This is a genomic window from Maribacter sp. HS, assembly GCF_048059195.1.
Taxonomy (GTDB): Bacteria; Bacteroidota; Bacteroidia; order Flavobacteriales; family Flavobacteriaceae; genus Maribacter; species Maribacter dokdonensis.
The window spans coordinates 1-57,671 of record NZ_JAYLVV010000003.1 but is presented as its reverse complement, the minus strand read 5'-3'; the positions used below and the strand labels follow the sequence as shown (position 1 = coordinate 57,671).

52 protein-coding genes (1 of these 52 running past the window's edge) are annotated in these 57,671 nt (G+C 34.7%); 12 read left to right on the top strand and 40 right to left on the bottom strand.

Going from position 1 to position 57,671, the window contains the following annotated elements:
- From VBZ51_RS05360 to VBZ51_RS05345, 4 genes are all read right to left on the bottom strand, one after another.
- Nucleotides 1-939: the start of an alginate lyase family protein gene (locus VBZ51_RS05360; RefSeq protein WP_416576303.1), read on the bottom strand. The gene continues 1,230 nt to the left of window position 1, outside the view; the window shows 939 of its 2,169 coding nt (coding positions 1-939); it begins with the start codon at nt 937-939; its stop codon lies off the left edge, out of view.
- 71 nt (nt 940-1,010) lie between these two features.
- On the bottom strand, nt 1,011-3,344 hold the full coding sequence (locus tag VBZ51_RS05355) for a chondroitinase-B domain-containing protein (protein ID WP_416576302.1): 2,334 nt from the start codon (nt 3,342-3,344) through the stop codon (nt 1,011-1,013).
- 248 nt (nt 3,345-3,592) lie between these two features.
- Complete coding sequence (locus VBZ51_RS05350) at nt 3,593-5,818, bottom strand: heparinase II/III family protein (protein WP_416576301.1); 2,226 nt, start codon at nt 5,816-5,818, stop codon at nt 3,593-3,595.
- A gap of 11 nt (nt 5,819-5,829) precedes the next feature.
- Nucleotides 5,830-8,148, bottom strand: a complete 2,319-nt coding sequence (locus tag VBZ51_RS05345) for a chondroitinase-B domain-containing protein (protein ID WP_416576300.1) — start codon at nt 8,146-8,148, stop codon at nt 5,830-5,832.
- Nucleotides 8,149-8,354: 206 nt separating this feature from the next.
- Between VBZ51_RS05345 and VBZ51_RS05340 the strand changes: the two genes are divergently transcribed.
- Nucleotides 8,355-9,326 (top strand): sugar phosphate isomerase/epimerase family protein, encoded by a 972-nt coding sequence (locus VBZ51_RS05340; RefSeq protein WP_416576299.1) that lies wholly within the window; start codon nt 8,355-8,357, stop codon nt 9,324-9,326.
- Nucleotides 9,327-9,345: 19 nt separating this feature from the next.
- The gene (locus tag VBZ51_RS05335; protein ID WP_416576298.1) at nt 9,346-10,062 is read left to right on the top strand and encodes a ribonuclease activity regulator RraA; all 717 of its coding nucleotides are present in this window, start codon (nt 9,346-9,348) and stop codon (nt 10,060-10,062) included.
- A 100-nt stretch (nt 10,063-10,162) separates the two neighbouring features.
- Here VBZ51_RS05335 and VBZ51_RS05330 read toward each other — a convergent pair whose 3' ends face one another.
- Both VBZ51_RS05330 and VBZ51_RS05325 read right to left on the bottom strand, forming a co-directional pair.
- Nucleotides 10,163-10,672 (bottom strand): peroxiredoxin-like family protein, encoded by a 510-nt coding sequence (locus VBZ51_RS05330; protein ID WP_058105204.1) that lies wholly within the window; start codon nt 10,670-10,672, stop codon nt 10,163-10,165.
- Between the two features lie 111 nt (nt 10,673-10,783).
- A complete protein-coding gene (locus tag VBZ51_RS05325) occupies nt 10,784-11,257 on the bottom strand; it encodes a hypothetical protein (protein WP_416576297.1) in 474 nt (157 codons plus the stop codon).
- 224 nt (nt 11,258-11,481) lie between these two features.
- Here VBZ51_RS05325 and VBZ51_RS05320 point away from each other — a divergent pair, with 224 nt between their 5' ends.
- Nucleotides 11,482-11,916 carry a BLUF domain-containing protein gene (locus tag VBZ51_RS05320; RefSeq protein WP_416576296.1) on the top strand — a complete coding sequence of 145 codons (435 nt, stop codon included), beginning with the start codon at nt 11,482-11,484 and terminating at the stop codon, nt 11,914-11,916.
- Here VBZ51_RS05320 and VBZ51_RS05315 read toward each other — a convergent pair.
- The 9 genes from VBZ51_RS05315 to VBZ51_RS05275 form a co-directional block, all read right to left on the bottom strand.
- Nucleotides 11,913-13,550 (bottom strand): sulfatase, encoded by a 1,638-nt coding sequence (locus VBZ51_RS05315; protein ID WP_416576295.1) that lies wholly within the window; start codon nt 13,548-13,550, stop codon nt 11,913-11,915. The genes VBZ51_RS05320 and VBZ51_RS05315 overlap by 4 nt on opposite strands.
- 39 nt (nt 13,551-13,589) lie before the next feature.
- On the bottom strand, nt 13,590-15,860 hold the full coding sequence (gene bglX / locus VBZ51_RS05310) for a beta-glucosidase BglX (RefSeq protein WP_416576294.1): 2,271 nt from the start codon (nt 15,858-15,860) through the stop codon (nt 13,590-13,592).
- Between the two features lie 22 nt (nt 15,861-15,882).
- Nucleotides 15,883-16,677: a prolyl oligopeptidase family serine peptidase gene (locus VBZ51_RS05305; protein ID WP_416576293.1), complete on the bottom strand. Its 795-nt coding sequence runs from the start codon at nt 16,675-16,677 to the stop codon at nt 15,883-15,885.
- Nucleotides 16,667-18,016 (bottom strand): glucoamylase family protein, encoded by a 1,350-nt coding sequence (locus VBZ51_RS05300; protein ID WP_416576731.1) that lies wholly within the window; start codon nt 18,014-18,016, stop codon nt 16,667-16,669. The genes VBZ51_RS05305 and VBZ51_RS05300 overlap by 11 nt, the downstream gene beginning before the upstream one ends.
- A gap of 83 nt (nt 18,017-18,099) precedes the next feature.
- Nucleotides 18,100-19,458, bottom strand: coding sequence for a glucoamylase family protein (locus VBZ51_RS05295; RefSeq protein ID WP_348361095.1), 1,359 nt, complete (start codon nt 19,456-19,458; stop codon nt 18,100-18,102).
- 44 nt (nt 19,459-19,502) lie between these two features.
- Nucleotides 19,503-21,302 (bottom strand): LamG-like jellyroll fold domain-containing protein, encoded by a 1,800-nt coding sequence (locus VBZ51_RS05290; RefSeq protein WP_416576292.1) that lies wholly within the window; start codon nt 21,300-21,302, stop codon nt 19,503-19,505.
- Between the two features lie 12 nt (nt 21,303-21,314).
- The gene (locus VBZ51_RS05285; RefSeq protein WP_071340308.1) at nt 21,315-22,862 is read right to left on the bottom strand and encodes a RagB/SusD family nutrient uptake outer membrane protein; all 1,548 of its coding nucleotides are present in this window, start codon (nt 22,860-22,862) and stop codon (nt 21,315-21,317) included.
- Between the two features lie 10 nt (nt 22,863-22,872).
- Nucleotides 22,873-25,911 (bottom strand): SusC/RagA family TonB-linked outer membrane protein, encoded by a 3,039-nt coding sequence (locus VBZ51_RS05280; protein ID WP_416576291.1) that lies wholly within the window; start codon nt 25,909-25,911, stop codon nt 22,873-22,875.
- Between the two features lie 263 nt (nt 25,912-26,174).
- Entirely contained in the window at nt 26,175-28,931 is a 2,757-nt protein-coding gene (locus VBZ51_RS05275) for a LuxR C-terminal-related transcriptional regulator (protein WP_416576290.1), read from the bottom strand.
- 629 nt (nt 28,932-29,560) lie between these two features.
- On the opposite strand from VBZ51_RS05275, the gene VBZ51_RS05270 reads away from it, so the two are divergent.
- The 6 genes from VBZ51_RS05270 to VBZ51_RS05245 all read left to right on the top strand — a co-directional run bounded on the left by VBZ51_RS05270 (nt 29,561) and on the right by VBZ51_RS05245 (nt 34,238).
- Nucleotides 29,561-30,574, top strand: coding sequence for an SMP-30/gluconolactonase/LRE family protein (locus VBZ51_RS05270; RefSeq protein ID WP_416576289.1), 1,014 nt, complete (start codon nt 29,561-29,563; stop codon nt 30,572-30,574).
- Nucleotides 30,575-30,603: 29 nt separating this feature from the next.
- Entirely contained in the window at nt 30,604-30,900 is a 297-nt protein-coding gene (locus VBZ51_RS05265; protein ID WP_289042493.1) for a DUF1330 domain-containing protein, read from the top strand.
- Nucleotides 30,901-30,930: 30 nt separating this feature from the next.
- On the top strand, nt 30,931-31,731 hold the full coding sequence (locus tag VBZ51_RS05260; RefSeq protein WP_289042491.1) for a DUF6503 family protein: 801 nt from the start codon (nt 30,931-30,933) through the stop codon (nt 31,729-31,731).
- A gap of 119 nt (nt 31,732-31,850) precedes the next feature.
- The gene (locus VBZ51_RS05255; protein ID WP_416576288.1) at nt 31,851-32,624 is read left to right on the top strand and encodes an SDR family NAD(P)-dependent oxidoreductase; all 774 of its coding nucleotides are present in this window, start codon (nt 31,851-31,853) and stop codon (nt 32,622-32,624) included.
- An 85-nt stretch (nt 32,625-32,709) separates the two neighbouring features.
- Nucleotides 32,710-33,585 (top strand): helix-turn-helix domain-containing protein, encoded by an 876-nt coding sequence (locus VBZ51_RS05250; RefSeq protein ID WP_289042487.1) that lies wholly within the window; start codon nt 32,710-32,712, stop codon nt 33,583-33,585.
- A 113-nt stretch (nt 33,586-33,698) separates the two neighbouring features.
- Complete coding sequence (locus VBZ51_RS05245; protein WP_289042485.1) at nt 33,699-34,238, top strand: YbhB/YbcL family Raf kinase inhibitor-like protein; 540 nt, start codon at nt 33,699-33,701, stop codon at nt 34,236-34,238.
- Between the two features lie 98 nt (nt 34,239-34,336).
- On the opposite strand, the gene VBZ51_RS05240 is transcribed toward VBZ51_RS05245, so the two are convergent.
- From VBZ51_RS05240 to VBZ51_RS05170, 15 genes are all read right to left on the bottom strand, one after another.
- The gene (locus tag VBZ51_RS05240; protein ID WP_348426210.1) at nt 34,337-34,789 is read right to left on the bottom strand and encodes a carboxymuconolactone decarboxylase family protein; all 453 of its coding nucleotides are present in this window, start codon (nt 34,787-34,789) and stop codon (nt 34,337-34,339) included.
- A 72-nt stretch (nt 34,790-34,861) separates the two neighbouring features.
- Nucleotides 34,862-35,428 (bottom strand): Crp/Fnr family transcriptional regulator, encoded by a 567-nt coding sequence (locus tag VBZ51_RS05235; protein WP_416576287.1) that lies wholly within the window; start codon nt 35,426-35,428, stop codon nt 34,862-34,864.
- Between the two features lie 112 nt (nt 35,429-35,540).
- Nucleotides 35,541-36,368: an oxidoreductase gene (locus tag VBZ51_RS05230; protein WP_416576286.1), complete on the bottom strand. Its 828-nt coding sequence runs from the start codon at nt 36,366-36,368 to the stop codon at nt 35,541-35,543.
- 4 nt (nt 36,369-36,372) lie between these two features.
- Nucleotides 36,373-36,762: a hypothetical protein gene (locus VBZ51_RS05225; protein WP_416576285.1), complete on the bottom strand. Its 390-nt coding sequence runs from the start codon at nt 36,760-36,762 to the stop codon at nt 36,373-36,375.
- A gap of 67 nt (nt 36,763-36,829) precedes the next feature.
- Nucleotides 36,830-37,414 carry a Crp/Fnr family transcriptional regulator gene (locus tag VBZ51_RS05220; RefSeq protein WP_289042475.1) on the bottom strand — a complete coding sequence of 195 codons (585 nt, stop codon included), beginning with the start codon at nt 37,412-37,414 and terminating at the stop codon, nt 36,830-36,832.
- A gap of 240 nt (nt 37,415-37,654) precedes the next feature.
- The gene (locus VBZ51_RS05215; protein ID WP_416576284.1) at nt 37,655-38,128 is read right to left on the bottom strand and encodes a YybH family protein; all 474 of its coding nucleotides are present in this window, start codon (nt 38,126-38,128) and stop codon (nt 37,655-37,657) included.
- Nucleotides 38,129-38,317: 189 nt separating this feature from the next.
- On the bottom strand, nt 38,318-39,124 hold the full coding sequence (locus VBZ51_RS05210) for an RNA polymerase sigma factor (protein ID WP_416576283.1): 807 nt from the start codon (nt 39,122-39,124) through the stop codon (nt 38,318-38,320).
- 56 nt (nt 39,125-39,180) lie between these two features.
- Nucleotides 39,181-39,582 (bottom strand): hypothetical protein, encoded by a 402-nt coding sequence (locus tag VBZ51_RS05205; protein ID WP_416576282.1) that lies wholly within the window; start codon nt 39,580-39,582, stop codon nt 39,181-39,183.
- Between the two features lie 104 nt (nt 39,583-39,686).
- Nucleotides 39,687-40,580 (bottom strand): helix-turn-helix domain-containing protein, encoded by an 894-nt coding sequence (locus VBZ51_RS05200; protein ID WP_416576281.1) that lies wholly within the window; start codon nt 40,578-40,580, stop codon nt 39,687-39,689.
- A gap of 4 nt (nt 40,581-40,584) precedes the next feature.
- Nucleotides 40,585-41,604, bottom strand: a complete 1,020-nt coding sequence (locus VBZ51_RS05195) for an SDR family oxidoreductase (protein WP_416576280.1) — start codon at nt 41,602-41,604, stop codon at nt 40,585-40,587.
- Nucleotides 41,605-41,767: 163 nt separating this feature from the next.
- Complete coding sequence (locus tag VBZ51_RS05190) at nt 41,768-42,277, bottom strand: DUF1440 domain-containing protein (protein WP_416576279.1); 510 nt, start codon at nt 42,275-42,277, stop codon at nt 41,768-41,770.
- A gap of 24 nt (nt 42,278-42,301) precedes the next feature.
- Nucleotides 42,302-42,850 (bottom strand): carboxymuconolactone decarboxylase family protein, encoded by a 549-nt coding sequence (locus VBZ51_RS05185; RefSeq protein ID WP_416576278.1) that lies wholly within the window; start codon nt 42,848-42,850, stop codon nt 42,302-42,304.
- Between the two features lie 101 nt (nt 42,851-42,951).
- On the bottom strand, nt 42,952-43,542 hold the full coding sequence (locus VBZ51_RS05180; RefSeq protein WP_416576277.1) for a Crp/Fnr family transcriptional regulator: 591 nt from the start codon (nt 43,540-43,542) through the stop codon (nt 42,952-42,954).
- Between the two features lie 83 nt (nt 43,543-43,625).
- The gene (locus VBZ51_RS05175) at nt 43,626-44,714 is read right to left on the bottom strand and encodes a family 16 glycoside hydrolase (RefSeq protein WP_416576276.1); all 1,089 of its coding nucleotides are present in this window, start codon (nt 44,712-44,714) and stop codon (nt 43,626-43,628) included.
- 38 nt (nt 44,715-44,752) lie between these two features.
- Nucleotides 44,753-45,625 carry a helix-turn-helix domain-containing protein gene (locus VBZ51_RS05170; protein WP_416576275.1) on the bottom strand — a complete coding sequence of 291 codons (873 nt, stop codon included), beginning with the start codon at nt 45,623-45,625 and terminating at the stop codon, nt 44,753-44,755.
- Between the two features lie 220 nt (nt 45,626-45,845).
- Between VBZ51_RS05170 and VBZ51_RS05165 the strand changes: the two genes are divergently transcribed.
- A complete protein-coding gene (locus tag VBZ51_RS05165) occupies nt 45,846-46,100 on the top strand; it encodes a hypothetical protein (protein ID WP_416576274.1) in 255 nt (84 codons plus the stop codon).
- A gap of 76 nt (nt 46,101-46,176) precedes the next feature.
- Here the strand turns inward: VBZ51_RS05165 and VBZ51_RS05160 are convergent, their stop codons facing one another.
- The 5 genes from VBZ51_RS05160 to VBZ51_RS05140 all read right to left on the bottom strand — a co-directional run bounded on the left by VBZ51_RS05160 (nt 46,177) and on the right by VBZ51_RS05140 (nt 50,234).
- A complete protein-coding gene (locus VBZ51_RS05160) occupies nt 46,177-46,416 on the bottom strand; it encodes a hypothetical protein (protein ID WP_416576273.1) in 240 nt (79 codons plus the stop codon).
- A 60-nt stretch (nt 46,417-46,476) separates the two neighbouring features.
- On the bottom strand, nt 46,477-47,397 hold the full coding sequence (locus VBZ51_RS05155) for a helix-turn-helix domain-containing protein (protein ID WP_416576272.1): 921 nt from the start codon (nt 47,395-47,397) through the stop codon (nt 46,477-46,479).
- A gap of 9 nt (nt 47,398-47,406) precedes the next feature.
- On the bottom strand, nt 47,407-48,306 hold the full coding sequence (locus tag VBZ51_RS05150; RefSeq protein WP_416576271.1) for an NAD(P)H-binding protein: 900 nt from the start codon (nt 48,304-48,306) through the stop codon (nt 47,407-47,409).
- A 175-nt stretch (nt 48,307-48,481) separates the two neighbouring features.
- Entirely contained in the window at nt 48,482-49,408 is a 927-nt protein-coding gene (locus VBZ51_RS05145) for a helix-turn-helix domain-containing protein (protein WP_416576270.1), read from the bottom strand.
- The gene (locus VBZ51_RS05140) at nt 49,395-50,234 is read right to left on the bottom strand and encodes an SDR family NAD(P)-dependent oxidoreductase (RefSeq protein WP_416576269.1); all 840 of its coding nucleotides are present in this window, start codon (nt 50,232-50,234) and stop codon (nt 49,395-49,397) included. Before VBZ51_RS05140 ends, VBZ51_RS05145 begins: the two co-directional genes overlap by 14 nt.
- 348 nt (nt 50,235-50,582) lie before the next feature.
- Between VBZ51_RS05140 and VBZ51_RS05135 the strand changes: the two genes are divergently transcribed.
- Nucleotides 50,583-51,197, top strand: coding sequence for a ricin-type beta-trefoil lectin domain protein (locus VBZ51_RS05135; RefSeq protein ID WP_416576268.1), 615 nt, complete (start codon nt 50,583-50,585; stop codon nt 51,195-51,197).
- 140 nt (nt 51,198-51,337) lie between these two features.
- Here the strand turns inward: VBZ51_RS05135 and VBZ51_RS05130 are convergent, their stop codons facing one another.
- Nucleotides 51,338-52,408, bottom strand: coding sequence for an adenylate/guanylate cyclase domain-containing protein (locus VBZ51_RS05130; protein WP_416576267.1), 1,071 nt, complete (start codon nt 52,406-52,408; stop codon nt 51,338-51,340).
- 247 nt (nt 52,409-52,655) lie between these two features.
- Entirely contained in the window at nt 52,656-53,333 is a 678-nt protein-coding gene (locus tag VBZ51_RS05125) for a CPBP family intramembrane glutamic endopeptidase (RefSeq protein ID WP_416576266.1), read from the bottom strand.
- A 318-nt stretch (nt 53,334-53,651) separates the two neighbouring features.
- On the opposite strand from VBZ51_RS05125, the gene VBZ51_RS05120 reads away from it, so the two are divergent.
- Nucleotides 53,652-54,791 carry an IS110 family transposase gene (locus VBZ51_RS05120; RefSeq protein WP_416576265.1) on the top strand — a complete coding sequence of 380 codons (1,140 nt, stop codon included), beginning with the start codon at nt 53,652-53,654 and terminating at the stop codon, nt 54,789-54,791.
- 161 nt (nt 54,792-54,952) lie between these two features.
- On the opposite strand, the gene VBZ51_RS05115 is transcribed toward VBZ51_RS05120, so the two are convergent.
- From VBZ51_RS05115 to VBZ51_RS05105, 3 genes are all read right to left on the bottom strand, one after another.
- The gene (locus tag VBZ51_RS05115; protein WP_416576264.1) at nt 54,953-55,711 is read right to left on the bottom strand and encodes a DUF6882 domain-containing protein; all 759 of its coding nucleotides are present in this window, start codon (nt 55,709-55,711) and stop codon (nt 54,953-54,955) included.
- Between the two features lie 197 nt (nt 55,712-55,908).
- On the bottom strand, nt 55,909-56,805 hold the full coding sequence (locus VBZ51_RS05110) for a hypothetical protein (protein WP_416576263.1): 897 nt from the start codon (nt 56,803-56,805) through the stop codon (nt 55,909-55,911).
- Between the two features lie 218 nt (nt 56,806-57,023).
- Nucleotides 57,024-57,506, bottom strand: a complete 483-nt coding sequence (locus VBZ51_RS05105) for a hypothetical protein (protein ID WP_089260720.1) — start codon at nt 57,504-57,506, stop codon at nt 57,024-57,026.
- Between the last annotated feature and the right edge of the window lie 165 nt (nt 57,507-57,671).

Genomic DNA, 57,671 nt, shown 5'->3' with positions numbered 1-57,671 from the left:
ATTATAATAGGACATTCCTTTTTGACCGTCGTTAAGGGGGAAGAAATCACCGTCTGCGTCAGATAAATTCAGAAGTGCATCTATAGATTTTAACAACACGCCGTCTTTGTATTCAAAAATTTTAAGTTCAGGTTTTACATTATGCAATCCTTCCGCAAAAATTAGAAATGGATACATGGCATAACGTTGATAATATGGACCTTCGTTATAATAACCATCCGGGGAAAATGGTTCTTCTATGTTTGCTAAAAATCCTGCCTTACCATCCTTATTTAAGAAACCGCCATCATCATCTTTTGCTGTCTTATCTAAACTGACCCCTTTTATGCCATATAAGGCGCGATCAATCAATTCTTTATCGTTCATGACCAAGCCTATCATACCTACGGCGGCATTACCCCATGTGCTGTGGTTGTGTACTCTTTGATAGAATTGCGGACTATCTACGGATATATGGTCGGCAAAAGGTCTAAAAAGATTTTTTTCAAGTTTCTTTCTTTCGGCTTTATCCAAATAATCATAAATGCAATCATATGCCTGACTAACATAGACCAGCCAATTAGAGTCATTTAAACATTGCCAAAATAATTTACCTCTTGCGTACGACCTTGTTTTAGGGTGTAAGGGTAAGGTCTTGTACATTGCTTCATACTGCATAAGCATGTCTTTTACATATTTGGCATACTTTGCATCATCTAAAATTTGATAGAGAACACCTGCTTGCTGCATGACCACCATATTACGTTTATGACGTTCATGTGTATAACCACCGGAATAATCTTGTGGCACCGGAGTGTCAATACCTAGTGCAATCTCTGCATCAACCTCTTGTTTTAACTTTTCTAGCGATGCATCAAAGAGGGGAACATTACCCAGTTCTGCCCGTATATTTTGAACGCCGGCTTTGGTAAGAATCAAGCTGGGGTGCTCTTGGGCCATTGTGCTGAAACAAAGAAAAATGCAGCAAATAATTACTTGTATTGTTGTTATGTTTTTGGTCATTCTTGTTGTTAATTTTTAATAAGACCTAAGTCTTTGCCATCGGTACCTTTACCTTTTAAAGGGGAGTCTGTACTTAATGAATAATTGCTACTTTCTTTAAAATCAGGGGTAAGTTGCCACTGATTTTCTACATGATATTTTTGATCTCCGGTAACGATCAGTTTTTCTGAATTGCTTAAAGCGTTGTTGAGAACTTTTACAATAGGTTCACCAACTACCAAATGCATGTTTATGGCTTTACTGTCCTTAAAAATATTGTTCTTGATATCAATTTCCTGCACGCCGTATAATGAAAGGGTAGCTTCATATTTGTTCTTTTTGCCATAACCTACATGGTCAAAAACGTTGTGTTCTACTTCTAAGAACGGACCAAAAGTACTTTCATCTTTACCGCCTCTGTATAATCGTAATGCAGCGCCCTGTAAATCATTTATAGCGTTATTTTTCATTATAAAATACTCTACATTATATGCGCCAATGTCATCTGTTTCTTTATCCAATGCGGTAATACTTCCAGAAATATTCTTAAAGCTAGAGTTCTTTATGCTAATGGTATCGGCAAAAGTTCCTTTAGAAACACGCAGTACATCAAACGAGTGGTTGACAACCATATCTTTGAATTCACACTTTTCTATAAACAGTTTGTAATTATCTATCATACTGGTTTTGCTGGTACTTATTACAGCGTTACCTGCGTAATCCGGAGATTTTGTACCGTCAAAAGTGATGTTTTCCAGTGATAGACTACCACCGTTCTGTATTTCAAAAGCCATCATTCTTTCAAAGAGAATAGTTGCTTTTTCATTACCTAGTGTTTTAAAAGTAAGTGGATGGTTAATGTTAACCGCTTTGGTCAGTAAATAAGTACCACCATCTTCCAATAGAATAATATCACCAGGTTTTGATGTTTTTACCACCTCGTACAGCGTGTTAATGCCAGCTTCAACATTGATCACGTTGCCAGAGTTTAAGGTCACGTAATTATCAGTTTTAGAATACCAGGTTGTACCTGTATTTTCTTTAGTTGCAATTTTAGGGCTGATAGATACTTTCGATTTGATTTTATTAGAAGTAGGAATCAATAATCCATTATCGTCTTTTACCAGTTTAATTTTGGCATTTTTAAATCCTTCTTCTATAGTGGTTTCAGAATGTTCACCAAGAATATTATTTTTAAAAGTAATGCCGCTAATATCATCATCAATGGTGAAAATATCTTTTTTGCTTTCATTATAAATGATGTTCTCTGAGAACTCTGATGTCCTTGGAGCCTGACTTCTTTCTTCGTCGCTGCCTGCACCAAAAAGAATATTATCACAATTTACAAATGTGTTGTTGTTTACTTTAGAATCTATAACAGGTACATATCTATTAGGAGGTGAGTTTGGTACACCGTTCATCATAACAAAAGCACCTCTAAAACGATAGCCGGTTAAGCCAATATGGTAGTTATTTATTACGGTTTGGCTTTCATTGATTACACGAATGCCACCAGTGCTAGGTTTGTTGTTTCCTATGAACACATTGCCATCCACTAAGGTTTCATTACCATGGCGCATAGTCAATGTGCCGGTACATTCAAAGAAAGTATTATACTTGAACGTGTTATTACAAGACTTGTTCGATATAATTTCATGCTCCCCATTAGTTCTGTCAAAATAATTGGATTCAACCAATGTGTTGGATTTTTCCAATGCATGGTGGCTGGTTCCAATTCTTAAGGTCTCGCCTCCGTTATTACCGTACGTAGGGCGTGGTCCAAAATAATTATGGTCAATTTGGTGGTTATTGGCTCTACTATCTTCAGTATCTAAACCAACGATCATGGTAACGCCCAAGTTCTTTTTTCCAGCAATGTGATTGTGGTCAATTCTATTATTTTTTCCGAAAATAGTGATCCAATAGTCCTGTACTTGACGTTCTGGGTTGTTGTAGTTATCAATTACACATTCGGTTAACCGGCAATTATTTGCCATTTTTTCCCTACTCTTTCTAAATGAAATTACAGCATTGGTAGGGGTGTGGCCATTTTTAAAAACCAAGCCCTTGACAATTAAATGATCTCCGGCTATTCTTAGGTTAGATTCACCGGATAAAATGACTTTGCCCATTTCTTCAACAGTAAGTGTTATTGGGTTTTCTGCCGTGCCGTTCGCTTCAAAAAGTAATTCAGCATCTGTCCATACACCATTAGCGAGTACAATACTATCTCCAGGTTGTACTTGTTTTAGTTTAGCTTCAAACTCTTCTACGGTATGCACCAGGTTAGAGGATGCGCTTGGCGTAAAGGAGAATACCAAACAAAGACATAAAACTGATAATAATAGATGATGAGGTTTCATAAAGCAAAACTGGTTAACCAAATTGGTTTACCAAAAATAAGGATATTTGTAAGACTGGCAAATATTTAACATATTATAGGTGTTTTTAATTATGTTTTGATAATTTATGCCTTGGACAATTACCAATTTCGTAATATTTAAATTTTGAAATTCGGTCGCTGATTTTCGTGATTTCTCCAATAAAATTTGTTCACTAAATGCCTTATTGTAAATTGGTTGAATAGGGTTGTTATAGAGGGGCGATGCTATTATAATTCCCAAGTTTCCCCTGGTAGTAGGGTTTTGGTTTCTTCAGGTGATTTTAATTTTGAAACCGTAAAAGAATTTTCATCCGCACTAGTAGAAGTGATTCGATATGTATTTCCAACTTTTTGAATGATAAAATCCGCATTTTTGGAAGTTCTCACGCTCAGTTCTTTGAACAAGATATTATTTGCATTAAAGAAATAAGCCGTGTTTTCTTTGCTGATGCTGGTATAGCCTGCATTTTGAATTTTGGAAAGAGATGCGTTTATGTTCCATTCGTTCAAATTTAACGTTTCACTAGTCTCATCGATTCTGTTGTCATAGCCTTTGTACGGATATATAAGGGTCAAAAAGCTAAAATTCTTCTTATTCAATTTAGAAACTTGAGACCAATTTTTTCCTCTGCTGCCAGAAGTGATTACGGTATCTGTGGCATATAATTGTAAGATGTCATGTCCGCTAGCGTCAGGTGCGGTAGCCCGTAAAAGATTGGATCCATTTTCATTTGTATAATGTCCTTGCCAAACTTGTTTGTACTCATGTTCTTGATTAGAGGAAAAGTTGTCTTTCACGATCCAAAAATCATTTTTTACAGAGATGACCTGCCTTGAGTAACTAACACCTAGGTTGTCAAAACCATCATGCTTTCCAATGAACAGGTCATAATCTTTGTGCGTGGTCCAATTAATAACGGTTGGCTTTGGCAAATCACCAAATTTGCCAAAGCCACTGCCTCCTTTGTTAGAAGTCCATTGTTTTCCCTGTAGCTCGTTATCTACTAAAGCCACATTCTTAACCATGGAGTTCTTGAATAATTCAAAATCTTTCAGCGAATACCTAACCTGATAATTTGGAAGAATGGCATGACCGTTTGCCATGGCTTGTATGCCTAGCATATCTCCATGTTGGTGGTCTGGTTTGTCCTCGTCTAATCCGGCACTAATCATCATCATTTTATCATTTGCATTCCATCCTTCACGCATAACGTAATAGTGAGTGTCCGTTAGCGCAAGAGATCCATAAGAAGGTTTCTTACGTTCAATATTTTGTAATAAATGCAGCTGATCTTGATTTAAGAACCAATACATTCTATCATCTACATTATCCGAGGCAAAATACCCAAACTCAGGATCTTCAAATAATAAATATCCAAGGGTCATAACCTTTGATATATCATTGGTTTCTGCCCAAGGAATTTCAGTATCGTCTTGTAATACAGGTGCACTTTTATCTGGGTAAGCTATTTTTGCCAATGTAGAGAATAAGCCCTCAAGCTTGTTCTTCCAAGAAGTATCAATAGTTATGTTGTTGATCTTAGCTAATTGGTATATGTAATAATAATTATTGATGTCGCTCATATGGTAATGAACAGAACGTTCAAATTGAAACCCATCATCATTGATTTCCTTATCCAAATGCTCACTAAGGCGCTGCATTGCTGTGTTGTACCACAACTCTGTACCTTCAAAATCCCTCAATAAAATAGACAACATTGCCAAAGCCGACATACCTCTTGTTTGATGGTTACCTGGTTGAAACTCTTGGTTTCTTTCGTAAAGGTGTTGCCCGTGTTGCAGAAGGGTAGCTATTGTGGTTAATTGGTCCCTATCTGAATATTCGGCTTCGTTCAAGATTAAATTATGGATCCACAACCAATTCAGTATTCTATATCCGGATCTAAATACCTCATACACTCCGTTACCATCTTCAATTTTTTCATAAGCTCCACTTTCAAGGGCGGTATTTAAGGAGCGCATTTGAGTTTCAAAATATTGAATGTGTTTTGGGTCTCTATCCTCATTAAAATAGGTGAGAATAATATCTGCCATTTTGTGCTGTCTGGCTAAATGGCGTAGCGCGTAAGCATTTACTTTATCTCCGTTTAAATAATTAAAAGGCAAAACCCATTGGGTAGAATCGGCGTATTTTGAGATATGGTCTTGTGCTCTGCTCTTGTGCTCCTCAAAATTATGATACTTCTCTTTGTAATGGGCTAGTCTATTATCAACAGTGCGGTAATCATAGAAATAACGTTCTGTGAACTTTCTTCTAAAATAGGCTGCCAATTGTTTTTCCGTAATGTTGTTTTCTTCAGAAAACTCAGCTTTTGTCTCGGGTTTAAGAACAGTAGCAAGTTCATTTACACCTAAAACGCTATCTGAGGAAATATGTTGAGCACATAGCATTGTTGAAAATCCTATAAGGAAAAGGGCTACCGTATTTTTCATGCTTTAATGTGTTAATACATTAGTTTTAATGGCAAATTCTCTTGTACCACCAATTCTCCTGAATTTTTAATTTCATTACCAGAAGCATTATTGTTTTTAGCTCCCCAAAGACGTGCAACAAGTTTTACAGGATTATCTATGAACTCATTGTTTTTAAGGTGTACATTGATAATCCCGTAGGTGTTCAGTAGTAATCCTTCTTCAGCTTTTGAGCCACAATGCGTAAAAGTGCTATTGGTAATGATTAGATTACCGCCAACGGTAGATTCATCATAGCCACCTCTATAATAGTCGATCACATTGCTGGTTACACCATCAAATGTGCTATTGTTAATGGTTATGTTTTCTGCATTGTATTCACCTTTGTCATCAGTTTCTTCAGATAGTTCAAGTCCGTTTGTACAGTTTAATACCGATGTAGATTCAAAAGTGATATGTTCTGAGAAGGAGTATTTATAGGCTTTTAGAACGTAATCAAAGTCAGAAATAATACAGTTTTCAACAGTAAGATTGTATAAGCTGGACATGCTTTCTTTTAAACTAGCAAAAGCGTATTGTTCTTTTTGACCATTTAAATGAACATTTCTAAGCATAAGTTCGCCTTTTGGGTGCATTTCAAAAGCAGGAGATTTAGATGCTCCACTATATTGTATGGTGGTCTTTGAGTTATTTGAAGGACCGGTAATAACTATTTTTTTATTGATTTTTAAGGGGGAATTTATCTCATAACGATCGGCAGATAGTACAATGGTATCCCCACTATTTGCAGAAGACAAAGCGCTTATAAGTGCTGTTGTGGTAGCAGCGGTATGTGTTTTGGTCGATGAATTTTTAGCGATGTCTTTGTTGTACCATTCTGGTCCATATAATGAAATATTCATCATATCACTTTTGTCAGATGGCTTTTCTACAACTGCGCCTACCATGTTATGATCAGCTCTGGGACTACCAAAAAGATCTGTTTTGATCTGGTCAAATTCAAAGCCGTGGTACAGCTTAAAATCGGGCATTGTTTTTTCGGGCATTAATATATCTCCTTTGGCAACGGTCATAGCAATATCTTCTTGTATGAGTCCATCTACCGTTTTGAAAATGCCGCCTTGGTTGTTGATCATATTGCTCTTGAACAAAATACCATCTATGGAATCATGGGTGACTATAGGTTGTTTGTCCGGCGTTTCGTTATAGATTAGGTTATTGGCTACTATGGTACGTATAGGGGTAGCCGATCTTATCTCTGATTTTGGTAGGATGTCTTTTTGGTCAACATTAGATCCTACGCCAAATTGCCAAGGAGACACACAGTTTATCCAAGAATTATTAGCGACAACGACATCTGTAACCTGTAAGTATCTATTTAATGGAGATTTAGGAATTCCGTTCATAACAGCCAATGGGCTTCTAAACGTTTGTCCGTTCAAGTTATAAAAGTAGTTATTGGTCACCCAATGACCCGTACCTATTAGCCTTACGCCACCAATTTGTTCAGATTTTTCATCACCAATAAAAATATTACCATCTACAATACAGTAGTTACCATGTCTGGTAACCAATGATCCTTCACTTTTATAAAATACATTGTTTCTAAATTCATTGAAATTTGTTTTGCTAGAGATAACCTCTACCTCGCCATTACAATGATCAAAAAAGTTGTTGGCTACCAAGGTATGGCTAGGAGCCATAGATGTAAAACTATTACCTAGTTGAATGGTCTCTGCACTGGGACCACCTTTTGGAGGTCTGGGTCCAAAATAATTGTTAGTAATCTTATGGTAATTTTTGATGCTGTTGTTTCCTGCTAAATCTATTCTAACTGTTGGTCCTCTATTTGATTTTCCTGCAATATAGCAATGGTCAAGCTCATTATGTCTTCCTCTAAAACGAACCCATAAATCGGTCATGTTCCTTTGCGCCTTATTAAAATCGGTAATAGCGCTATTGATTACTTTGCAGTGATTGGCTACTGTATCTTGATCAATACCAAAATCTATAACGGCATCTGTTGGAGAAGCTCCATTAACAAAATGTAAACCATCTACAATAAGATATTCACCACCAATTTTAAGGTCAGATGTTCCTGTGATTTTAACCTCTCCGGGGGTTTCGGCTTTTAAGGTGATAGGGTTCTGTTCGTTGCCGTAGGCTACAAACTTAATGTTTACATTTTTCCAATCACCATTGGTCATAACAATTTCATCACCAGGTTTTGCATTTGCTAATGCCGTATTTAGCTCACTGATATCCTTTACGGTAATATTATTTACGTTGGTCTTTTTACCGCAAGAAATTAGGAGTAAGACGGCAGCTAATAGTGTAAAATACTTTTTCATTATAACGGGGTTAATCTTGTTCTATAAATGTAATGTGACAGGTGTATGTTATTAGTTGTGATTTGACATTAGATTTAATCGTCAAAAAATAGGTCAATTTATCAAAACTGGTTAACCAGTTTGGTTGACCAAAAATACATATATTTGTAAGACCTCCAAATTTTTAACATTAAAACTGGCAGTAAAACAATTTTAAGTAGGTGAAAATGAGAAATGATAATAAATCGATATCAAGAAGAGAATTCGCGAAAAAATCTGCTAGTGCCTTGGCAGGCATACCGTTACTACATATAAATAATTCTTTTTTTCCATCATTAGCTACGAGTGAAGACGAATTGGAAATCAATCTGTTCTCCAAACATTTACAATTTTTGGATTACAATGAAATGTCTGCACAAGCGGCAGAAATAGGATTTAATGGATTGGATGTAACCGTACGCCCAAAAGGTCATGTATTGCCAGATAATGTTACAAACGATTTGCCTCGCGTAGTAGAAGCAATGAAGAAGTACGGGTTAAAACCTCAAATGATGACCACTAACGTTTGGGATATTTTACAACCAAATGAGTTGAATGTATTACAGACCGCAAGTCAATTAGGTTTTACACATTATCGTACCGGTTGGTTATCTTATCCTGAGGAAAAAACCATAGATGAAAGTATGGAGGAGTTTGCTGATCAAGCGAAGAAGTTGGCAGAAGTAAATAAACAATTACGTTTGGTTGGTTGTTATCAAAACCATGCGGGTAATCATGTAGGTGCCCCAATTTGGGATCTGCCACCTATTTTTGCCAAGTCAGATACTAATTTTCTCGGTTGTCAGTATGATATTAGGCATGCCATAGTAGAAGGAGGTAAAAGTTGGGAGTTAGATTTAAGGCGTATTCGGCCATTTATAAAATCTTTGGTCATCAAAGATTTTAAGTGGGGTCTAAAAGATGGTGTATGGCAGCCGATCAATACCCCTTTAGGAGAGGGAATGGTAGATTTTGTACATTATTTCTCTATACTAAAAAAGTATAAAATTAAGGTGCCTATGTCATTGCATTTAGAATATAATCTTGGTGGTGCGGAACATGGTGCAACAACCATAAAAATGGATAAAAAAGAAGTATTCGCTAAAATGAAAAAGGATTTAACCTTTATCAAAGAAGCATGGAAAAAGGCGGAATATTAAAATTATTGAAGAAGCAATTATGACCAAAGTATCAACATCTACAAAAAACAAATTAAAAAAAGTAAGTACCGCTACTGTAGCAACATGTCTTTTTAAAAAAGGATTGAAAAATCAATTTATACAGCATGTTAAACCGTTGAAATTAGGGAGGCCTACTATGGTCGGCGAAGCGTATACCCTACGTTATATACCGGCAAGGGAAGATCTTAACCCTATTTCAGTATTTAGAGACCCAAAGCATTTGCAAAGGGTAGCAGTAGAGCAGTGTCCAGAAGGTGCTGTTTTGGTTATAGATAGCCGCCAGAATGCAAGAGCGGCATCGGCAGGGTCAATATTGGTAACAAGGTTAATGGTTCGTGGGGTATCTGGAATTGTTACCGACGGCGGTTTTAGGGATTCTGCGGAAATTGCGGATCTGGATTTTTCATCCTTCCATAATAGACCATCGGCACCTACAAATCTTACCCTGCACCAGGCAATTGCTATAAATGATCCGATCGGTTGTGGTGATGTTGCGGTATTTCCTGGAGATATTATACTGGGTGATGATGATGGTGTAATGGTTATTCCGGCACATCTTGGAGATGAAGTAGCCAATGAATGTTTAGATATGACGATGTATGAAGAGTTCGTAATGGAAAGTGTACAGACAGGTACGCCTATTATCGGGCTTTATCCTATGGTGAGCGATGAAGCAAAAGCCAAGTTTGAAAAGTGGAAAGAGAAGAAAGAATAAACGAAATTAACATAGATTGAAAACAGAAAAAAAGTGATTTGAATTCCTAGTAATCAAATCACTTTTTTTGTTGCGTGCTATTATAACAAAGCACAAATTTTTATTCTCCACCTCTGGCAGGATAATCATTTTTGGTAACGTAGTCAATTGCGTTTAAAATATCGTCCCAGTTAGGTCTTGCAAATGGCATGGTCTGTATGGCACTTGCATATAAAGTATTATCTGGTCTAATTAAGAACAATCCTGGTTCTGAAAATTCATCTGGCTCTTTGTCAGATGTTTTTTTAGAAACATATAGCCCCCATTCCCTTGCGGTTTCAATAGGTAAATTATAACCAACGGGTAGCTCAGGAATATTCCATTCGTTACCAGCCTTTTTTGCTCTTTCTTCACTATCGCTACTTATGGCGATTAAATGAACACCTCTATCACTAAAATCCTTTAATTTTTTTGTTAGGGCTTCAAGGTAATTTTTACAAACGGGGCAATGTAGACCTCTATAGAAAACAAGCATTGTAAATGCTTTACTATCTTGATCATACAAACTCCATTTTGTATCATTGATCAACGGCAATTTTAACTCAGGTACTTCTTGCGTAGGTTTTATCATTGTAATATTATTTTATAATTAGTATTGTATAAAGGTACAAGGGGCTTTGCTCAAAAGTTTGTTGAATAGCTTATAGAATTGATGCAATACATGAATGAAAGCCGTAGCTACTTACTGATTATTAGCTAACCATTCTTCATACTTTGCATATTGGCCACTAGAAAGAATTTCTTCTAATTGTCGGGTACGTTCACTTTCAATACTTCCTAACATTTCGCCACTTGGTGTGTTGGCCTGTTTAGTTTTAAATCTGTTCATGGCAGCGGTAAACGTACTTATTTGTTCGTTGCTCATTTCCAATTTTGTGAACATATCAGCATATTCATCTCTAGTGGTAGTTGTGCTACCTTTTGCCATAACGTTGTTCATGGCACCTGTTGAGCCATTAGCTTGTGCGGCCGTGTTTTGCTGATCAATAACCGATGTGTTCGAAGTTTCTGAATTTGTATTTGCAGTTGTTACGTTTTGTTCAGTACTTACCTGCTCGGTAACGGTTTCTGTTTGATTTGTTGACATCTGTTTTGTGCTTGAGCATGATGCTAATATCAAGGTCAATGCTGTAGTTATAACTATTATATTTTTCATAATCTTCATGTTTTAAGAGTGTTACTGAAAATTATGGTATATATGTAAATACTATAGTCGCTATAAAAAATAAAATTGACCCTACAGATTTAATTTAGAAGATTAGGTGCTAAATAGTGTTAAGATATTTATTTTTAATATAATTGTAAGAAAAAGATGTCTTTTTGTTCCCTCGCTATGTTAAAGATATTGTTGTAGAATTTAATAATTAGACACCGGTTTTTATGTATAATTTGGTTTATAGGTCTATTGCCAAAACACTGAATGCAACCCAAATAAATGAAATACTCAATATCTCAAGAGATTTTAATTCTAAGCATGATATTACGGGTTGTTTAATATATCATGATGGAATGTTTATACAGTATTTGGAAGGGGAAGCAGAAGTTGTATTGACATTGTTCGAAAGGATAAAGGTTGATAATCGACATCATGAGGTAAAGCTGCTCTCTGAGGGAAATATCTATTCTAGGGAGTTTGATACTTGGAGTATGGCATTTCTATCGGATGAAATACCTAATGAGGCATTTGAATATATAAAGCTTATGGTGGGTTCTAGTGGTGAAGATGAAGAAATGCACGTGATACCAAACCCCACTACCAAGAAATTTTGGTTGGCGGCAAAGAACTTACTTAACAGCCTAGAGCAGCGAGCCTAGTTAAATGTAGCTGGTGTGCCCCTAAGTCTCTTAAATTGCTCGTAGGCTTTGTCCACTTTATCTTTAGAAGCTTTTTTAAATTCAGTTTCGGTAACCTTGTAATGTGTTTGTACACTATCCAGTTTAACGCGCATTCTATGTAAGACCTGGGCATAATCGGTATTCATGATCAAATTTATTTTTTCATTTGGATCTTTTTCAAGATCGTATAACTCCCAAGTATCTATATCATCATAAAAATGTATTAGTTTATAACGTTTTGTTCGTATACCGTAATGCTTCTTCACCATGTGAAATGCGGGGTAATCGTAATAATGATAGTAAACCACATCTCTGTAATCGTCTTCGTTAAGTGTCCCGTTCAATAATCCGAAAAAAGATTCTCCTTGCATGTCTTTACTTAAATTGGAAAACCCGGTAAGTTCTAAAAAAGTAGGCGCGAAATCTAGATTTTGCACCATGGCATTGATTTTGGTTCCTGGTCTTATGGTCCCAGGTAGCTGCATTAGTAGTGGTGTTTTAAAAGATTCTTCATACATAAAACGCTTATCGAACCAACCATTTTCACCCATCCAAAAACCTTGATCGGAAGTGTAGACCACTAGCGTGTTTTTGTCAAGACCGCTTTCTTCCAAATAATCAAGAATTTTGCCGACACCCTCATCTACTGCGGCAATAGTTGCCATATAATCTTGAAGGTAACGCTGACCCTTCCAGATGGCCAAATCTTTACCGGTTAAGTGAGCTTTATGAAAATCGTTGTTTTTATCTAAGTAAGCGGCGTTCCAAGCGTCACGCTGTTTTGGGGTCATTCTATCAAAGTCCGTGGTCCATGGATTGTTATGGAGTTGTGTGCTCCCAAAAGATTTGGTCATTTTTAAATCATGGCCTTCGTACATGTCATTATATATGGTCTGTAGTTGCTCTTTAGAAGCCCATTGTTTATTAAAATCAGGAAAATAACTATCGGGTAATGGAAATTGTATAGAATCGTAAAGGTTTGCATGTCTCAGTGCGGGCATCCAATTTCTATGCGGGGCCTTATGCTGTACCATTAAAAAAAATGGAAGAGAATCTGTTCGGTCCTGTTGCAGCCACTTTAAGGCATCATTGGTAATAATATCGGTAGCATAGCCTTCTATACGGGTTGTGTCGCCATGTTCAATAAAATCAGGATTATAATAGTTTCCTTGGTCTACAATAATTTTCCAATGATCAAATCCTTCTGGATAACCATGTAAATGCCACTTACCGAATACTGCGGTGTTATAACCAGATTGCTGTAGCATTTTAGGTAATGTAGGCTGACTACCATTAAAGTGATCTCCGTTTTGTCTAAACCCGTTTATATGGCTATGTTTTCCGGTGAGGATAACTGCTCTACTAGGACCACAAATGGAGTTGGTAACAAAACTGTTTTGGAATATGGCTCCATTCTCGGCAATCCTATCAATATTAGGAGTATTTGCCAATTTGCTGATGGGGTGGCCATAAGCACTTATTGCTTGAATGGCGTGATCATCTGCCATGATAAATACGATATTTGGTTTTTGAGCGGTTTTTTTACTCGTATTTATTTTGGTGTTACAAGCAATGGTCAATAAGCCTATAAGCGTTAGGATGCCTAGTCGCATAGTCGAATTCAATTTTATTCTAAATATTGTATCAAAGATTTATTCCAGTTCAAATTCAGTAGACATTTCAGCATTGGAATTTCCACCTACAAAAACAATAAACCTCCCTGGTTCAGCTACAAATTTTAATTCACTGTTATAGAACTTTAAATCATTTGCAGAAAGTGAGATAGTCACTCTTTGGCTTTCCCCTTTTTTCAAGAATATTTTTTTAAATCCCTTAAGCTGTCTTTTTGGAGGTGTTATACTACGGACCTCATCTTTTAAGTAGAGTTGAACTACTTCTTCACCATCATAATTACCAGTGTTTTTTACGGTAAACGAGATATTTACAGCTTCATCTTGTGCTATTTTTTTCTTGTCAACAGCTATTGCACTATATTCAAATGTGGTATAACTCAGCCCGTAACCAAAAGGGAAAAGGGGAGATAGTTCACTATCTAGGTAATTGGATTTGAACTTTTCAAATGTATGGGTAGGTGCTGGTCTTCCTGTATTTTTCATACTGTGGTATATGGGAATTTGCCCCACGTTTCTAGGCCAACTTGCCGTTAGTTTTCCTGACGGATTATAATCTCCAAAAAGCACATCTGCAATAGCGTTACCGGCTTCAACACCAGGGTTCCAAACTTGTAGAATACTTACCGGTAAGTTAAGTTCTTCTGCTATGGTCAGTGGTCTTCCGCTAAAGAGTACCAATACCACAGGTTTGCCGGTATCTGCCAAGGCATTGATTAATTTTTTTTGACTCTGAGGTATTGAAATTTCGGTTCTACTAGCTGCTTCCCCTGCAAACTCTGAAGCTTCCCCGACCACGGCAACGATGACGTCTGCATTTTTAGTGTTTTGCAAAGCTTCTGCAATCATGGCATCTGGCGATCGTTTATCAATATCTACGCGTAGCCCAAAAACATTGGCACGTGAAGCCAGCTCAGGGTCATTGGTGATATTTGCCCCTTTGGCGTACGTTATTTTTGCTTTTGGAGCTACATTTTTTAAACCTTCTAAAACAGGAATGGATAACTGAGGGTCTCCCGTAGGTGCCCATGTACCCAGCATATTGTTTTTATCATTTGCCAAAGGACCAACCAATGCGATTTTAGCATCTTTTTGTAAAGGAAGTACGTTGTTCTCGTTTTTAAGAAGTACAAAGGATTGTGTGGCAATTTTTCTGGCAGCTGCTCTATTTTCTGCGGTCAGGATATCCTTTTTAGGTCTTGAAGTATCCGAGTATTTATATGGGTCATCAAACAGTCCCAATTGATGCTTTGCGGTTAAAATCCTTCTACAGGCAATGGTAATGGCTTCTTCGGTTACCTTGCCTTCTTGTACGGATTTCTTAAGTGTGGTCAAAAAACCTTCGCCCACCATATCCATATCAAGTCCCGCATTAATTGCTTGGGCGGAAACAGCTTGCAGATCTCCCAATCCATGCGCGGTCATTTCATTTACAGAAGTATAATCAGAAACAACAAAACCTTTAAAGTCCCACTGCTTTCTTAATAAGTCCGTAATCAACCATTTATTCCCAGTAGCAGGTATACCGTCAATATCATTAAAAGATGTCATGGCGCTACCTACGCCGGCATCTACAGCTGCTTGGTACGGTGGTAGATATTGGTTGTACATTTTCACCTTACTCATATCAACCGAATTATAATCACGCCCAGCTTCAACGGCACCGTACAATGCCAAATGCTTAACCGTGGCCATCATGGTAAATTCACTTTTTAAATCTTTACCTTGGTAACCTTTCACCATTGCCTTTGCAATAGCCGATCCTAAGTAGGGGTCTTCGCCAGAACCTTCAGAAATTCTTCCCCATCTGGCATCACGGGATATATCTACCATTGGTGAAAAATTCCAGTTAATACCATCTGCGGTAGCTTCTTTTGCAGCCATTTTTGCGGCACTTTCAATTAGTTCCATATTCCAACTAGAAGCTACGCCCAATGGAATAGGGTAGGTGGTCTTGTAACCATGAATAATATCGGAACCTATTAATAACGGAATTTTTAATCTAGAATTTTTTATGGCTATTTCTTGTGCTTGCCTAACTTTCTCTGGTCCTGATACACCAAATAAACCACCTACTTGACCAGCTTTTATTTTTGCTTCAACATTTTCACTTACAACAGACCCTGTAGCAATACCGCCACCAGGTGTCAATAGATTTAGCTGACCTATCTTTTCATCTAAAGTCATTTTGCTCAATAAGGCTTCAACTTCAGGTATGGTTTCTTGCGCAGACATTTTAGAAATGGCAAAAGACAATAGGAGTAATGGTATTAATTTATAGGTATGAGACATAAATATCGGTTTTAATGACCTTTTATTCTTTGTTCAAGGAGTTAGAGAAAAGCCATGGTAATAAATCTGGTTCTGTAAAAGCAGGATCCCAACTATTATGGTTGGCAAAATCATATAAGGTAAGCCGGGGGAAAGCTCCCTCATGTAGTAAAGCACTAACCATTTCCATTGTTTGTAAAGGGGCAACAACGTTATCATGAGCACCATGAAATGCCCATACAGGAATTTTCTTCGCATAATTTGTTGCGTAAGCTGCGTCGCCCGCTCCACATATTGCAATTGCGGCAGCAAAACGGTCCGGTTGTCTTGCTAAAAGTTCATAGGTGCCCATACCGCCCATAGAAAGCCCCATGACATAAGTTTTGTTTTTATCTACAAAATCTTCTTTTTCATAATTTTCCAATAATTGCAGTACAAGGTCCATTGCCTTGGTTGGTCCTTTTTTAAATTGAAAGTCCAATTGAACAGGGTAGTTGCTACGATCTACGTTTACCTGAGCCCAATAATCATCTGTAGGGCATTGTGGCATAATAACAATTGCGGGAAATTTGGTTCTATTGTTTTGATCAAGAAATAAAGCACTACCATGTGTTAATTGTTTTTGGTTGTCATTGCCTCTTTCACCCGCACCATGTAAAAATAAGATCAACGGATAAGTTTTTTCCGTATCAAAATTTTCAGGATATAGCATTCGATATGGCAACGTATCACCTTTTACGATCAATTCTTTCTTTTCAAATAAGCTGGTATCTTGTGCAAAAGCTGTATAGCGGCACACAAGAATTATGGCGAGAAGAAGCAAGTGTTTATTTTTCATACGTAAAACCTAGTTTGTTAAGGCCGTTTTGAATGTCTTCATTCTGCATAAAAAGATTCCAAAGTAAGCCCGTTCTGTAGTTTTCTATCATTATGATTTCAGGTCCTTGGTCAATTGCCAAATAGGCTTCCGCAACCCAAAAATTGTTTTGCGGACTAAAAGCATCATAAAATCCTGCAGGTCCCAATAATTTATCTTTATGCTGATAAAAATAGCGTAGCGCTTTTAGAGATTCTTCTGGTGTGTATGGAATGGAGCTTATAGCCGCTGTTGGAGATATTATGCCTGTGTCATTACTTGGGCTATGTGCGTTATACCCTAAAGTGCCATCTGTGTTTCTGGAGTAGCTAGCCGTTAATCCCCAGCAATTTTCGCCATAATCGATGAAATTTTTAGGATTTTCTACGCAGTACAGATAATTGATTTTAGCATGGTTGATGGCCGCAGCACCATAATCAACAAATTCGTCGTTCAAGTTTTGTGGTCGCAGCCCTAAATAAGAATAATGCGAAAAAAATAATGGTCCGCCGTTAGGGGAGTTTCCTGCGTGATCCACCAGTAATGGAATATTATATGCACTGGTAGCATCATTAATAGCTCCGTTAGATGCCCAACCGTTGGTATACACATCTTTTTCAATGGAATATTCTGGGGAAGCGGCAGCCATTATATAAGCAATCATTACTTCATTATACCCTTTAAGTTCTAAGTTGATATCAAAACCAAAATTGGGACTCCAGTGCCAGTAAAGGCTATTTTTATCTTGCGTGTACCAGTTCCATTCAACCCCTTTCCAAAGGGTGTCAGCTTTATTCGCTAAAGACTTTTCGGTATCGTCTCCATCTTTAAAATATTCTTTAATGCAGATCAAGCCTTGCGCCAAAAATGCGGTTTCTACAAGATCGCCACCATTATCCATTTCGCCAAAAGGTCTAACGGTACCATTGGTGCCATCTAACCAGTGTGGCCACGCACCGTGAAAACGATCAGCAGTTTCCAGAAAACTTAAGATTTGATCAATACGTTGTACAGATTCGTTTCTACTAATAAAACCTCTTTCTGCTCCGATGATCAATGCCATTAAACCAAAACCTGTACCGCCAATACTAACCGTATTTGGGTCGTTAGATGGTTCATTGGGGTGAAAACGTTCACGCGCCGCACCAGAGTTTATTTCGGCATAATCCCAAAAGTATTTGAAGGTTTCACGTTGGGTAAGGTCTAAAAGTTCCTCATCCGTAATTTCGGGTACTTCAGGGTCTGGTTCTGGCTCTGTTGGTGTTTCCGGTAGCTCAGATTGCCCAGTTGGGGCATCGGGTTCCGATGAGGAACACGCCATTACCGTCATCGTTAAGATTCCCAAGAATATAGCGAACGCCTTTTGGAGTGCTTTCTTTTGGTTCCTATGTCGGTTTTTGCCCTTCATTTTGTAGATGCTACTGAAAATCCTAATTTATCCAACCCGTTAATTACATCTTTGTTGGTCATAAAAAGCATCCAAAATAATCCGCTTCTATGATTTTCTATCATCACTGGAATAGGACCTTGGTCAATAGCTAAATATCTAGGCAAAACCCAGTTTTTTTCCAAACTAAAGGCATCATATGGACCGTATTTACCCACAAGCGTATCATGGTTGGTGTACAGGTTTCTTAAAAATGCCATACTTTCCTTAGGGGCATATGGCATGGAAGATAGTGCCGCAGTTGGGGAAATAACGCTGATATCCCTATCTGGTCTATGTCCGTCATATCCTTTAATAGAATAGCTAGACGTAAGCCCCCAAAGGTCTTCTCCGTACCCTTTGTAATTCTTAGGGTTGTCAACGGCATATTTGTACTGTATCATGGTATGATTATGGTTCAATTCCCAGTAATCTGCATATTGGTCTTTTAAACCTTTTGGGTTTAAACCGGTAAAAGAATAGTGAGCCCAGAACATAGGGCCTACCGGAGATGCATCACTTTCATAATGGTCTAAAACGGTGGGTAGACCGTAAAAAGTGGTATCTTTTGTTATAGCGCCATTTCTAGCCCAGCCTTTGTCATAAACTTCTTTTTTAATAGGATGGGTAGGAGATGCCGCTGCCAAAATGTACATGATCAAAGCTTCGTTATACCCACCTACTGGGAAGTTCATATCCCATTCATACTCCGGGGACCAGTGCCAGTATAGTACGTTTTCACCTTTGGTATACCAATCCCATTCCACCTCTTCCCATAGTTGTTGTATGTGTTGGGCAAGTGCTTGTTCACGTTCATTACCGTCTTTAAAATATTCTTTAACGGTCAATAAGCCTTCAATAAGAAATGCGGTTTCTACCAGGTCTCCACCATTATCTTTTTTGCTGAACGGAGTCATTTTACCATCTGGAGTAAGCCAGTGTGGCCATGCGCCATGAAAACGATCGGCATTGTCAAGAAAATCTACAGCTTTTTCCAGTCTTTCAAGACCCATTTCACGTGTTATGAATTCTCTTTCAATACCAACTAAAATTGCCATTACACCAAATCCTGAACCACCTATGGTAATAATATCCTTGTGGTGGGTTGGATAAATATCATCTAAGTGAATTCTTTCTCTTGCCAGCCCTGATGTAGGTTCTGCACCTTCCCAAAAATAATTGAATGTCTGCTTTTGTACGGAATCCAATAATTGTTCATCCGTTAATTTGATATCTTCTTTTTGCTTGTCTTGATCTCTAAGTTTGGACTTAGAGGATTGACCATTGCAACCCACTAACAAAGTCGCAATGGTCATTGAAATTAAAAATAACCTCATAAAATCTACTACATTAACTAATTTAAACTAAACTATTATCGTGCTTAAAGACCTGCTTGTCTTATATCTTGAATTTCTTGTTGGGTCAGTGCTTTGTTGTATAATCTTAGCTCATCAATAAAACTAAGGTCAAAACCATGTCCCCATTCTGTAAACCTTGGAGCGCCTGAACCTATGGATAATAGGTCACAACCTGTCCAATCTACGCCTGTAAAATCACCTTGGGAAACTACTTCTCCATTAAAGTAAACCACACATTCAGTACCGGAAATGGTAAAAGCCAAGTGCACCCAGCCTGTAGTAGTAGGATCCAGTGCAGCCGCATCGCCACCATCAAACCAAGATTCACCGTCACCATTACCCACATTCAACTTAAATACTTGTCTTGTTGCATCACCTTCCCTAAAGAATCGGAATCCGTTTGTGCGTTTGTTCTGTACATTTGGGTAACCTGCGTTGTCCACATCTTCTGGACCCATAACTAAGATGGAACCTCTTGTTGGGTCTGCATTCAATTTGTACCATAACGTGGCACTGAATTCTTCTGTAGTAAGTGCTCCGGATTCATTCGTTGGAAACGTTAAATAAGAATCTGCTGCACCGGCATAGGCATTATCACCTTCTACGCTTTCACCTGCATAACCAGGTGTACCTACAACGGTAGCGTCAATGTTTCTAAAACGTTCATTGTAAGTGCCATCAAAAGGCATATAGAACATTTCACCATCAAAAGTAGGAGGGTAGGAAGAAACGAATTCACCTGAATCGTCAGCCATTATTTGTTGAACTTCATCTTGAGAAATTGCTCTGTTGAAAATACGAAGTTCATCCATTAAGCTTTCATCTGACAAGTGACCCCATGCTGTAAAGTTAGGGGAGCCAGACATGATGGAAAGCACGTTAACATCTGTCCAATCAATTCCGCTAAAAGCACCTTCACTGGCAATTTGACCGTCAATATATACCACGGCTTCAGCATCGGAAATGGTAAATGCGAAGTTTACCCATTCTCCTGAAGAAGGATCTACGTCTGCAGCCTCGCCGCCATCAAACCAAGTACCTGCATCACCAGAACCTACATTTAATTTAAAACGTTGATTGCCATTAGCATTTTCGCGGAAAAATCTAAATCCTTTAGAAAGGTCATTGTCTGCGCCATTCACTAAAGGCGCACTCATAGTCAATACACCTGCACGATCGGGAGAACTGTTGATTTTCATCCAAAAGATAGCACTGAATTCTGCATTCTTGAATCGATCAGGGTCTAAGGTCAAATACGTATCGGTTGCACCTTGGTAAGCGCCGTCTCCAGCAATGTTATCTTCACTAATGGACGGGGAGCCAAATTCTTCGGCTTCTTCAAAACTGATCAGGTCAACATACGCGCCATCAAAAGGCATATATAAAATTTCACCAGGATATTTAATAACATAGGCTGGCTCTTTTGTAAAATTGACCGTGCCGTTAGTAGTTTTACCATCTAGGTCTGTTGCCGTTACGGTAAGAACATGATCACCATCAGCTAATTGGTCATAAACCAAATCATCAACTACCAATCTTCTGTAATCCAGAAAATCAGCATAGCTTTTAATAGTTGTTCCATCTAAAGCAACGTTGACAGAAGCCAATTCTATATCATCTTGAGCTTCAAATTTTATGGTAATAGTTGCTAATTCTTCATTAACTTTTACAGCCAAACCTTCTGTTGGAGATGTAATGGTAATACTAGGAGCCGTTTCATCTGCCCCTGGGTCAACTTCAGTAAGAGAATCTATACCATCTTCGCAGGCTACCAAAATAAAGGCAGCCAACCAAAAGGTAATAATGTGTTTAAAATATTTCATTGTAGTTGGTTTTTAGTTTGCTATTTCACCTAATATTGGAAACTCGTCTATCTGATCTTGATGATAGGTTACAAAAGCCTTGTCTTCCGTAAATGTTCTGCCATCAAAACTTAGTTCATCATACCTGCCCAAGCGTACCATATCGAAAAAACGCTTTCCCCATTCCATTGAAAGTTCTGCATATTTTTCATCCACGATCTGATCAAGGGTAACACCGCTTAATGGAGCCATATTTGCTCTTGCTCTTACTTGGTTTACCGCCTCATCTGCAGTCATTACAGAATTATTGGCACCTTGAACTAGAGCTTCGGCATACATTAGCAATGTTTCTGAGTAACGAAAAACAATGTTGTTCTTGTTACTGCCATAAGCCGTACGACCAGGTATTAATTGATTGGTAGGTAAATAGTGTTTTCCACTTGAAAATATGGAACGAACCGTTGAAGTATTTTCATCACCATCCCTGGTAATGGGAGATACAAATGAAGGTAGGGTTTCCGCGGTATAAGGCGTAGTAGCGATTAAACTGTCAATACCCTTTTGACTAAAGAAAACCGAAGTTTCCAGACGATCGGTCTCGCCCCTGTCCAACATGAATTCTATATATTTTAGGCTAGGTTCAAAGAATCCCCAGCCATTACTAGAACCATCAACCTCCGGATTCCATGAGTTTGGACCATATGGAGCGTACAAGTGGCTTACCCTATCACCCTCACCATTGCCGAAATCCGAGTATTGAAATTCAAATAAATTTTCGTCGCTTAGTTTACCGGGAGTTTTAAACAGTTCGTAATAATCTGGGAACAAGCTGAACTTACCAGAAGCAATAATTTCACCGGTTGCATCAGCTACGGCTTGGTAGTTTTTTAGTTCTTGATTTGCCTCTGCCTTAATCATTAAAGCGGTGTACTTGGTAACGCCGCCAGGTAGGTCAGTTCTTTCATTTGGCCTTAGGTCAAGCAAGAACGGAATTGCTTCATCCATTTGATCGGAAATGTGTTGCATTACTTCATCTTTACTTGGCACCGAAGTAACATCTGCAAAATCGTTAAGATTCGATGAGGTTGGTATAAATACCGAACCATACACTTGCGATAGTTGAAAAAGCAGTACGGCACGTAAAACTTTTGCCTCGGCGATATATTGATTGCCTAAAGCGATGCCCTCATCATCTGCAAACTCCATATATCTCTCTATCTGCTCCATACCGGTATGTGCACCTATGATATCGCCATAATACGTTTCCCATAATGTTCTTGATCCAAAGAAGGAGTTGTCGTACACATAACGGTCTTGATTTTTTAGACCTTGTTGGTCACCCGCAGCATTAACATCATCACCTCTTGTAGCAACTACTAGTGGCTGTTCCCAACCTCTATCTGCAACAGATTGGTAGACTCCGATCAATGAAAAAATCATATCATCGGTTTGGGAGAAATCGGTTCCTCCCGCAAAATTATTATTCAGTTCCGGTTGATCTAGATCGTCTGAACAACCTATTAGTACAGTACCTAGAAAGGCTAAAAGCACTGTTAGTTTGTTAACTTTTATATATTTCATAGCTGTATGTTTAAATTTTAATATTTACGCCAAAGGTGTATACACCAGGTATAGGGTAGGTCTGTGTATCCCTACCATCAGAAACTTCAGGAGTAAATCCGTTATAGTTGAAGAATGTCAATGGACGCTCTGCAGTGATATAGAATCTAATATCAGGATTGAATTTGCTATTAAGTTTTGGTAGCGTATACCCTAATGTTACGTTCTGTAGTCTCACAAAATCTCCCTTTTCAACAAAAAAACTGCTTAAGAACTGGTTGCTCCAAGGGTTTCTGATTCCTCTTGCCGATGGATAGCTATTGGTGCTACCAGCACCGTTCCATCTATTTACGGCGAAATCTCTATCTATATTGGCATCTGGTGTCTGGCGAATGGCAAAACGTTTTTGGTTGGCAATGACATTACCGCCTTGACCAATTACATTTAAATTAAAATCCCACGCTTTATAATTCATTCCAAAATTGAATCCGAAAGAATATGTTGGAAGATATGAGCCAAGATCAACTCTATCTTGGGCATCAATTACCATATCTCCGTTTTGATCAACGAATTTTAAATCTCCTGGCGCTACGGTTAAACCATTTGCAATTGCAGCTTGTGCGGCAGGATCCGATAAAATTTCTTCATCGGTCTGGTAAACACCGTCTACTTTTAATCCGAAGAACGGATTAATGGTGCCGCCAACAACGGTACGTTGGGCAGTGTCGCCACCAGAAGTTAGATTTTCTTGTCCCGCTAAGTCTAATACCTCATTATCAAGAGTTGAGAAATTACCCCCAACACTAAAGCTAAAGTTGTCCGATACTTTCTGATTCCAATTGGCAACTATTTCAAAACCGGAGTTTCTAATAACGCCCACGTTCTGTCTGGTTTCACCTGGTACTAATAATCTAGATACTGGTATAACCGCATCACGAGTTTCCCTTACGTAGTAATCAGAATCGATCGTTAATTTATTATCGAATAATCTGGTGGTTAAACCTACGTTGGTTTCTGCAGTAACCTCCCACTTTAGGGCTTCAAAATCACTGCTGGTTACTAAGCCTGGATAACGAACATCACCAAAGGCAGCATCTACGGCTTCAGATGTAATTCCGCCGGTACTCGAGTCTACATTGGCATTACCCAATTCTCCCCAACTGGCTCTTAATTTTAAAAAGTCTATTATGTTGCTGTTCTCTAGGAAAGATTCTTCAGATAGTACCCAACCCACACCAACGGTAGGGAAATAGCCCCATTTTTCTTGGTATTTACTAGTGCCGTCAGCTCTAAATGTTCCATAAATAAGGTATTTGCTGTCATAGTTATATGCAATTCGCCCAAAGTAAGAGAAGAAATATTGTCTAAGGCCGTCATCACCAACACCAGCTACATCAATAGAATTGGCAAGATCTAGAAAATAAGACTCATCACCAATACCTGGTCCGTTAGGGAAATTAAGACCTTTTGCCTCTAATTGCTCATAAGAACGGTCTCTGTAAGAAGTACCTACCAATGCCGTTAGGTTATGTTTGCCATAACTATCGTCATAGGTTAATGTGTTGTCCCAAGTTTGCTCGGAGAAAGTGGCATTTCTTTTCACCAATTCAGCATTTTCCCTAAATGCGTTACCATTTCCGAAAAAATAAGGTAAGTCTACCTCTCTAGTTTCGGTAGTTTCAAAGTTGTGGTAAAAAGCAGTTTTAAGTGTTAGTTTATCCGGAACTAATTGATAGTTTAGGTTAACCGTAGTCAAGGTATTTCTGATCTTGTCTCGGTTCTCGGTATTTTCCATTATAGGAAAAGGATTCTGCGTACCTCTGTATCCTAAATCTTGTGCATTCGCATAAGGTTTAGGGTATGCATCTGTTTTAGAAGGATCTAGTACAGGCATTGTAGGCGTTGCATAATATGCCAAAGCAAAAGCCGTGTTTTCCGGTCTATAACTTGTAGCATTGCTAAAAAGGGTAGAGATACCAATATCTAAGCGATCGGTAATATCCACATTTACCTTAGACCTAATATTGAACCTTTGGTATTCATTCTTCATGTTCAAAATACCTTCTTGTTCAAAGTAGTTTAAGCCTAATGAATATGTTACGGATTCCGTACCACCGGCAACACCAATGCTATGGTTCTGTTGTAGGGCATGACGTAAAATTAAATCGTACCAATCTGTGTTGACATCTGGTACATTAGGGTTGATTCTACTTCTTCCATATCGTTGTATGGCATTTTCAATAGACTGTGCCTCGGCAGCAGAACCAGATTCTCTTGCCAAGGTGGCAAACTGTTCACTGTTTGAAAGTGTAACCACATTTTGCGCTATTTGTACACCTTGGTAACCATTATATGTAATTTCTGGTTTTTGGTTGATTTTACCCGATTTGGTTTCGATCAATACTACACCATTAGCGGCACGTACCCCGTATATTGCGGAGGCAGAGGCATCCTTAAGAACAGAGATAGTTTCAATATCCTCTGTATTAAGAAAATCGATGTCATCGAAAAATGTGCCATCAACTACATATAGTGGGTCTGATGCGCCACCCACATATGATCCAATACCACGAACCCTAATTGTTGGTCCTGTACCGGGAGCTCCGCTACTTACTACCTGAAGACCTGCTACTTTACCCTGTAAGGATTGCATGGCCGCACTCGTTGGCGTTCTAGTGATATCTTCTGTTTTAATGGTCGTAATAGATCCAGTAAGATCTGCCTTTTTCTGAGTACCGTAACCCACAACAACCACTTCATCTAAAGTTTGAGAATCTTCAGATAAGCTTATGTCAATAGTTGATTGACCGTTCACCAAAATTTCTTGGGAAGAGTAGCCAATGTAACTGATTACAAGAGTACCATCACTAGGTACATCGTTTAAAACATATAGACCGTCAAAATCAGTTTGGGTTCCTGTAGTAGTACCTTTAATTATAATACTTGCACCAGGTAATGGTTGACCACCTTCGTCAATAACAGTTCCCGAAACCGAAATTCCATTTTGCGCAAAAACCGCCAAGTGGGTCATTAAAATGCAGAATGTTAAAAATTTGATTCCTATTTTCATAATTGTTTAAAAATTGAGTTGTAAAATTATCAAGTTGTTAATTTTGATAGCAAGTTATCAAAACAAGGAGCAGTTAAATTTTATTGAACTACATAAAAAGTACATCAATAGTGTGTAGTGCGTGAAAAGCCTTGATTATGGGGTTTTGCAGTAGTAAATGTGTTAATGGAAAAGTAAAAATTAACGTTTTGATGTAGTAATGATGTAGCTAATTAACGCATTCTTAATACGAGTGGTGGTTGTAAAAACCATTAATTGATGTTTTATTTAAATTTAATGAGGTAATTAGATAGGTTTTGCGAGCTGTCTATATTCAATTTTTTGCGAAGACGATATCTGTGGATCTCAACACCACGAACAGAAATACCCATTAACGGAGCAATCTCTTTTGTGGTATGATTCATTTTGAGATAAGCACATAATCTTAAATCCTTGGGTGTTAATTTTGGATATTTCTTTAAAAGATTTTCAAAAAAATCTTCATGCAGTTCTTTAAAACTTACTTCAAAATGTTTCCAGTCTTGGTCTTCATCCAAAGAGCTATCAAGTTTTTTAGATAGCGACTTAAAGCGCTGTTTGTTGCTAAAGGCTTCTTGATTTAATGCGATCATATCTTTTAGTTCTATGATCAATTCGTTTTTTTTGGCAACACTCATGGTGGTTCTTGCCAATTCTGTCTGTTTCCTTTTAATTTCTTTTTCTAATTTTTCTTTCTCTATTTGTGCCAAACGTTCATCTTGTTCCCGTTGCATTTGAATCTTTAGTTGGTTATGCTTTTTAGCCAATTTTTGCCTGTTGTACCAGCGGACTAAAAGAATGGCCGCAATAATCAATAGTAGGTAGCCCAATAAACTCCAATTGGAAAAATACCAAGGTCTCAAAATTTTAAATTCAATAATCTTTGGGGCAGATAGTTCATTACCAATACTAACGGTATGAACTTTTAGCGTGTAATCTCCAAAGGGTAGGTTTTGAAGTTGAATGGTACCATTTTCCAAATAGTTAGACTGATCAATTGTGCCCGTAAGTTCATAGAAATAGGTATACTGTTTAATACTGCCAGCGGAAACATTAATAAGTAAAGATTTGGATTTGTTAAAGGGTATTTTAAAACTTGAATTATTTAATAGATACGTTTCTTTTTCATCTTGAAAAGAACTTAATCTGGGTATTGGTAATGCTACATTTTTTAATTCATTTTCAAATTTATTCAAGTTAAGTTTTCCAAAACCGTCGGTAAGGGTAAAGTAGTATATGGAATCATTATAGTTTACTATGGTTTCCGTTTCTATAGCAAGTCTTTTTCTAAGAAGGGCATCATCTAAAGTAAATTGATTATCACCAAGGTCTGTATGAATAATTTTTTTCTGATTATCATTATCAAAAAACCAATAACTTTTTGAATTATAGTTGACAAGATCCATATTTACATAATCTTTAAACTCTTCAAATTCAGATATAATATCAGCTATTGGATCATATTTGAACCAATTACCTTCACTAGATAGTATAATTTGGTTTTTAATATTGTACAATTTGATGTTGTAAGTGTTGGGTATGGCACCAGTTTTAATTTCTGTTGTTGCCAGCACTTTTGTGTGCGTACCGTTCATGGTTATTTTAAAAAGCCCTTTATATGGATGCGCCGCCCATAAAGTTGTAGCGTTTTCAAAACATAATTGCTTTACGGGAAAGTCAATGCCGGTGATACGGCTGGTGATCCAATTTCCGTTTTCCCTCTTTTTAAAATTTGCTAAACCGGTATATGTACCCTGAATATAAGAAGATTGTGTTTCAGGGATTTTGGCTATTTGATATCCCCCGGAAATGTCGGACACTTTGTTGAGCTTGTCATTTTTTAAAATAAAAGTACCTGTATTATGACCACAGAATAAATCTCCGTCTATAATTTCCAAATCCCAAACATGCCCCTGTGATCCTGGTACAAATTGCAACTGGTCATCCTTAAAATGATAAATACCGGTATTACTGCCCAAATATAGCTCGCCCTCATGATCTACAAGATCATAAACGGTACCTAAAACACCTGAATGGTCGGTATAATAAGTAATAGGGTTTTTCAATTGAATTTTATCTATACCATTATCTAGACCCAGCCATAATTGTTCTTTATAATGCAGCATGGCCAAAACGGTATTGTTCTGCAGTCCCAGTGCTTTGTTGAGGTTTTGAAAGGTATTGTGCTTAACATCATACGTGTAGATGCCGTTCTTAATAGTGCCAAATGCAATTGTATTTTTGTCGAGAGACAATACTTTGTTTAGTTGGTGGTCTTTCAGCTCGTTGTTTATTGATTCGTCCAATGGAGCTATTAGACCGTTAGTTAGCATATAACAACCATTAAGTTTGGTGCCGATAAGTAGATCGTCTCCAAAGGAAACCATGTCTACAATAGTTTTTCCTTCCAATATTTCCTGAGATTCCAAGGGAGCAAGTGTATTGTCTTTAATACGATATAATCTACGTTGTTCACCGGCAACAATAATCTCGTTTTTATACTTGGCAATATTTGTAACAACAAAAGGAGCATCTAAAACTGTTATTTCATTGTTTCGGTAAATATATACGGTTGAAAAGGACCGGAAAATGATGGCATTGTTAAGAGGTATAATTTGCCAGAACTCCTCGTTAGTAAATTCGTGTTCTTTTATTAAATGGGTTAAAGAGGTGTATTCTAATGAACCGTATGGATTCATTTTCCAAAAACCGAATTCTTCATAAGAGCCGGTATAAATTTTTCCATTTACATATGCAGTTGAGCGTATTATCGTTTTATTGGGCAGTTTGTTGAGTGTCCAACTTTCGCCATTAAAGTGAAGCAAGCCTATGTTGTTTGCGACATATAATTCACCGTTCTCATCAATAGTTAGTCCCCAATTTTTACTAGCGGCATTGTATTCATAGCTACTGTAATTCTGAATTGGAGGGGAAAGGTTTTGCCCATTACTCCACAAAGGAATAATGCACAAAGTGATGATAAGAAGAAATCTAGTTTTCATCTTTTAGAGTGACAATGTTTAATAAGGAGTCACTAAAGGTAAGTTAAACCAACTTTCAATAAAACTTAATGAAAATAATATAAAGTTTAAGGGTGATAATTTGAAATTGGACAAAAACGCTTTAGGAGAATTCACTGCATAAAAAAACCTCTGAAATCTCAGAGGTTTTTGTTTTAGTAGCGGGGACTGGACTCGAACCAGCGACCTTCGGGTTATGAGCTCCTCGTATGGAAAATTTCCAACAGTTTTATTGGGCTCAGCCGCTATTAAATTATAAAATCGTATGCAAAAACGTATGCAGTTCTAGTTTTCTGATTATTAAATAGTATAGTCGCAAATCTATTGAAAATAATGTTTTAAAAGAACTTCAATTTAAAATGTTATTCATAAGAATTTCCTTTAGAAAGTATATAAATAAGATGAGTGAACTTTAAAGTATGTTTTTTGAACTGAATATAATACCTGCTAGATAGTCTTTCAAAATACTTTTGTAAAATAAAACAATAGAATAATGAATGATAATTATTTAGGGATAAATGACAAACCTTAAACTACTGTTTGAGATTGGAAAAATAATGAATGGAAATTTATAATAACTAAAGTTAAATTTTAACAAACTATCTAATATAATGAAACTAATAAAGAAACTAAGTGTAGGCCTCATTACTGGGTTAATTGTATTTCTAAATTCTTGTAGTGAAGATGATAATTCATCACATGAAGACACGGAACTACCTGATTCAATTGTAATAGACGAATCAGATTATTATCCAGAAGGTATAGTATATAATGAATCTGAGAAAGTGTTTTATGTAGGGTCTATAAGAAAAGGTAAAATAATAAAGATTGATTTAAACGGTAATCAAGAAATTTTTGCTGATGATGAAACCTTAGTATCGGTTTTGGGTACTATAATTGACAAAACCAATAATAGATTAATAGTATGTAATACCAACCCTGGTGTAAGTGTTAAATCTGATCCTGCAACAATTGGACAACTAGCTGAAATAGTCATGTATAATTTGTCCAATGGGAATAAAATTGGTACTGTTGATTTAACAGAAGTTGCACCTCAAGGAAGGCATTTAGCAAATGATTTAACTGTTGATACAGAAGGGAATATATATATTACTGATAGTTTTTCATCTATCATTTACAAAGTAGATTTGTTAGGAAATGCAACTGTTTTAGTTAATGATACATTATTCTCTGCACCTGAAGGTCTTTTTGGATTGAATGGTATTATTTATCATCCGGACAATTATCTTATTGTAGGAAAGTATGACGAAGGAAAATTGTTTAAGGTCTCATTGGATGCTTCGAATGATATTACGGAAATAAGTTTAAGTGGGTCTGTGAACACAGTAGATGGTCTTCTATTAACAGATAATAATACCCTAATATTAGCAAGTAATAATATTACAGGAGCAGATTTTGAGGAAGCAATATACGAGATTACCACTAAAGACAATTGGGAAACTGCAACTATCAGTAATACATTTTTAACCCCTCAAGGAACTTTTCCTACCACACTGGATATCATAGAAAGTAACTTATATGTAGTTTATTCTTCTTTAAGTTCATTATTTGGAGGTATAACTCCGCCCATAGAGGAATTCCCAATACAAAAAATATCATTTTAACTAATACAAATAAACTTTAAAACAAAATTATGTCTGATAAAAAAATAATGATTGTAAACGCATTGTTAAATGTAAAAGAAAAAGAGGCATTTGAATATTATTCCGAACATTCGGTTCCGTTATTTAAAAATGCTGGTGCTGAGTCAATAGCAAAACACAAAGTAGAGGAAACTTTAATAGGTGCAGAAAAAATACATGTAGTATCGATTCTGGAATTTCCAACTCGTCAAGCCATTAAAGATGTTTTTGAGTCAGAAGCATATAAGGCATTACTTCCTTATAGAGACAAGGCATTTATGAAATTAGATGTTTTTATAGGAAATTAAAATAACTGTTACTTTTTAAAATATAGTATTATGAATAAATCAATTTTATATTTGTTATTCTCATTCTTCACATTATCCGGTTTGTTTGCCTTTATAGCAATTGGACAAGAAACAGATCATAAATCTAAACAGCTTATAAATGCTTTGAAGGATATAAATGGTGGTTGGCAAAAATTGTCATCCAAAAAAGATGTACAATTCACGTATATCTACCATGATTTAGCAAAAGGAAAGGATATTTCTACTGAGCGATATATTTTTAACGGGGAGATTTCATGGGGTGAATACAAACGCCATGAAGTTAATATATTGCCAGATTCAAAAGGCCTTGTAAAACAAAGCAAGAGAAATGGCAAATCTACTGTCTCTTTAAATGAAGAAATAGTGTATAGCTCAGAAGCTATTAATAGTGCGGACTTTTTTAGATCTGTAAATTATTTTTGGTTTACGATGATGTATAAACTTGAAGACCCAGGTACGATTTATAAATATTTAGGCCAAGAAATTGTAAATGGTGTTAATTATGATAAAGTAAGCCTTACTTATGATGCCAAAATAATAGGAAAAAAAGTCAATGATGAGTTTATATTATTCTTTAATACTGAGACACATTTAATTGACAGATTTCTATTTTCATTACCTGCTTGGGGGATAGATGAACCTGTTTTGATTATGGAACTTAATTATGAAAAAATTGAAGATATTTTGATTGCTACTAACAGAAAGGTATACGCTCCAAATAAAAATGGGGAGTATTTCACACTAGGGGAATTTATTTCTAAGGATATTAAGTTTAATAATGGATATACTATAGAAGATCTAAAACTATAGTTTTTTAAACAAAATGTAGATAAGTAGTTTCAGAACATTGCTTTTGTTTTAAGCCGATTTGCTCAGTTTAAAATTAACTAAAAAACAAATTTTGTGTATATAATTAATACTAAGAAACCATGAAGCTTTTAGAAGGGAAGAAAGCCGTAGTAACGGGAGGGAGTGAAGGAATTGGATTTGCTATAGTAGAAGCATTTCTTAAAAATGGAGCAGAAGTGCTTGTTATTTCTCGTAGCCAAAAAAAGCTTGATTTTGCATCTGATAAATTATCGGTCTACAAAAATAAGGTACATACCCTTTCTTTTGATTTATTCGATCTTCAAGAAATTTCAAATCTTGTTCAAGAAATAAATGTAATGTTTTACAAAGTGGATATTTTGGTGAATAATGCGGCAATGGGTTTGTTTAAGAAAATAGAAGATATTGAGCCGATAGAACTAGAAAACACTCTCAGGCTAAACGTTCAATCTCCTTATATTTTAACACAACAATTGTTACCGTCATTAGTGAGAGCAAGGGGAAATGTAATAAATATGTCCTCTTATTTTTCTAACAAAATAATATATGGTAGATACAGTACCGTCTATTCAATTACAAAAGGAGCAATTGATTCATTTACAAAATCTTTAGCTTCAGAACTAGGTTCTAAGGGTATTCGTGTAAATGCTATAGCCCCTGGGAGTGTAAAAACTTCACTTTTTAATAAAGCAGTTGATAAAATGGATAGGGAACAACGTGAAATTTTTTTAAATAATATAAAAAAAATATATCCATTAGAAAGAATAGGTGAGCCAGATGATTTGGGTGGTATAGCAGTCTTTCTAGCTTCAGATCTGGCAAATTGGATCACTGGGTCAATAACTAATGTAGATGGGGGGTTGACTGTTAACTGATCTAAAAGATGTAGGGAGTTTTCATTAGACTGATTATGGTGTTTTCAATGGCTATTTTTTGTAAATTAAAAATTAAACTTTAGAAATGACAATAACTATTCCAAATGATTTTTACAGCTCTGCTTTAGAAAATGATGTAGTATACGGTATTAACGAAAATACAGTAGTCTTATTGAATAGAAAGAATGATTCTAATAAAACAAAAATTAACCTAACACAGCATCTTATTGCTTTTGGAATAGAGGGAGAAAAATATTTTCATTCTTTGGATGATGACGCTGTGTTATATAAGAATGAAGCAATTTTTTTAAGAAAAGGATTGTTTTTAACGACTGAAAAAGTAATGCAAAATAACAGCTATAAGAGCATTTTATTTTTTCTTGACGATGATTTATTATTAGATTTTTTTAAAAGAAACGGAAAATATTTTCCGTTTGTCAATCAATCAAAAGATGTTCCAAGTTATTATAAATTTAATTCCAGTCCTAATTTAGAGGTTTATATACAGTCTCTTCTTCCTTATTTTGAGGGTGAAAATTCTCTAACGGAACTTCTTTTTAAGGTTAAGTTTGAAGAACTTTTATTAAACCTTGTACTGAACGATAAGGATAATGTTTTTAAAGATTTTCTGATCAATTTAAATAAAAAAACCACTTATAGGCTAAATGAATTTATGGAAGGTAATTTTACCCGAAACTTAAAGGTGGAGGATTTTGCTTATTTAAATGGAATGAGTCTGTCGTCTTTCAAACGTAACTTTGAAAAAGTTTTTTATTCTTCACCAGCAAAATGGTTAAAGGAAAAACGTGTAGAAAAAGCCGAATTTTTACTTCAAACATCAGATAAAAATGTTAGTGAAGTCGCGATGGAAGTTGGCTTTGAAAACCCATCTCATTTTATTCAGGTTTTTAAGCATCGAAATGGAGTAACACCAAAGAAGTTTCAAAAAAGGTTTAATTAAATTTTATTTGTTTATCATAGATTATGTTACTCTTTTTAAAATACTATTTTAACCATATAGGATGATGTTTTTACGATGTTGTGAACTTTGTTTTTAATTAAAAATTATACAAAATGAAATATAAATATTTATTAATTCTATTATTTTCCACAATTGCTTATTCTCAAAATACATTTACGTTAATAAGTGAAGACCTGGGTGGACAAACAACGAAAGTTCAAGAATTTAATGGGTTTGGCTGTTCTGGAGAAAATAAGTCACCTCAATTATCGTGGAATAATATTCCTGCGGGAACGAAGAGTTTCGCCATAACAATGTATGACCCTGATGCGCCAACCGGAAGTGGGTTTTGGCACTGGGTTGTCTTCGATATTCCTGCGGATGTTCGTGAGTTTGTTACTAATGCTGGAAACGTTGAGTTAGGTTTAGCCCCTAAAGGTTCTATACAAAGCTTAACTAATTATGGAATAAAAGGTTTTGGCGGACCGTGTCCTCCCGAAGGACATGGTATTCATCAATATATAATTACTATTTATGCTTTAAAAACTGATAAATTAGGTCTTGATGAAAATTCTGATCCTGCAGTCGTTGGCTTTAATTTGTGGAATCAAACATTGGCAAAAGCTAGTATAGTTTCTTATTATAAACGATAGTTAATTTATAATAGAAAAGGGTCGATTAATTATTTTAACGACCCTTTCGTTATTATGGAAATAATGTATTTCTATTTTTTAAAGATATAATGGTTAAATTATGATGTTACTTCGTAATTACCTACTGTAGATTTAAAAGTTCTCATAAGTCTTGTCCAAGTGTTTAATTGAGAAATAGATAAAGCTAAGAAGCATATTTCCTCAATATCAAAAAACTTAGTTAATGAATCGAATAATTGATCCGAAATTTCATTTTTATTAATTAAAGTTAATACTTCAGTAAATTCAAGTGCAACTTTTTCTTTCTCTGTAAAGAATGGGGTCTCTTTCCAAACACTGATTGTAGAAATGCGTAGTTCGGTTTCTCCTGCTTCTCTCAGTTCTTTATAGTGCATATCTATACAGTAAGCACATTTATTAATCTGAGCAATACGCAAACGCAAAATTTCCAATAATTTGTAGTCTAAGGATGATTCTTTGATTAATTTCTCAAGTGACATTAATTTTTCAATGATTCCGGCTGGAATTTGACTAAATGAAATTCGTTCCATGATTTTGTTTTTTTTTATAAAAGCAAAATTATGCTACTCTTTTTTTTTGTAGATTAAGACATCTTAATAAATTTATTTACTTCTTATTTCACTTAAATATTCAGGTGTGATTTCAAGGTATGAGGCAATCATATATTGAGGCACTCGTTGTGCAAAAATTGGAAATTGAGTAGTGAAGAGATTATATCTATCCTTACTATTCATTTGTAGGTAGAAATTGGCTTTCCGTTGAATTGCAATCAACGTCTTTTCAGATATCATTCTAAATAATCTTTCAAGTTTTGTATTTGAAAAATAGAGAGTTTCTAAATCTTTCTTATTTAAAATTAAAACTGTTGTCTTTTCCAAGGTCTGTATGGATGAAAATGAAGGTATTTGATTTATAAAACTATCGGTATCTGTTATCCACCAATTTTCAAGTGCGAATTGAATTATTTTTTCATTGCCTTTATAATCGGTATAGAAGGAGCGAACTAAACCTTCCAAAATAAAATATCTATTATTACATATTTGACCTTCTTTAAGAATGTATTCTTTTTTGTCAAATGTTTTTATTTTTATTTTAGAGCAAAATTCATTTATTTCATCTCTATTGAATTCAACATAACGATTGAAGTATTTATGAATTTTTTCTTTCATTTTAAATATTAACGCATCAATTTTCAAAGAAAGTTAGCTCAATTGTTCAATATAAAAAAATAGTAATTTGTATTATACAAACCACTATTTTTCTTATACAATTTAAAGAATGTTAAGGGAAAACAGTATTTTTTGCAATATCTCTATTAGTTTCTAAATCTGATTTAACACTTTCTAACTTCATACCAATAGTCATTAAGGCAACTTTACCTAAAGGTAATCGAAGTGAAGGGTTTTCTGAATATACTAAATTTATAATTGCTTCAGCGGCTTTAATAGGATCACCTTCTTGTTTGCCATCAACACTTTTTAATTTTGTTCTAAAAAGCCCAGCAGTTTCAGTATAGTCAGCAATTATATTTTGAGCTTGCCCTAGTCCATTTCCCGCAAATTTTGTTCGGAAAGGTCCTGGCTCAACCAATGAAACTTTTATTCCTAAAGGAGCTACCTCTTGAGCTAATGCCTCGCTGAATCCTTCAACGGCAAATTTACTGGCATTATAAATTCCAAACCCTGCAAAGGCTTTAATGCCTCCGTGAGATGAGATTTGAATAATATTCCCCCTTTTTTCTTTTCTCATAAAAGGTAAAACAGTTTGTGTAACCTTTAGAGTTCCAAAAAAATTGGCATCAAAAATTTCTTTTACTTCTTGTAAGGAAGTTTCTTCGATAGCACCAACAAATCCAATTCCAGCATTGTTTACTAAAACATCAATTCTACCAAATTCAGAGATAACTTTTGAGATACAAGATTCTATATGCTCTTCATTTGTTACGTCCAATAAAACAGCAAAGGCTTTATTTTTATATTGAACGTTAAATTCTTCTACTTGAATTTGATTTCTAAAAGTACCAATTACGAAATCACCTTTTTCTATAACGGATTGAGCAATAGCTCTACCCAATCCGCTAGAAATACCTGTTATAAACCAATATTTCATAAAACTATTTTACGGTTAAGTTGTAATAAGGTGTTGGGTTTAGAGGGCAAAAATATACATACTTACCTTTTTTTAGCTCAACTACTCCTGAATACTCCGCCTTTCCTTTTTTTACATATGCGGAAGTAAAAGCGCTAGGTAAAGCAGTTTTCATTAAATCTTCCCCTTTATCTTCTTTTTTCTGGATAGCTAATCCTAGGTCTCTGTCAACATCTTTGTTAACGACTCTAAATTGGTATTTTCCTGCAGTAAGTTCTAAATTTTGTGTTTCAAATTGCCCTTCTGTTTGCGTTAATTCAATAATAATTACATTTTTTTCCATAGTTTGTGCTTTTGCATTTTGGTTCATAAATAAAGCGCAAATGATTAATAGCGCCGAAAATAATTTTCTCATTTTATAAAGTTTTTAAATATTACTTTACAAAAGTCTATGAAACCCATTTGCTAAAAAATGAACTAGTTCAAGATTTTAAGGCAATACGTTTTTTTATTTTACTTAAAAACTCGGCAGACATACCTAAATAGGAAGCCAGGGCATATTGAGGTACTCTTTTTACTATGGTAGGATAACGATTGTTGAATTCTAAATAGCGTTCTTCTGCAGTCATGCTTAAATTAGATAAAGCTCTTTTTCGGGAAAAGGCAAATGCTTTTTCCGTTGTAACTCTAAAAAATTCACTCAATCCATGAATTTTTTTACAAAGCCCTTCTATGTCCTTATATGTCATTTGTAATATGATAGAATCTTCCAATGCTTCGACATAAAGCGTAGCAGGTGTTTGTGTAATATAGCTGTAGAAATCACTAACAAACCAATCCTCAATAGCAATTTGTACAGTATGCTCTTTTCCTTGGCTATCTATAAAATAAGAACGAAATGAACCTTTTAAAATATAATTTCTATATTGAGAAATTTGATTTGGTTGGTCTATAAATTGTTTACGTTTAATTTTTGTAGTTTTTAGAATAGAGATAAACTCTTTTTCTTCATTTGGACTTAATAAAACGTAACGTTTAATATTATTTAAAATATTGAAGTAATCCATCAGTTTTTAGCTGCTTTATCCTATGAATATAATCAAATTAAAGAATTATAAATAAAAATTTTTCATGCTTGACCAAGACGATTTGTAGTTATGCGATAGTATGAAATAGTTGTATGTACTGCATGAAATTTATGCAAGACAACAAATGTTATAGATATTAAAAAAGCCAATGAATTTAAATTCATTGGCTAATATTAAACATTATTATGCCGCTTTATTCAGCTATAATTTCTTATAATATTATTCTTTGTTCATTAAAAATTGTCCGTGAGGGTTATCTATAACCATTAACCATTCTCCATTTTCCTGTCTTCTTAAGATAGCAACGGAAAGTCCACTTTGTTTAATCTCACTACCATCTGGAGCTTTACCAATCATTTCCCAAGGTGCAATATGAGTAGCAATGTCTCCTGCAATAAATACTTCATGACCGCTATAGGTAAAAACTGGATTTGCCATAGACATTCCCGTAAACATTTCTCTCATGATCGTGTTGTCGGAGATTGGTGTTTCTGGTTCAAATACCACAACGGCTTTAGATTCATAACTAGCCATAACTTTATTTATGTCTTTGTTTTCAAAAGCTGTTGTCATACTTTGGACTGCTTTTAACACTTTGTTTTGCTCTTTGTTGAATTTTTTTATCGTTTGACTATTTCCAGCTGAAATAACCCCAAAGGTTAACAATACTAATAGAACACCTAATTTTTTCATGATTATTTATTTAATATAGAAGATTTATTTCCTCTATATAGAATTAGACAGGAAAATAGGTGAAGTGTGAATTTTTATACTCTTTATTTTTATCAGTAAATTTTTGAATATTAAGAGCTAAATATATATGACAAAAAACTTGCTATGCTTTAGCAAGTTTTAAAACTATATGTATGTGAGAAGTAAGGGTTAAATATTTTGTATACCATCAATAATTCTTTTATTCATTACCAGTTTTATTAATTCATTTTGAAAATCGGTTTTATTTTCAAACTCTCCGTGATTTTGATATATTCCAGTCATAGAGTTTATTTCTTCCATTTCATCATTATATATAGTGACATCAGAAACAAAACTCAAATCCTTCTTTACAATTCTTTTACAGGCTAAAGCGGTATTTATTTTCTTATTACACCTACAAGTATTTTTAGGATTGTAAACTCCACAATTAGAATTCATAAAACCTTCTATCAATTTTCTTGCTTTTTGTAATTTTTTTCTAAAATTTTCAGGAGTTATATCAATAATTTCACAAGCTACTTTGCTTTTTATTTTTAAAACACTACCAAGTATAAAGACAATTCTTAAGTCTCTATTTAAACATTGTAACATAGCCAAAGTACAGCCTGTTTTCATCTCTTTTTCTAACAGATCTCTGTCAGGTAAATCATAGCTAGTAGGTTCTGTTATGGTGTTTAAATCTTCTGAAAACTGACTAAACGTTATAGGTCTTTTTTCAAAAGTGCTCTTTTTTTGATTAATTAAATAATTTGTGGCTAAACGATACACCCAGGTATTAAATTTACTTTTTCCATGAAACTTACTTAGATTGGTCATTACTTTTAGCAAAATTTCTTGTGTAGCATCCTCAGCATCTTCTTTAGTCCATAAAAAGCGTAGCGCTAAATTATAGACTAAACCATCTATGGATTTTATGAGTTTTTCAATGCTTTTTCTGTTTCCTTCTAAGCATGATTTAATAAGTAAGTCTTCCATATTACTAATTAAGTTAATAAAAAAAGGCTAGGAACAAGCCCTAACCTTTTACAAAATTATTCTGCCAAAATAGTCTGTAAACTAAGCAATTCTTCTTTTAACTGCCCTATTTGCGCATTTAACGTTCCTTCAATTTGTTCCAAAGGAACTGGTGGAGCTATTAAAGTAAAAGAATAAATTGCTTTGCCATCAGGTCCGGCAGTAACTCTTGAGTATGCAACTCCTATACTACCATCTGGCATTTTCATATACCAGTCTATGGTTCCTAGTTCTTTATTTGTTTTAGTTTCTAAACCAATTTTTAGTTCTCCATTTGGAGTTACTAATAAAGCAGATGTATCATTTGCTTGTTTAAAAGCACCTGTCCATTTTTCTAAATTGGCAGGATTTGCAATATAATCAAATGCTTCTTCTGTTGAGGTTAGTAAATTGATGCTTTGTACATCGTGATTCTTCATTACGTCCATTTTACATTTTTTTAAGTAACCAATGAATTTTGGTTATGTTAGTTTAGACCGTGAAAAAAGTGGACTGTGAATTTTTTATGCAGATTTTTATAACATTAAGATTTAACTCGATAATCACTAGGGGTAACACCAGTTTTCTTTTTAAATAATCGACTAAAATAATGAGGGTATTCAAAACCAAGCTCAAAAGCTATTTCTGAAATAGATTTATCAGAGGTCATTAAATCATTTTTAGCAGATTCAACAATGTAACTATGGATATGTTCAATAGCAGATTTTCCTGTCGTATTTTTTAGCGAATCACTCAGGTAATTTGCTGAAATATTTAATTTTTTTGCAAAAAAATCTACCGAAGGTAAAAAATCATTCTTTTTGGCGTTAAAAAAGGAATGGAGTTCCACTTTAAAGTTTGAATATATGGAGTTATCTATGTCATTTCTAATGGTAAATTGTCTTGCATAATATCTAAAGGAATATGTAAATAGTAATTCTAGATTAGATAATACTACATTTTTACTGTATTTATCTATAGGTAACTCATATTCCTTTTCAATGTTAATTAAAATATTTTCAATAGATTCTTCTTCTGTTCTTGATAAATGTAAGCCCTCATTTATTTGATATTCAAAAAACCCATATTGGTCAATCCTATTTTGTTGATTAGCGCTATTCCACAGTTCTTCATGAAAAAATATAATCCATCCTCTGGCATTTTCAAGTAAATCATTACTGAACTCCATAAGTTGCAAAGGAGCTGTAAACCCTAGAACGCCTTCTTGAAAATCATAATTGGTTCTGCCATACTTTACATAACCATTTAAGTTCTTTTTAAAACCAATGGTGTAAAAATCATAGGTAATTTTTTCAGGGCAACTAATACCCTTTAAGTCCTCTAATCGTTGAATACTAAACAATGGATGTTTGGGGGGGTCTAAACCCACTAATTGATGTAGTGAAGAGATAGATGGTATATGAACTGTTTTTTTCAATAGCTTATATGATGTTTAAATCAATTAAACTTTGAGCCGTAGTTTTTATCGATTCAGTTAAAGAAATGGGGCTCCAATTCAATTCTTTCTTAATTTTAGAATTGTCAACTAGTCGTTTGGTACCTAAATCGTTTAAAATAGGTTTGGTTTCTTTATCAAATGTACTAAATAACTTTACCATAAAGTTTGGTAATGTTTTAGAGGGTATTTTGGAGTTTGGAAATTCTTTTTTTAATATTTTTGCTAACCCCTTAAACTCCATATATCCGCTGGTGCATAAGTAACGATTTCCTGATGCATTTGGGCTTTCTAAAGCCTTAATATGGGCATCTGCAACTGCTCTAACATCTACCATTTCAAAACCTATTCTTGGCATTGCTGGCATACTTCCATCCATTAATTTTTTAATAAGATTCGCGGATGTGCCATAATCACTCTTGTCAAGAATAGGTCCTAATATAGCCCCTGGGAGTATGGTTACCAATTCAGGAGCATTTTTGTTATTTTTTACATAATCCCAAGCTGATTTTTCTGCTATAGTTTTACTTCTAAAATATGGAGTTGTATCTTTTTTATTGGAAACGTTCGTCCAATCTTTTTCCGTAAAAGTTCCATTTTTACGTTCACCGTAAACAACAGAACCTGTTGAAGATGTAACTACCACTCTTTTAACTCCGCTAGCGGTAGCGGCTTTTAAAATATTTAATGTTCCGTTTTTTGCAGGAAGAATAATATCGTTTTCATGTTTTGGTAAAACAGTAGGGAAAGGAGAAGCAATATGAACTATGTAATCGACACCCTTCATAGCAACTTTCCATTTATCAGTAGAATCGGAAAGGTTTATTTCATAAAAGCTTAAGTGATTTATGTTTTTGGTATGTTTTGCTATAATAGCTTTTATAGTTTCGCTTCTTTTTACATCTCTTAAAGTTCCTATAACTTCATATCCTTTATTTAATAATTGAATAGTAGTATGTGAACCTAAAAACCCTGTTACACCTGTTAATAATACTTTTTTATGCATCTTTTTAATTTTAAACAAAGTTGAGGCTTTGATGCAAACTATTTTAATACATATTACTTGTGTCCTAACACATTTTATAAGTAATTTTAATTTTGAGTGTATTTTAGTAATATGCCTTATGGCATCATAAGGCATATTGTCTATTTTAAATCTTTGAAAGATTTTATTTTACTACTTCATCTTCTTTTGAGTAATATTTGGAAGTAATAATAGCAATAGGTAAACCTACCAAGACCATATGCCAAACAATACCTATAATAGCTAAATTGATATCAAAAGGCGCTTTTGGGATATTTGATTGTGGTAGTACTATTAAATTCATTATCAACCAAATGCCCAAACCATAAATTAAGCCCATAAAAACAATGTTTGTTCTTAATACTTTAATTTTGGGAAAAAGAAAAAAATAAATAATAGCCACTACATAGGCGATTAAAAAATGATAGAAAGCTCCTGCTAATATCATTAAAAAGCCTCCGCCAATAGCTTCTGGCCCATGTATTCCAGCACCAATAAATTGTAATACTTGTATGGGATTAAAACCAAAGAAGATAAAATAGACAATAACCCCTGCTATTGCATCTAATACTCCAGCTACTAACCCCGACCATAAAATGGTTTTTGTTGGGGAATTGGATTTTGTAAAGTCTAAGGATAAAATTGAATTAGCCATAATATGTTATATGTTTTGTTGAAATTATAATTGAGGTGCTTCCGGAAAATCTATTGGAATTTGAGTAATGTTGTGTAAATAATTAGTGATTGTTTTTTCTCCAACTTGTATAATTACATCAATCAATTGTCCTTTGTCATATCCTTCATTAAAGAATATTTCCAAATATTTTGCATTTATCTTTCCTCGCGTTTGTACTATGTCTTGACTTAATTTTATTAAGGCATTCAATTTTTTATTAAAAGAAGCTTTTCCGCTTCTAATTTCTAAAGCTTCGGCTTCTGTAAACCCATTCATTTTACCAATTGTAGTATGTGCGGCCCTACAGTAGTTACAATCATTTATTTCACTAACTACTAAATTGATAGCTTCTTTTTCTTTATTGGTTAAGGTAGAACTGCCATTTTGTAAGGTAATGTATCTATTTAGCCCATTATCAGACATTCCTAAAGTGGCAAAAAGATTGGGCATAAAACCTACGCCATCTACAATAGCATCGTATACTGGTAGGTTGTTTTTTGACATTTGTTCTCTTGCGGGAACATCGAATTTAATTTGTGAATTTGATTCCATTTTATTTTTTTGTGTGTTTTAATGATTACACAAAGATTGGAAGTAATGGAAAGCTATACATTCAGCTATCTGAAAATAAAATGTTCAGATAGTTGAACAATTTATTTTTCAAAAATTAATTGATTTCTGATTTCACTTAAGTACTGTTTAGAGATACCAAGGTAAGATGCAATCATATACTGTGGTATTCTTTGCTCAAACTCTGGATACTCTTCTCTAAATAAAAGATACTTTTCCTTTGCAGAATAACTTAGGCTGTTAATAATACGTTTTTCCAATGTTATAGAAACTTTTTGAAAAAGGACACGGAAAAAATGTTCTAAACCTGATACTTCTTTAAATAGCGTATCTAAATTTTCTAGAGATATTTGTGCAACTTTTGTATCTTTTAAGCATTGGATATTTGTATTGGAAGTATTATTGTTTATAAAACTAGGAAGGTCCGTGGCCCACCAATTTTCGATCGCAAATCTAAAAATACGTTCATTGCCATCATTGTCAATATGGTAGGTTTTTGTAGTGCCAGATATTACGAAATTAAGATACTTACAAGGATCTCCTTGTTGCAGAATGTATTGACCTTTTAAATAATTTCGAACTTTGATTTTTGTTGTCAGTAAAAGTATTTCCTTTTTTGAAAGTAGTATGTTTTTTTGGATATGGATAATAAAAGGTTTTAACTCGTCTTTCATATTAAACAGCAAATTTAATTCGTTGTAAGTTGAAGCTTATTAGTTAGTGACAACTTCTCAATATTTTAGTAGTTATATATGATTTAGTCCAATTTACCAATTAGTCCCCACCCATTCGCCTTGTCAATAATAATACAATGCAATGTGTTGTTTCCTTTCTTTAAGTTTAAATAAAGCTTATTGGAATTTAGATCAATATGACCTTGATATTGTAAACCTTTAGATCTAAATGCATTATTTCCTTTGAAAATTGGCGAACCATTTAAATAAACAATTATTTTATCGCTATAATCGAAAGAAAATAATTTTATTTGGTCAGAATCAACATGGATATTTTTCTGAGTAATTACATATTCTTCTTTATTCTGTTCAAAATTACCAGATGAGGATTTTTTTATATGTTTTGAAATTGGTAAAAGACCAGATCTTTCGGTTTTTATTTCAACATAATCTTCATTATACAAGCTCTTGTAATTAAATTTTTCTTCGTTATAAAGTTTTGATTTTGTAACAAGCCATTTGTTAATAATTGAAGAATTCGTAGAAATATCGTTATCGACTATTTTTTGTTCCAATAAGTTCGTTGTAGTAATTTTAAAATTTGAAAACCTATTTGAAAACAAGGCGAATAGTCCAATTTCTCCTCTATCTTGATTAGTTTTTAACTCGTTTATTGTCAATATTTTTTTGCCATTAACAAAGACATCTGCAACTTTGTTTTTTACTTCAATGCGCAAATTATTCCAACCAATATTTTTAAACGAGACTAGCCCCTGATATTCTTTGTAGAGCTGCCAGTTTGATTCATTGTTGAAAATAGGGGTGTATTGGATTGCATCAACTTGATTGGACTTATGAAGCCTCATATATACCTCTTCCATATTTTCATTTTGTTTTCTAAAAGTAATACCGGCAAAACTTCGGTTTCCATTAGCTAATACATCTACCTCAATTATCCCATTCTCAAATTTGTGGTTTTTGACTGTGATTCTTCCGTTATTTAATAGTACTGTCTCCCTATTGTCAAATTTTTCAAAAGTTGCTTCTTTCGAATAATTCCAATTTGAAGGGACCATGTTTATTTTTGTCTCTAGATTTTGTGCAATTGTTGATTGAAAGCTCAATAATGTAAAAATTGAAAATATGAATCTTATCATGACTTTTTTTTCCAAATATCTGGAGATATAAATTGATATATCATATCATTTTTTTATTTAATTATATCATTTTGGAAACTATTTAAAAATTTTGTAGGTGAAATTCCTTCCATTTTTATAAAAAATCTTGTTAGATTATTGGGCTCGCTGAAGTTTAAAGTGCTTGCTATCTCGTTTATCGTTTTGTCCGTATATCTAAGTTCTGTTTTTATTTCAATAAGTAGTCTATTATTGATAATTTCCTTTGTTGTATTGTTGGTATGTTCTTTTACCAGAATGTTAAGTTGTTGTCGTGTGACTTTTAGTAGGTTACAGTAATATTGAACAGAATGATGTTCGCGTATGTTCATTTCAAGCTGTTCTTTAAATTTATATATGGTGGAATTTGATTGTGTTTTAGGAGAAATATTGTTAAAACTAGAATATAGTCTATTGAGTTTTGCCAATGAAAAATAAAGAAGTGAGCGTATTATATGAATACTATCATTCTGATAATTTTTTATCTCTTCAATTATTTCATTTAAGCCAAATTTGATAATCGTATATTCTTCTTTTTTTAGTTTTAAAAATTGTGGATATTGAGAATTGTAGAAGTATTGCAATCTATAAATGAATAATTTATCATCAAAAAAGTCGGATAGAAAATCATTTTGAAAAACAAGATGAAAACCTTTGACTGAATTGTGGTCAATCATGCAACTTTTTTTTTGAAAAGGCGAGATAAAAAAAAGGCTGTATTCCTGTACTTCCAAGAGTTGCCCATTTAATTCAATCCTTCCATTGGCATTTTCAAAAAATAAAATTTCAAAAAAATTAGTTTCATGAATAGTAGGGTGAAAGTAAATATTTGGATTATTCTCGAATTTATGTAAATCCATAAGTAATTCAAATCCATACTTTTTATTTTCAAAAACGAATTTTTTCAAAATCTATGCTTAAAAATATTAAAATAGTTTAATTAAAATTTATTCTACTTAAAATGTATTAGGATACTACACTTTGTAAAAAGAATAAATCTCAAAATATCATTCTCTTTAACTATGTTATTGTGTGGATTTTAATTAGTGTCTAAAATACTTTTTTTGTGGGTTGTCTTTTCAAGTTATTTTGTGTCAAAGTAACTGGTTCTTTCATAAAATACATCTTATGTATAAATATAAAGAAACTTTCAGAGTATACATTAGTAAAGATGTCATTGATGTTCATGGTAGTAACAAAGGTCACGACCAGTATAAGAGCGATGAAACTGGATTTAAGAAATTCCTTAAGGAACTGCCCAAATGTTCATTGGTCGTTATGGAAGCTATCGGTTATTATCATTACAGGCTTGCACAGTTTCTTTACAAAAATGAAGTACTGGTTTCAGGAGTAAACCCATTATCCATAAAGCGGTTCATATAAATTAGACGGACCAAGGTAAAAACGGACAAGAGCGATGCCAAGGCTATATGTGAATATGCACTGGTCAACGAGGTACCTATTTAAAATGCCTTGACGGATATTCAGAGCGAATGTTTACAGTTGTTCCGGTTTTTGGATATCTATTTAAAGCAATGTACGGCAACCAAGAAAAGCCCACTTGTCTTAAAACTTTGCCCGCTTCTGCGAGGTAGTCGTTTTTGCTAAGTTTAATTTCCGTTCCTTTGCTTGTTATCAGGTCAATTTGCTGTTCATTCAAATTACCATATTGTAATATGTTTTCTATAAATTCTTTCAATACTGAAAAGTAAGCTATTGCTGTTTTAGGTCATTTACCATTTGGTAAAAACGATTTATTTCAGTTAAATGAGCGTCTATATTCCAATGGCGAAAAGCTTGTCTTTGTTTTGAATAACTTACTGAACGACTGTGAGTGTTCAAAGCCCAAAGTATACGCAATTTCACTTACTGACAAATTGGTATTTGATAACTTTTCTTTTGCTTTCTCAATCAATTTTTCGTGAATATGTTGTTGTGTGCTTTGTCCCGTCAAGGTTTTTAGCAAACCACTAAGATAGTTGGGCGATACATTTAGTTCTTTAGCAATACTTTGAACTGTAGGTAGTCCACTTTCTACCAAACTGTCCTGATTGAAATATTCTTTAAGTATTTCTTCCAAACGATTTAATACCGTATGGTTAAATATTTTTCTGGTAATAAATTGACGGTGATAAAATCTGTCTGAATAGTTGAGTAACACTTCTATTTGGGAAATGATGAGGGGTTGGCTAAACTTATCAATATTAGAAGTATATTCCTGTTTTATACTTTGAAAAATACTGATAATTGTGGTCTCCTCTTTATCTGAAAGGTGTAACGCTTCATTGGCCGAATAACTAAAGAAGTCATATTGTTTAATGGTTTTTCTCAATGGACTCTGCCATAAAAAATCGGGATGAATGAGCAGCATCCACCCCGAAAGTTTATAATCTCCCTGCGTTTCAACTGAAAAAACCTGTTTGGGAGCAATGAAAAACATAATGCCTTCATCAAAATCGTAGGTTTGTTGCCCATATTTGTATTTTACCGTAGCATCAATATTTCTTTTTAATGCAATAGAGTAAAAATCAAATATCCAACTGCTTTGCCCATCAGTTGGAAGATTCCTTATGTTATCCAAATTTATAACACTCATCAATGGGTGTTCTGGTTTAGGTAAACCTCGGAATCGATGATATTCGCTAATTGTTTTGAAATGGTAAGGCAGTGTATTTTTCATAATCTCTGGCTACAGTTGATTATACGCTTCAGCAAAATCTTGAGCAAAATCTTTCATTTTTACAGTGCCTATTTTTTTGGGTTTATGTTGGTTGTAATGTTCGTACAGCAAACCACTGTTTATAGCTGTATACATTTCTGTCATATTCTCTGCAATAGCTGGTTGCATACCGGCAGCTTTTAGATCCTCAGTTAGCTGTTCATCCGCTAAGGTAACCCATTTCAAATCTGAATTTCCTATCGCTTCACCTAAGATTTTTGCCAATGCATTATAAGTAAGTTCATCACTTACCACATACCTTACTTTGTGCCCAGCAAGTGGTGAGGTGATCTCTTCGGCAATAACACTAGCAATATCCGTGGGTGATACCCAAGCATTTACTACTTCACCTCTGATATTAGATGCTATAAAACCATTTTCTTTTGCGGAATGCACCTGCGGTAGCAAATTATAATAAAATTCGGTAGGACGAATGTGGGTAATAGCAACATCAGAAGGTAATGCATTGAGTATGCTTTCCACATAAAATGTGCCTTGAAGTATGCCGTTACCTTCTTTCATATGAGCTCCAATGCTACTTAAGTTAACAACTTTTTTCACTCCGCTTTGCGTTATGGCTTGTGCGTAGTTATTCCCTAGGTTTTTATAATAGGCAAGCAAATCAAGGTTGTGGTCAAAATAATTTGCCGGTGGTACCATACAAAATACAGCATCAGCACCTCTAAATGCTGTAGTAATAAAATCAATATCTTCTATAGCGCCAATAGCCGCTGTGGCTTCCATAGCCTCAATGTTTTTTTGCCTTTCGGCATTGCTGCTTATCACCGTTACGGAATGTCCTTTTTGTACCAACTCCTGCGTTAGCGGTCTACCTATGTGACCTAATGAGCCTGCTAATGTAATTTTCATCTTTTCTGTTTTCATGTGTATTGCAAAATTGCTCAACAAAATTCCGCAGAAACAGAAGAGTGTTTGTAGCCAAATATATGATTCTTGTAGGTTAATGTAAGGTCTATTCTTTTTCCTTCATTTAAGAACTAAACCCCCTGTTTTTATAAATTCATTACAAGCAGTAGAAATTTTTTCAATTAAATGATGCCCTGAATTGCAAGGGTGATTGTTGTGTGTTTTTTTTAAACATAGTACTGAATGATTGAGGGTATTCAAAACCCAAATCATAAGCGATTTCCTTTATGCTAAGATTAGTTGTGGAAAGTAGTTCTTTTGCTCTTTCAACTATGGATTCTTGAATATGGGTTTGCGCATTTTTGCCAGTAGCATTTTTCAATAAATCACTCAAATAATTGGGAGAGAAATTGAGTTTTTTTGCAAAATAGTTGACCGTTGGAACGCCCGACAGTGTAGCATCACTTTTTAAATACACATCCATTAATTCTTCCATTTTTATGACAATATCATTATTCACAGAACTTCGTGTCAAAAACTGCCTGTTGTGAAAACGCTTTGCATAATTCAGTAGCAAGTCAATATGCGACACTATTAAATCTTGACTGTAATAGTCAATATTATTTTTTAGTTCATCCTGCATTTGATGCATCAGTGACATAATGATATGGTCTTCTTTTTCAGAAAGATGAAGCGCTTCTGCGGTGGTATAGGAGAAGAAACCATAATTACCAATATGTATGCCCAATTCATAATGCCGTATTAAGTCAAGTTTAAAAACCATCATATATCCTGACACAGGGTCATCTGCAGGATTTGCGACAGAAAAGATTTGACCTGGTTTGGTAAAACTCATTACGCCTTCATCAAAATCATAATGACCTTGTCCGTACCGAAATTTGCCTGAAGCCTCTTTTTTAATAGCTGCACAATAGAAGTCATAATAAAAACTGCTCCAAATTTTATTGGAATCGAATTTCAAATGCTCAAAATTAATCACGCTTATTAAAGGATGAATTGGTTTTGGCAAATTGAACAATTTATGAAGTTCAGATATGGACTCAATTTTATATGGAGCAGCTTTTTTCACACTATTCTTGTTCAAAATCAGTAGATAAAGATAAAGCTATCCATTGTTCCATTTCTTCCTTTTCGTTTTTGCGAATTTCCAAAATAGCATTGTAACTATCAGAACCTAAGGGTAGATGCAAGGGAGGATTCGGCATTTCTGCAAGTTTACGTACTACGGCTGCTAATTTTTCAGGATTTCCTAATTGCTTGCCATCAAACCCTGTAAACTGTGCTACCTGTTTATCTAAGTTATAGGCGTCAATTTTATTTTTCGCAACATTCAGACTGTCCTCATTCATAAAATTTGTACGAAACGTTCCTGGAGTAAGGATAGTTACTTTTATGCCAAAAGGCGCGATTTCTTGTGCGAGCGCTTCTGATAAACCTATAACCGCATATTTTGAGGCGCTATAGCTTCCGTTAGCGGGATAACTCATATAACCCATCATAGATGCGATATTAATAATATGCCCCGACTTTTGATTGCGTAGGTGTGGCAATACATTTCTGATGATATGGGTCATTGCAAAAACATTAACATCCATTGTTTTTCTAAACTCGGCATCACTTAATTCTTCGATGTTACCTAACAGATTATACCCTGCATTATTGACCACAACATCTATATGTCCAAGTTCATCTATGCCTTTTATAATAGCTTTTTTAACCTCTTTTTCATTGGTGATGTCCAATTTTATGGGGAGCAAATTTCCTTCGTTTTCTTCAATTTTTCCTATAAGCGTGTCCGTATTTCGAGAAGTTGCAATGACTTTATCGCCATTACGCAAAACTGCTTTTGTGATTTCAAGTCCCATCCCTTTAGACGCTCCTGTAATGAACCAAACTTTCTGTTTACACATAATATTTGTTTTTTTACAAATTTATGGGGCATACATATTTAGAAAGTTTTCAAATCAAGGATAAACGTATTAAAATTCAAGATTACAGATGTTTTTTCTCTCATTAACGCTAACGGTCTTGTGTATGATTTCGTTGCGTGTTTAAGCATTAAAGTTAGCAAATAAATAACAGATAAAAAGTCCGCATGGACTTTCGTAAGTAGGCTATAACTAGCAATGAATTATACAAGTTGTTGTGTGTAGTTTTTGTTCTTCAATTCATGTATATTTTTTTTTATTTTAATTGTTGATTAAACCTTTTAGTCAAAAAAAAGTCTTAGTTACTATCAAGTAACTAAAGTAGATGATATGAAAAAAAATAAAGAGTATGTAAAAAAAGTAAAATCTTATCCTACAAAAGAATTATACTTATTCGTTCTACTAATTTTTGCTTTTTTATTCAGCTGCGGCTCAGATGATGAAGATAGTACTACAGATGTAATCGAAGAAACGGAATTGAATACTCCCATTATCCAAAGTCCTTCACCTCTGATTCATCTTGCAGATAATTTGGATGAACAGGATCAATTAGGATGGTGCATAGATACTCAGGGTAATGGCTTTAGTGAAAATCTCCATACACATTCTTGTAAGCCTAATGGTGGTGATGTACAATTTATTTATAATGAAGAGACTCTTCAAATCTGCTCAGTAGAGTTTACAGGTTTTTGTATAGAAATGGTTGGGGGTCCTGCAGAAGGTATGAGCTTAAACCTTGTTGAAAGTAATACAGACTCATCTGATCAAAAGTTCATTTACGACGAAAATAGTGGAGAATTTAATCCAGAGGCAAATACTAACCTTTGTCTTGCTGCAGGAGACACAAGCGGTGTCGCTGGTATCTATATGTTTCGTTCGTTAACCTTGGAGCTTTCATCTGAAACTGAAGAAAGTTTAAAAAAATGGGTAATAGTTACCAATTAGTAAAACTTATGAATTCAAGTAAAAAATTAAGCTTAATTAATTGATTTGATTTATTGTGATAAATTCTGAATATTGTTCTCAAATGACACACAACGTTTAGTGTAGAATGCGTTTTTAATGCATTTTACACATTGTTAGTATCAGTTTTCTTTTAAATTTCCGCTACTCTCAATGCCATATATTCTAACATCACTTGTCCTTCCTCTCAAAGAAACTTGATCCAACATTTTAAAGTGATAAGAAGAAGTAGTAGAAGGAAGAAGTTTAAATAAATCTTCAGATAGTAGAAACTCTTTTTGATATTTGGTGCATTGATCCTGAATTCTTGATGCTGTATTCATAACATCTCCATGATAAGCAATCTCTCTCTTAATTTGTCCGATTTCGGTCATAATTACTTTTCCTACATGACAGCCACATTTAAATTTAGGGAGAATACCGTATTCCCTTCTATAGTAATCGGATTTCTTTCTTAATACCTTACTAAATGCAAAGTAGAAACTTAGACAATTTAAGTCCTTTAATCCCTTTGGTTTTTCCCATATTAAGACCACCTCATCACCTACATATTGGTATATTTCGGCACTATACTCTCTTACAATGCTTAAATCCTGAAAACAATCTTGAAGTAATTGGCTAAACTTGATATTTCCAATCTTTTCAGCAATTGCAGTTGATGACTTAAGGTCAAGAAACATCACTATTCTTTCTACTTCCTTTGGTTTATAGAACTCCCCCTTAAGCATTCTCACTAGATTTCCAGGTCCAAATTTTTTATCCATTTGTTGAATGAAATCAATTAGTAAAAGAATAAAGAAAAGATAAAAAAGCAATAATGCGCCTTCTTTTGAAAAGAGATAATTGAATATTATGTTCCATTTAATCTGATTTACTTGTGGCAGCATGAAAAGGACAGCCCCAATAACATTCAGTATAAAGAAAGTCAATAAGTAGATAAGTGAGTTTGCAAAAATTGAGACACCAAATGATTTGATGGTTTTAAGTTTTTTGGTTAGAAACTCTCCTACAAATACAAAGGTAATACCTGCTATAACTCCTAATGATAAGAAGAATGAAGCATGCGCTAAGAGGCTCTTCGCGGGCGGTTCGTCAACCAATTCTTGCCCAAATTGGCGTGCCATTACCCAGAAGATGCCTGCAAAAGTCCAGACAACGGAGAGGATAGCAATTTTTTTAAAGTATTCTTTCATTTCGAGCTGTGCAGCTAGATATTTAATTGATACTAACGTTCCTGTATATGAGCAGTGCGGGGCAGAATGGCTGTTGCCATTCGGTTGAGCACAAGCTGATTTTTACAAATTTCGATTATTAATTTTTTTTTGGCAATAAGTCGAATTTGTAAAAATTCGGCGGTCTCCCAAATATACCGGAACTTTTAATTAAGCACAAACTCCCGCATTGCTTATATGCTTTGTTAGGCACAGGCTATCTGCGCAATCAAACTATACTTATCATTAAGTTCCAAAATATATGAAACAGAATTGACGGCACAATTGATTTGGATTTAAAATACAATATTCCAGAGATTTGTCCACCAAAAAATGTCAAATAAAATAAATTCCAATCTTGTTTGGACGATTCTAGAATCAGATTCATATAAGGTGAATGAATCGAAGCAAACATTAAAGAAGCTAATAAAATCGCAATAATAGTATGCGTGTTTTGTTGTAAATTATTCTGAATGTAACCTCTAAAAAATAACTCCTCCCCAATTGGGATTAAGAAAAAAACCGAAATTAGATTGATATTATTCAGTTTGGAAAATCCATCAAATCTGTAGGCGATATTATATTCAGTTCCGGATACAACATTGTAAACCAAGTTTAATGGTGTTTGCATAAAAACAAATAAAATTCCTAAGATTATTCCTAAAATCCACCATTTTCGGTGAGTTTTTTCAAACAAAGTTTTGAAAGTTCGATTATTAACAAAGTACAGAAATATCAGAATTCCGATTAATTGTAGAGCTCCTTGTATTAACGTATAATACTCGTAATAATTTTTAAAGTCAATTGTCTCTGCTATTAAAAACCAAGAACCTATGAGTTCAATTCCAATAACGTATAGTAAAGTTGCCACAATGGCTTTTGAAATAATTACTATTTCTTTTTTCAATATATCGGTTTTTTTTAGCTTGTGCCTAACGGTCTCGGCTCGTATGTTTGGTTCTTAGTTTGAAGATACTATAATTATATAAATAAAGGAGATTGATTAAGCGGTTGAGCTAGATACATTTTTCGATGATGTCGTTTCATAGATTAACAAATCTTCTCAAGCTACTACTTTTATAAAAGTAGTAGCTTGAATATTGAACAACAGCTAAAATAGAAGGGACAGAGAGGTCTCGGCTAGATACACTTTAGGGTGATATCGTTTCTTAGAAATCCCGCCCTTCTATAATTTTCTTGGAATCCGGACAGTACCTAGGTCCTTTTGATAGAGATCGAATCAAGTGCGAGCAAGGATGATAAAGAGAATTATAGCTTAAAAACCGAAGAAATGGAAAAGCGTTTAAAACAGAGTCTTGGCATCGATGTTTCCAAATCGAACCTGTCATTGTCACTAGGGTTTCTAAATGAAAGGCTGGTGAAGGAATTCGAGTCCCGTCCCGATGTATCCAATGATATAAAGGGCTATAAGGTACTTTTGAAATGGTTGGGGGCATCCGTGGATCCCAATGTGGAATTGTTGGTGGTGATGGAAGCCACGGGCGTCTATCATCAAGGTATAGCGCATTACTTATACGAACATGGCCATAGCGTTTGTGTCATGCAATCCGGCCGTGTAAAGCGCTATGCGCAGAGTTTGGACCAACGCTCCAAAACGGATGCACTCGACAGTAGAATGTTAAGTATGCTGGGCCTGGAAAGGAACATCCGTCCTTGGCATCCGCCCAGTAAAGAGTTGCAGGAGCTAAAAGGGCTGAGCAGGGAACGCGGTTCATTGCTCAACGATAGGACCGTGGAGACCAATCGGCAAGGAGCGATCGCATCGAGCGTGCATAGCAATGCAAGGGCGTTGAAAAGGCACAAGGCCAGATTAAAGCTTCTTAACGCCCAGATAGCGGCTGTCGAAGAAGAGATGCGCTCATTGATAGCCGACAACGAAGAATTGAAAAGGAAACTTGAATATTTGACGAGCATACCTGGTGTATCGTTTGTATCCGCGGCTACGGTAATCGGGGAAACCTTAGGTTTTGAATCGATAGTCAACGCCAAGCAGTTGGCCAGCTACGCCGGTTATGACGTGGTACTGAGGGAATCGGGTAACTTCAAGGGAAAGACCAGGATCAGCAAAAAAGGCAACAGCCATATCAGGGGCGTACTGCATATGCCCTCGATGACCTGTGTACGCTGTAACCCGACATTAAAACAATTCTATAACAGACTAAAGCCAAACAAAGCAAAGCCTTTGGTGGCACTTGTAGCGGTACAGAGAAAATTATTGATATTGATGTACACCTTGTGGAAGAACGAACGGTTCTATGATGCTGAATTTGAAATAAAAAAGCAGCAAAAGCATGAAGCCCTTGCTGCGCGGGATAACAACTTGATAAATCAATCTGTTTCCTAAATTATTAAAGAAAAAACTTGTTTTTTGACACAGTACCTATGAGTAGTTGCGCGGGTTAGCACTTAGCTGTGCAAGTACACACCAAACTGAAAATCCGCGAGGATTTTCAGAAGTAGGCGAGAACAAGCAATTACTTATAGCCATTGTTGTGGTTAGTGTTTTTATTCGTTTAAATTAAATTCCTTTATCTCAAAATAACAGTTTTCGCAAACCAATTTAATGTTTGCAAATTCCATTGATTCGTCATTCCAACCGTCTGTTTTAAGTCGTTCTTTTTCGCATTCAGAGCACCAAGCTTGAAAATCGTCTTCCTCGTCTAATTCCATTCCACGATATGTCTCAAATGCTTCTTCAAATCCTGTTTTGGTTTGATTATTCAAATGTCGACATATAAATGCCTTTCGCAATTTTCCGTGAATTCCACAGTCAATTAATTCGCTTTCTATTTTCTCAACTTCTTCTTTCGATATTTGGTCTGTGAGAAGAAAGTATTTTTCTAATTGGTCAGAAATTACTCGATAAGTTCCAATTCCGCCAATTATGTCGAAAGCAATAGAAGTCAATTCCCAGCCAGTGTATTTATCTCCTTCAAAATGAGCGTTGGTCAGTTTTTCATATTTCTTCTTTTCTCCAAATTCCTTAATTTTTAAAGTCTTGAATTTTCTCGGTTCAAAAGAATGTTCATTTGCCCAAGCCCACATCCAAGTATTTGTCTTTTGAGAAAAAGTTCCAACAGGTATGTATTTGAAATAAATTTCTTTATCGTCTGAATAAAGTCTTAATGTTTCGCTGGATTGATTATAGAACCAATTTGCATAGTTGTCAAGGTCATATTCGGCTCTGAATTCGTTTTGAAATTCAGTCAGCTTTTGACAAATTTTGTCCGCATATTTTTCGTATTTCAGTGTTCCAAATATCAATTCAGTTCGTTTTTCTTACATTAACCACAACGGCTCCGTATATGAAAAGTTGCGCAGAAAATAGGCGATTTCTTTTCGGATAAACACAGAGCCGAATTTTTATATTTTGTTTTTAATTTTTTCTCTTTTAAAAAGCCAAATTAAAAATTTGGCGACTTTCTAAAAATGCCCAAACTTATTGTTAGCAATGACTTGCGCTATTTTTTATATACATTGTTGTGCAACGTAATTTTATGCTCACTTGTTATTTTTCCTTCGCTATCAATTACCTTACTTTTTTCTAAAAAACCATACTTTGAAAAGTAAAACTCAGTACTTTTTTCAAGTTCTTCATTCTTATATTTTGTCACTATTTTAGACTTGATTTGTCGCTTATTATGATACTCAAATATTGTTATAGTTTTAAAATCGAATATTTTTGAGTTATAACTTTTGTATTTATTCTCAATCCGTTTTGGTTTATCGTATTTACCAATTTCAATTTTATAATTTGAAATTAATTCCGCATTCTTATTATACTTTTCGACACCAATTATTTTGTCATTTTTATATTGATAAGAAATAGAATCTGTCTTTCCAGAATCATAAGAGATAGATTTTATAATTCTATTATTTTCATAAAACAATGAATCTTGATTTGTCCCAAAATCATAAATGTCAAAATTCGCAATTAATCTATTTTTTTTGTCGTAAAAAAACTTAGTTGTATCAATTGATTTGTCTTCTCCCCATTTCCAAATTTCAATCGTTTGTTGATTCCGTTTGTTGTATTTGAAAATTGCAGTATCACTTTTTTCTGTTTTGTAACTATGAATTTCTATTTCTGTTAACTTATCTGGATATGTGGTTGTGATTTTCGCAATTGTGTCTCCATCTCTGTCAAATTCATAATCGATTTTATGTTTTCCTTTTTTGTCAAAAACCTGAATTAATGAAATATATGGTTTTCCTCCAGTCGAGTCAATTAGCCTTAATGTTTCGAGATAATAATTTTTAAGTTTTGGCTTTTCACGAGTCATATCCGCATCATAATATTCTTGCGAAAATGATATGCTAGTCACTAAGATTAATATGATGCTAAAAGTTTGTCTCATTATGTTGCACAACGTTTTAGCTAAGCGTAGTGCGGAGGCAAGGAAACTTTTCGTTTCCGTCTGCGCACGAAGCTAAAGCTTATTGTTTAGTTTTATTTTTTCTTGTCCAAAGCTAAATCCATAAGATTTAGCGACTTCATGAATATACACAGACCTTTCGATTAAGCCCTAAAGTCCGCATTACGTTTAGGTTGTGTTGTAAACCGTTTTTATTCCGTTCAGAAGTTTTCAAATCCTTTTTTTATGTACCTCAAATTGAAAATCGCTTGCTCCTCCATTATTGACGATTTAAATACTCCCTCAAGAATTACTCTCATTTCCTTACCCAATAAAACAGGGTCATTTGTCCATTTTACGAATTTGGCAAAAGTCCTAATAGGTGTTTCTCCGTGCATTTCGTCCAATTCCATCATTTCAATGCCAGATTCTTGATAGTTTATGTAATTCTCATTTTTCTCAATTCCCTTTCTATCTAGAACAAGGAATATTACAAAACCATTTTTGAAATTGGTCTGATTTACATTGAAAAGTTCAAACCAAGATGGCACAAATTTTAGTGGGTCAACTTGAAGTATTAAATCGTTTTTATATATTAATTCCAGATGAACTCTTCTTTTTGAGCTATCTTTTATGAACTTGTCTACAAATCCAGTCGCACTTTTCGGTTTTAAAAAATTTCTCAAAAATTTCTGAATCCCCATAGATTTTACTGAATATTATTTTTTTTCAAATGGTGTACAACGGTTGGGCTCGTATGTTTGGTTCTTAGTTTGAAGATACTATATTTTGAATGATAAATTAGTTTAAAGGGAAGAGTGATTTCGAGGTTCGGCTAGATACTTGAGAAAGATATCGTCGCTTAGGTT

Excerpts from the sequence above, each read along its gene's own strand:
- VBZ51_RS05355 (WP_416576302.1), bottom strand. The coding sequence starts at position 3,344 with ATGAAACCTCATCATCTATTATTATCAGTTTTATGTCTTTGTTTGGTA.
- VBZ51_RS05350 (WP_416576301.1), bottom strand. The coding sequence starts at position 5,818 with ATGAAAAATACGGTAGCCCTTTTCCTTATAGGATTTTCAACAATGCTA.
- VBZ51_RS05345 (WP_416576300.1), bottom strand. The coding sequence starts at position 8,148 with ATGAAAAAGTATTTTACACTATTAGCTGCCGTCTTACTCCTAATTTCT.
- VBZ51_RS05340 (WP_416576299.1), top strand. The coding sequence starts at position 8,355 with ATGAGAAATGATAATAAATCGATATCAAGAAGAGAATTCGCGAAAAAA.
- VBZ51_RS05335 (WP_416576298.1), top strand. The coding sequence starts at position 9,346 with ATGACCAAAGTATCAACATCTACAAAAAACAAATTAAAAAAAGTAAGT.
- VBZ51_RS05330 (WP_058105204.1), bottom strand. The coding sequence starts at position 10,672 with ATGATAAAACCTACGCAAGAAGTACCTGAGTTAAAATTGCCGTTGATC.
- VBZ51_RS05325 (WP_416576297.1), bottom strand. The coding sequence starts at position 11,257 with ATGAAAAATATAATAGTTATAACTACAGCATTGACCTTGATATTAGCA.
- VBZ51_RS05320 (WP_416576296.1), top strand. The coding sequence starts at position 11,482 with ATGTATAATTTGGTTTATAGGTCTATTGCCAAAACACTGAATGCAACC.
- VBZ51_RS05315 (WP_416576295.1), bottom strand. The coding sequence starts at position 13,550 with ATGCGACTAGGCATCCTAACGCTTATAGGCTTATTGACCATTGCTTGT.
- bglX (WP_416576294.1), bottom strand. The coding sequence starts at position 15,860 with ATGTCTCATACCTATAAATTAATACCATTACTCCTATTGTCTTTTGCC.
- VBZ51_RS05305 (WP_416576293.1), bottom strand. The coding sequence starts at position 16,677 with ATGAAAAATAAACACTTGCTTCTTCTCGCCATAATTCTTGTGTGCCGC.
- VBZ51_RS05300 (WP_416576731.1), bottom strand. The coding sequence starts at position 18,016 with ATGGCGTGTTCCTCATCGGAACCCGATGCCCCAACTGGGCAATCTGAG.
- VBZ51_RS05295 (WP_348361095.1), bottom strand. The coding sequence starts at position 19,458 with ATGAGGTTATTTTTAATTTCAATGACCATTGCGACTTTGTTAGTGGGT.
- VBZ51_RS05290 (WP_416576292.1), bottom strand. The coding sequence starts at position 21,302 with ATGAAATATTTTAAACACATTATTACCTTTTGGTTGGCTGCCTTTATT.
- VBZ51_RS05285 (WP_071340308.1), bottom strand. The coding sequence starts at position 22,862 with ATGAAATATATAAAAGTTAACAAACTAACAGTGCTTTTAGCCTTTCTA.
- VBZ51_RS05280 (WP_416576291.1), bottom strand. The coding sequence starts at position 25,911 with ATGAAAATAGGAATCAAATTTTTAACATTCTGCATTTTAATGACCCAC.
- VBZ51_RS05275 (WP_416576290.1), bottom strand. The coding sequence starts at position 28,931 with ATGAAAACTAGATTTCTTCTTATCATCACTTTGTGCATTATTCCTTTG.
- VBZ51_RS05270 (WP_416576289.1), top strand. The coding sequence starts at position 29,561 with ATGAAACTAATAAAGAAACTAAGTGTAGGCCTCATTACTGGGTTAATT.
- VBZ51_RS05265 (WP_289042493.1), top strand. The coding sequence starts at position 30,604 with ATGTCTGATAAAAAAATAATGATTGTAAACGCATTGTTAAATGTAAAA.
- VBZ51_RS05260 (WP_289042491.1), top strand. The coding sequence starts at position 30,931 with ATGAATAAATCAATTTTATATTTGTTATTCTCATTCTTCACATTATCC.
- VBZ51_RS05255 (WP_416576288.1), top strand. The coding sequence starts at position 31,851 with ATGAAGCTTTTAGAAGGGAAGAAAGCCGTAGTAACGGGAGGGAGTGAA.
- VBZ51_RS05250 (WP_289042487.1), top strand. The coding sequence starts at position 32,710 with ATGACAATAACTATTCCAAATGATTTTTACAGCTCTGCTTTAGAAAAT.
- VBZ51_RS05245 (WP_289042485.1), top strand. The coding sequence starts at position 33,699 with ATGAAATATAAATATTTATTAATTCTATTATTTTCCACAATTGCTTAT.
- VBZ51_RS05240 (WP_348426210.1), bottom strand. The coding sequence starts at position 34,789 with ATGGAACGAATTTCATTTAGTCAAATTCCAGCCGGAATCATTGAAAAA.
- VBZ51_RS05235 (WP_416576287.1), bottom strand. The coding sequence starts at position 35,428 with ATGAAAGAAAAAATTCATAAATACTTCAATCGTTATGTTGAATTCAAT.
- VBZ51_RS05230 (WP_416576286.1), bottom strand. The coding sequence starts at position 36,368 with ATGAAATATTGGTTTATAACAGGTATTTCTAGCGGATTGGGTAGAGCT.
- VBZ51_RS05225 (WP_416576285.1), bottom strand. The coding sequence starts at position 36,762 with ATGAGAAAATTATTTTCGGCGCTATTAATCATTTGCGCTTTATTTATG.
- VBZ51_RS05220 (WP_289042475.1), bottom strand. The coding sequence starts at position 37,414 with ATGGATTACTTCAATATTTTAAATAATATTAAACGTTACGTTTTATTA.
- VBZ51_RS05215 (WP_416576284.1), bottom strand. The coding sequence starts at position 38,128 with ATGAAAAAATTAGGTGTTCTATTAGTATTGTTAACCTTTGGGGTTATT.
- VBZ51_RS05210 (WP_416576283.1), bottom strand. The coding sequence starts at position 39,124 with ATGGAAGACTTACTTATTAAATCATGCTTAGAAGGAAACAGAAAAAGC.
- VBZ51_RS05205 (WP_416576282.1), bottom strand. The coding sequence starts at position 39,582 with ATGAAGAATCACGATGTACAAAGCATCAATTTACTAACCTCAACAGAA.
- VBZ51_RS05195 (WP_416576280.1), bottom strand. The coding sequence starts at position 41,604 with ATGCATAAAAAAGTATTATTAACAGGTGTAACAGGGTTTTTAGGTTCA.
- VBZ51_RS05190 (WP_416576279.1), bottom strand. The coding sequence starts at position 42,277 with ATGGCTAATTCAATTTTATCCTTAGACTTTACAAAATCCAATTCCCCA.
- VBZ51_RS05185 (WP_416576278.1), bottom strand. The coding sequence starts at position 42,850 with ATGGAATCAAATTCACAAATTAAATTCGATGTTCCCGCAAGAGAACAA.
- VBZ51_RS05180 (WP_416576277.1), bottom strand. The coding sequence starts at position 43,542 with ATGAAAGACGAGTTAAAACCTTTTATTATCCATATCCAAAAAAACATA.
- VBZ51_RS05165 (WP_416576274.1), top strand. The coding sequence starts at position 45,846 with ATGTATAAATATAAAGAAACTTTCAGAGTATACATTAGTAAAGATGTC.
- VBZ51_RS05155 (WP_416576272.1), bottom strand. The coding sequence starts at position 47,397 with ATGAAAAATACACTGCCTTACCATTTCAAAACAATTAGCGAATATCAT.
- VBZ51_RS05150 (WP_416576271.1), bottom strand. The coding sequence starts at position 48,306 with ATGAAAATTACATTAGCAGGCTCATTAGGTCACATAGGTAGACCGCTA.
- VBZ51_RS05140 (WP_416576269.1), bottom strand. The coding sequence starts at position 50,234 with ATGTGTAAACAGAAAGTTTGGTTCATTACAGGAGCGTCTAAAGGGATG.
- VBZ51_RS05135 (WP_416576268.1), top strand. The coding sequence starts at position 50,583 with ATGAAAAAAAATAAAGAGTATGTAAAAAAAGTAAAATCTTATCCTACA.
- VBZ51_RS05130 (WP_416576267.1), bottom strand. The coding sequence starts at position 52,408 with ATGAAAGAATACTTTAAAAAAATTGCTATCCTCTCCGTTGTCTGGACT.
- VBZ51_RS05110 (WP_416576263.1), bottom strand. The coding sequence starts at position 56,805 with ATGAGACAAACTTTTAGCATCATATTAATCTTAGTGACTAGCATATCA.
- VBZ51_RS05105 (WP_089260720.1), bottom strand. The coding sequence starts at position 57,506 with ATGGGGATTCAGAAATTTTTGAGAAATTTTTTAAAACCGAAAAGTGCG.